This is a genomic window from Hymenobacter nivis (genome assembly GCF_006439025.1).
Classification (GTDB): domain Bacteria; phylum Bacteroidota; class Bacteroidia; order Cytophagales; family Hymenobacteraceae; genus Hymenobacter; species Hymenobacter nivis_A.
In genome coordinates, this window is sequence record NZ_RCYZ01000001.1 from 459,962 (window position 1) to 515,220 (window position 55,259).

General features: G+C 65.0%; 59 protein-coding genes (2 of these 59 running past the window's edge). 19 read left to right on the top strand and 40 right to left on the bottom strand.

What is annotated here, in order from left to right; all coding sequences use genetic code 11:
• The 36 genes from EAH73_RS01680 to EAH73_RS01840 all read right to left on the bottom strand — a co-directional run.
• Positions 1-401 carry the 5' portion of an amidoligase family protein gene (locus EAH73_RS01680; protein ID WP_140464586.1) on the bottom strand. 580 nt of this gene lie to the left of the window's left edge, so the window shows 401 of its 981 coding nt (coding positions 1-401); the start codon lies at positions 399-401; its stop codon lies off the left edge, out of view.
• Positions 402-737: 336 nt separating this feature from the next.
• Positions 738-1,007, bottom strand: a complete 270-nt coding sequence (locus EAH73_RS01685; protein WP_140464588.1) for a hypothetical protein — start codon at positions 1,005-1,007, stop codon at positions 738-740.
• A 344-nt stretch (positions 1,008-1,351) separates the two neighbouring features.
• A complete protein-coding gene (locus EAH73_RS22945; RefSeq protein WP_161599413.1) occupies positions 1,352-1,816 on the bottom strand; it encodes a hypothetical protein in 465 nt (154 codons plus the stop codon).
• Positions 1,752-2,096 (bottom strand): hypothetical protein, encoded by a 345-nt coding sequence (locus EAH73_RS22950; RefSeq protein WP_161599414.1) that lies wholly within the window; start codon positions 2,094-2,096, stop codon positions 1,752-1,754. Before EAH73_RS22950 ends, EAH73_RS22945 begins: the two co-directional genes overlap by 65 nt.
• On the bottom strand, positions 2,093-2,500 hold the full coding sequence (locus EAH73_RS01695) for a CHAP domain-containing protein (RefSeq protein ID WP_140464590.1): 408 nt from the start codon (positions 2,498-2,500) through the stop codon (positions 2,093-2,095). The genes EAH73_RS22950 and EAH73_RS01695 overlap by 4 nt, the downstream gene beginning before the upstream one ends.
• A gap of 59 nt (positions 2,501-2,559) precedes the next feature.
• Positions 2,560-3,234, bottom strand: coding sequence for a hypothetical protein (locus tag EAH73_RS01700; protein WP_140464592.1), 675 nt, complete (start codon positions 3,232-3,234; stop codon positions 2,560-2,562).
• Positions 3,235-3,244: 10 nt separating this feature from the next.
• The gene (locus EAH73_RS01705; RefSeq protein WP_140464594.1) at positions 3,245-3,556 is read right to left on the bottom strand and encodes a hypothetical protein; all 312 of its coding nucleotides are present in this window, start codon (positions 3,554-3,556) and stop codon (positions 3,245-3,247) included.
• Complete coding sequence (locus tag EAH73_RS01710) at positions 3,556-4,578, bottom strand: DUF6712 family protein (protein WP_140464596.1); 1,023 nt, start codon at positions 4,576-4,578, stop codon at positions 3,556-3,558. Before EAH73_RS01710 ends, EAH73_RS01705 begins: the two co-directional genes overlap by 1 nt.
• Before the next feature lie 2 nt (positions 4,579-4,580).
• The gene (locus EAH73_RS01715) at positions 4,581-5,963 is read right to left on the bottom strand and encodes a hypothetical protein (protein ID WP_140464597.1); all 1,383 of its coding nucleotides are present in this window, start codon (positions 5,961-5,963) and stop codon (positions 4,581-4,583) included.
• Positions 5,963-6,340 (bottom strand): hypothetical protein, encoded by a 378-nt coding sequence (locus EAH73_RS01720; protein ID WP_140464599.1) that lies wholly within the window; start codon positions 6,338-6,340, stop codon positions 5,963-5,965. The genes EAH73_RS01715 and EAH73_RS01720 overlap by 1 nt, the downstream gene beginning before the upstream one ends.
• A 304-nt stretch (positions 6,341-6,644) precedes the next feature.
• Entirely contained in the window at positions 6,645-8,336 is a 1,692-nt protein-coding gene (locus EAH73_RS01725; RefSeq protein WP_140464600.1) for a hypothetical protein, read from the bottom strand.
• On the bottom strand, positions 8,333-9,004 hold the full coding sequence (locus tag EAH73_RS01730) for a hypothetical protein (RefSeq protein ID WP_140464602.1): 672 nt from the start codon (positions 9,002-9,004) through the stop codon (positions 8,333-8,335). Before EAH73_RS01730 ends, EAH73_RS01725 begins: the two co-directional genes overlap by 4 nt.
• Positions 8,976-10,256, bottom strand: coding sequence for a DNA modification methylase (locus EAH73_RS01735; protein WP_140464604.1), 1,281 nt, complete (start codon positions 10,254-10,256; stop codon positions 8,976-8,978). Before EAH73_RS01735 ends, EAH73_RS01730 begins: the two co-directional genes overlap by 29 nt.
• Before the next feature lie 4 nt (positions 10,257-10,260).
• Positions 10,261-10,860 (bottom strand): hypothetical protein, encoded by a 600-nt coding sequence (locus EAH73_RS01740; RefSeq protein WP_140464606.1) that lies wholly within the window; start codon positions 10,858-10,860, stop codon positions 10,261-10,263.
• A gap of 302 nt (positions 10,861-11,162) precedes the next feature.
• On the bottom strand, positions 11,163-11,708 hold the full coding sequence (locus EAH73_RS01745) for a hypothetical protein (RefSeq protein ID WP_140464608.1): 546 nt from the start codon (positions 11,706-11,708) through the stop codon (positions 11,163-11,165).
• Between the two features lie 56 nt (positions 11,709-11,764).
• On the bottom strand, positions 11,765-12,220 hold the full coding sequence (locus EAH73_RS01750; protein WP_140464610.1) for a hypothetical protein: 456 nt from the start codon (positions 12,218-12,220) through the stop codon (positions 11,765-11,767).
• 91 nt (positions 12,221-12,311) lie between these two features.
• Positions 12,312-13,313 (bottom strand): hypothetical protein, encoded by a 1,002-nt coding sequence (locus tag EAH73_RS01755; protein WP_140464612.1) that lies wholly within the window; start codon positions 13,311-13,313, stop codon positions 12,312-12,314.
• Between the two features lie 64 nt (positions 13,314-13,377).
• Complete coding sequence (locus tag EAH73_RS01760; protein ID WP_140464614.1) at positions 13,378-14,751, bottom strand: S49 family peptidase; 1,374 nt, start codon at positions 14,749-14,751, stop codon at positions 13,378-13,380.
• An 88-nt stretch (positions 14,752-14,839) separates the two neighbouring features.
• On the bottom strand, positions 14,840-14,974 hold the full coding sequence (locus EAH73_RS23825; RefSeq protein WP_262711068.1) for a hypothetical protein: 135 nt from the start codon (positions 14,972-14,974) through the stop codon (positions 14,840-14,842).
• A gap of 19 nt (positions 14,975-14,993) precedes the next feature.
• Positions 14,994-16,022, bottom strand: coding sequence for an SGNH/GDSL hydrolase family protein (locus EAH73_RS01765; RefSeq protein WP_140464616.1), 1,029 nt, complete (start codon positions 16,020-16,022; stop codon positions 14,994-14,996).
• A gap of 57 nt (positions 16,023-16,079) precedes the next feature.
• The gene (locus EAH73_RS01770; RefSeq protein WP_140464618.1) at positions 16,080-19,223 is read right to left on the bottom strand and encodes an SGNH/GDSL hydrolase family protein; all 3,144 of its coding nucleotides are present in this window, start codon (positions 19,221-19,223) and stop codon (positions 16,080-16,082) included.
• 12 nt (positions 19,224-19,235) lie between these two features.
• Positions 19,236-19,901: a hypothetical protein gene (locus EAH73_RS01775; RefSeq protein WP_140464620.1), complete on the bottom strand. Its 666-nt coding sequence runs from the start codon at positions 19,899-19,901 to the stop codon at positions 19,236-19,238.
• Entirely contained in the window at positions 19,888-20,568 is a 681-nt protein-coding gene (locus tag EAH73_RS01780) for a hypothetical protein (RefSeq protein ID WP_140464622.1), read from the bottom strand. Before EAH73_RS01780 ends, EAH73_RS01775 begins: the two co-directional genes overlap by 14 nt.
• A 736-nt stretch (positions 20,569-21,304) precedes the next feature.
• Positions 21,305-21,601, bottom strand: coding sequence for a hypothetical protein (locus tag EAH73_RS01785; RefSeq protein ID WP_140464624.1), 297 nt, complete (start codon positions 21,599-21,601; stop codon positions 21,305-21,307).
• A gap of 214 nt (positions 21,602-21,815) precedes the next feature.
• Positions 21,816-22,061, bottom strand: a complete 246-nt coding sequence (locus EAH73_RS01790) for a hypothetical protein (protein ID WP_140464626.1) — start codon at positions 22,059-22,061, stop codon at positions 21,816-21,818.
• A gap of 26 nt (positions 22,062-22,087) precedes the next feature.
• Complete coding sequence (locus tag EAH73_RS01795) at positions 22,088-22,312, bottom strand: hypothetical protein (protein WP_140464628.1); 225 nt, start codon at positions 22,310-22,312, stop codon at positions 22,088-22,090.
• A gap of 22 nt (positions 22,313-22,334) precedes the next feature.
• Entirely contained in the window at positions 22,335-25,856 is a 3,522-nt protein-coding gene (dnaG, locus tag EAH73_RS01800; protein ID WP_161599415.1) for a DNA primase, read from the bottom strand.
• 16 nt (positions 25,857-25,872) lie between these two features.
• Positions 25,873-26,262, bottom strand: coding sequence for a hypothetical protein (locus tag EAH73_RS01805; protein ID WP_140464632.1), 390 nt, complete (start codon positions 26,260-26,262; stop codon positions 25,873-25,875).
• Positions 26,263-26,265: 3 nt separating this feature from the next.
• The gene (locus EAH73_RS22955) at positions 26,266-26,433 is read right to left on the bottom strand and encodes a hypothetical protein (protein WP_161599416.1); all 168 of its coding nucleotides are present in this window, start codon (positions 26,431-26,433) and stop codon (positions 26,266-26,268) included.
• Positions 26,433-26,876, bottom strand: coding sequence for a hypothetical protein (locus tag EAH73_RS01810; protein WP_140464634.1), 444 nt, complete (start codon positions 26,874-26,876; stop codon positions 26,433-26,435). Before EAH73_RS01810 ends, EAH73_RS22955 begins: the two co-directional genes overlap by 1 nt.
• Positions 26,873-27,343, bottom strand: a complete 471-nt coding sequence (locus EAH73_RS01815) for a hypothetical protein (RefSeq protein ID WP_140464636.1) — start codon at positions 27,341-27,343, stop codon at positions 26,873-26,875. Before EAH73_RS01815 ends, EAH73_RS01810 begins: the two co-directional genes overlap by 4 nt.
• Complete coding sequence (locus EAH73_RS01820) at positions 27,327-27,890, bottom strand: phosphohydrolase (protein WP_140464638.1); 564 nt, start codon at positions 27,888-27,890, stop codon at positions 27,327-27,329. Before EAH73_RS01820 ends, EAH73_RS01815 begins: the two co-directional genes overlap by 17 nt.
• Positions 27,887-28,270 (bottom strand): hypothetical protein, encoded by a 384-nt coding sequence (locus tag EAH73_RS01825; protein WP_161599417.1) that lies wholly within the window; start codon positions 28,268-28,270, stop codon positions 27,887-27,889. Before EAH73_RS01825 ends, EAH73_RS01820 begins: the two co-directional genes overlap by 4 nt.
• A 33-nt stretch (positions 28,271-28,303) precedes the next feature.
• On the bottom strand, positions 28,304-28,609 hold the full coding sequence (locus EAH73_RS01830; RefSeq protein WP_140464642.1) for a hypothetical protein: 306 nt from the start codon (positions 28,607-28,609) through the stop codon (positions 28,304-28,306).
• Complete coding sequence (locus tag EAH73_RS01835; protein ID WP_140464644.1) at positions 28,609-28,800, bottom strand: hypothetical protein; 192 nt, start codon at positions 28,798-28,800, stop codon at positions 28,609-28,611. Before EAH73_RS01835 ends, EAH73_RS01830 begins: the two co-directional genes overlap by 1 nt.
• Positions 28,797-29,045 carry a hypothetical protein gene (locus EAH73_RS01840; RefSeq protein ID WP_140464646.1) on the bottom strand — a complete coding sequence of 83 codons (249 nt, stop codon included), beginning with the start codon at positions 29,043-29,045 and terminating at the stop codon, positions 28,797-28,799. The genes EAH73_RS01835 and EAH73_RS01840 overlap by 4 nt, the downstream gene beginning before the upstream one ends.
• Before the next feature lie 224 nt (positions 29,046-29,269).
• Here EAH73_RS01840 and EAH73_RS01845 point away from each other — a divergent pair, with 224 nt between their 5' ends.
• The 10 genes from EAH73_RS01845 (at position 29,270) to EAH73_RS01890 (ending at position 42,472) form a co-directional block, all read left to right on the top strand.
• The gene (locus EAH73_RS01845) at positions 29,270-29,563 is read left to right on the top strand and encodes a hypothetical protein (protein ID WP_140464648.1); all 294 of its coding nucleotides are present in this window, start codon (positions 29,270-29,272) and stop codon (positions 29,561-29,563) included.
• On the top strand, positions 29,541-29,798 hold the full coding sequence (locus EAH73_RS01850; protein ID WP_140464650.1) for a hypothetical protein: 258 nt from the start codon (positions 29,541-29,543) through the stop codon (positions 29,796-29,798). The genes EAH73_RS01845 and EAH73_RS01850 overlap by 23 nt, the downstream gene beginning before the upstream one ends.
• Before the next feature lie 332 nt (positions 29,799-30,130).
• The gene (locus EAH73_RS01855; RefSeq protein WP_140464652.1) at positions 30,131-31,513 is read left to right on the top strand and encodes a hypothetical protein; all 1,383 of its coding nucleotides are present in this window, start codon (positions 30,131-30,133) and stop codon (positions 31,511-31,513) included.
• Positions 31,514-31,515: 2 nt separating this feature from the next.
• Positions 31,516-32,520, top strand: a complete 1,005-nt coding sequence (locus EAH73_RS01860) for an SPFH domain-containing protein (protein ID WP_140464654.1) — start codon at positions 31,516-31,518, stop codon at positions 32,518-32,520.
• A gap of 83 nt (positions 32,521-32,603) precedes the next feature.
• Positions 32,604-32,876: a hypothetical protein gene (locus EAH73_RS22960; RefSeq protein ID WP_161599418.1), complete on the top strand. Its 273-nt coding sequence runs from the start codon at positions 32,604-32,606 to the stop codon at positions 32,874-32,876.
• An 85-nt stretch (positions 32,877-32,961) separates the two neighbouring features.
• Positions 32,962-33,531: a hypothetical protein gene (locus tag EAH73_RS01870; protein WP_140464656.1), complete on the top strand. Its 570-nt coding sequence runs from the start codon at positions 32,962-32,964 to the stop codon at positions 33,529-33,531.
• 120 nt (positions 33,532-33,651) lie between these two features.
• Positions 33,652-35,619: a zinc ribbon domain-containing protein gene (locus tag EAH73_RS01875; RefSeq protein WP_140464658.1), complete on the top strand. Its 1,968-nt coding sequence runs from the start codon at positions 33,652-33,654 to the stop codon at positions 35,617-35,619.
• A gap of 384 nt (positions 35,620-36,003) precedes the next feature.
• A complete protein-coding gene (locus EAH73_RS01880; protein ID WP_140464660.1) occupies positions 36,004-36,363 on the top strand; it encodes a hypothetical protein in 360 nt (119 codons plus the stop codon).
• Between the two features lie 178 nt (positions 36,364-36,541).
• Positions 36,542-37,876 carry a DNA/RNA non-specific endonuclease gene (locus EAH73_RS23535; protein ID WP_240047099.1) on the top strand — a complete coding sequence of 445 codons (1,335 nt, stop codon included), beginning with the start codon at positions 36,542-36,544 and terminating at the stop codon, positions 37,874-37,876.
• A gap of 63 nt (positions 37,877-37,939) precedes the next feature.
• The gene (locus EAH73_RS01890; protein ID WP_140464662.1) at positions 37,940-42,472 is read left to right on the top strand and encodes a cellulose binding domain-containing protein; all 4,533 of its coding nucleotides are present in this window, start codon (positions 37,940-37,942) and stop codon (positions 42,470-42,472) included.
• A gap of 84 nt (positions 42,473-42,556) precedes the next feature.
• Here EAH73_RS01890 and EAH73_RS01895 read toward each other — a convergent pair whose 3' ends face one another.
• From EAH73_RS01895 to EAH73_RS01905, 3 genes are all read right to left on the bottom strand, one after another.
• Positions 42,557-43,270 carry a GAF domain-containing protein gene (locus EAH73_RS01895; RefSeq protein WP_140464664.1) on the bottom strand — a complete coding sequence of 238 codons (714 nt, stop codon included), beginning with the start codon at positions 43,268-43,270 and terminating at the stop codon, positions 42,557-42,559.
• A gap of 80 nt (positions 43,271-43,350) precedes the next feature.
• Positions 43,351-43,695: a hypothetical protein gene (locus EAH73_RS01900; RefSeq protein WP_140464666.1), complete on the bottom strand. Its 345-nt coding sequence runs from the start codon at positions 43,693-43,695 to the stop codon at positions 43,351-43,353.
• Between the two features lie 634 nt (positions 43,696-44,329).
• Positions 44,330-45,232 (bottom strand): DUF6929 family protein, encoded by a 903-nt coding sequence (locus tag EAH73_RS01905; RefSeq protein WP_140464668.1) that lies wholly within the window; start codon positions 45,230-45,232, stop codon positions 44,330-44,332.
• Positions 45,233-45,451: 219 nt separating this feature from the next.
• Between EAH73_RS01905 and EAH73_RS01910 the strand changes: the two genes are divergently transcribed.
• A complete protein-coding gene (locus EAH73_RS01910) occupies positions 45,452-46,597 on the top strand; it encodes an AI-2E family transporter (RefSeq protein WP_161599419.1) in 1,146 nt (381 codons plus the stop codon).
• Between the two features lie 49 nt (positions 46,598-46,646).
• Here EAH73_RS01910 and EAH73_RS01915 read toward each other — a convergent pair whose 3' ends face one another.
• Positions 46,647-47,072: a hypothetical protein gene (locus EAH73_RS01915; RefSeq protein ID WP_140464672.1), complete on the bottom strand. Its 426-nt coding sequence runs from the start codon at positions 47,070-47,072 to the stop codon at positions 46,647-46,649.
• A 139-nt stretch (positions 47,073-47,211) separates the two neighbouring features.
• Between EAH73_RS01915 and EAH73_RS01920 the strand changes: the two genes are divergently transcribed.
• The 8 genes from EAH73_RS01920 to EAH73_RS01955 form a co-directional block, all read left to right on the top strand.
• A complete protein-coding gene (locus tag EAH73_RS01920) occupies positions 47,212-47,568 on the top strand; it encodes an S-adenosylmethionine decarboxylase family protein (RefSeq protein ID WP_140464674.1) in 357 nt (118 codons plus the stop codon).
• A complete protein-coding gene (locus tag EAH73_RS01925; RefSeq protein ID WP_140464676.1) occupies positions 47,565-48,875 on the top strand; it encodes a DUF4178 domain-containing protein in 1,311 nt (436 codons plus the stop codon). Before EAH73_RS01920 ends, EAH73_RS01925 begins: the two co-directional genes overlap by 4 nt.
• A gap of 41 nt (positions 48,876-48,916) precedes the next feature.
• Positions 48,917-49,117, top strand: coding sequence for a hypothetical protein (locus EAH73_RS01930; protein ID WP_140464677.1), 201 nt, complete (start codon positions 48,917-48,919; stop codon positions 49,115-49,117).
• 10 nt (positions 49,118-49,127) lie between these two features.
• Positions 49,128-49,343, top strand: coding sequence for a DUF350 domain-containing protein (locus EAH73_RS01935; RefSeq protein ID WP_140464679.1), 216 nt, complete (start codon positions 49,128-49,130; stop codon positions 49,341-49,343).
• On the top strand, positions 49,336-50,913 hold the full coding sequence (locus EAH73_RS01940; RefSeq protein ID WP_140464681.1) for a polyamine aminopropyltransferase: 1,578 nt from the start codon (positions 49,336-49,338) through the stop codon (positions 50,911-50,913). Before EAH73_RS01935 ends, EAH73_RS01940 begins: the two co-directional genes overlap by 8 nt.
• A gap of 21 nt (positions 50,914-50,934) precedes the next feature.
• Entirely contained in the window at positions 50,935-52,584 is a 1,650-nt protein-coding gene (locus tag EAH73_RS01945) for a glycerol-3-phosphate dehydrogenase/oxidase (RefSeq protein ID WP_240047100.1), read from the top strand.
• Positions 52,585-52,683: 99 nt separating this feature from the next.
• Complete coding sequence (gene glpK / locus EAH73_RS01950) at positions 52,684-54,216, top strand: glycerol kinase GlpK (RefSeq protein WP_140464683.1); 1,533 nt, start codon at positions 52,684-52,686, stop codon at positions 54,214-54,216.
• An 84-nt stretch (positions 54,217-54,300) separates the two neighbouring features.
• On the top strand, positions 54,301-55,259 hold the 5' portion of the coding sequence (locus EAH73_RS01955) for an NAD(P)-binding protein (protein ID WP_240047101.1). 724 nt of this gene lie beyond the right edge of the window; 959 of the gene's 1,683 nt are visible here — the first part of the coding sequence; it begins with the start codon at positions 54,301-54,303; its stop codon lies off the right edge, out of view.

Consider the following 55,259-nt stretch of genomic DNA (forward strand, 5'->3'; position numbering starts at 1 on the left):
CTTACCAGCTCGAAGCCGTTAGCGCCGGTTACGCTGCCGTCCGATACGATTTTCCAGTAGCTGGTGGTGGCGTGGGTGTAGCCGGCGTCCTGGGCTTCGAGGCCCTGGGCCCGCAGCTCGGCCAGCAGGGCGGCGCGGGTTACGCCGTAGGCTTCGATCTCTACGCCGAAGGTGCGGGTGAAGGCCCCCGGGGCGAAGGGGGCGAAAGCTACCGGCGTAACCAGGGCCCGGGGGGTGGCGGCGGCGGTGGTGGCCCAGGCGGCGTACACGTTCTGGGCGAAGCCGTAGCCTACGCTCATCATGGTGGCTACTTCGCGGCGGGTCAGGCCCAGGGCGAAGAGTTGCTGCATCTTCCAGGTTTTGGTACGGCCGGTGGTGGCGAGGATTTGGGCGGCGGTCATCGTGGTAAGGCGTTGTGTGCGTGTCGTTTAGTATGACAAACAACGCTCTCGATGGGGCCCCAAGTCAAGTTAAATAACTTGTTTTTGAGTGCGTTAGCGCAGATTCCATGCACGGTGGAATCGTCGACTGGCAGGGTGCAAAAAAAGCCCCGGCTGGTGGGCCGGGGCTTATAAAACGTGGTCGAAAGGATAGGGATTGTAAGCCAGAATAAAGGCTACTGATCTAGCATATCGGTAAACACCCGGCCGAATACGCGGGCATGATGAATGAAGTGCGGCAAAGCAAGTAGTGACAGGCAGAGCCCAAAGGCAGCGGCAGCAATATTTTCCATAGCGTTAAAGATCTGGGTCCAGTTCACGCACGCGCTTTTCGAGGGCGGCGATGACCTGCACAAGCTGGTATTCGAAGCGGCTGACGGCGGCCAGGGGCAGCAGATTGTAGCGCGCCAGGATTTCGTACATCACCACGTCGTCGACGAAGATGGGCTCCACCAGGGGCGGCTCCGGCTCGTGGGCCGGTTGCTCACTCGCCTGTTCGTTGCCCACCTCGTCGGGCATGGCTTTGCGTCCAAAGCCGATGGGATCATTTTTAGGCGTCTTAGCCATAGCGCAGTTAGTCGAGCAAGCCGGGGAAATCGCTGCAAACACTTCTGAGCCGATTGCCCTTAGCATAGAGGTCACGCTCCTCCACTACTCCCCGGCCGTATTTCGACGGCCGGGGCGACCGGCGTAGGTATTCAGAAGTGTTTGCCCGACGAAGGTACGGCCGGACGGGGCACAAAAAAGCGGCCCGCCGGGGAGGGCGGGCCGCTGATTAAGTTGGCCAACATGGCGGGGAACTACTACGCCGATCAAAGCGCTGGTGGCCTCTCGGCTTCCCTTTCCCTCCACATTGGTTGTGCAAATATAGTTATTGCACAGAGTGTAATCCACTTGCAAAGCCCGCGTTTTTAGTGCAGCACAAATATCTTAACAAGCAGCAGGGCCAGGGCCCCCAGGCCGGCACCCTGATACGTGTGGGCATCGAGCAGAAAAGGCCGGGGCGTGGGCAGGTCCTGAAGGCGGGCGGTGGTGGCCACCAGCTGGGTGAAGTCCGACTCGCGGGCCCGGCCCTCGCCGCGGCACCGGCGCAGCTCAGCCGCGCGGTCGGCCAGGGCCGACGAGTCGCGGCGCACCACCTGCTCCAGGACGGCCACCCGGGCGGCGCGGTTGGCCAGCAGCAGTTGGTCCAGGGCGCGGTCGGTGCGCACCGAACGGTAGAGGGTCGTATCGATGCCAATGAGTGGGCGGCGCACCACCGTGCCGCTGTCGAGGCGGACCACCAGGGGCCGCAACGGGGCAATGGGCTGGCTACTCGCGGGGCGGGTCAGCAGGCAGCTCATAAGGAGCAGGGCGCTGAGCAGTAAGTTTTTCATCTTCGGTTCGGAGCAGAGAGGCGTTGCGGAGGAGTTCGGCGCGCTGGCCGGCGTTGTAGTGGGCGGCGCTGTCGGCGCGGGCCTGGGCCCGGGCGTCGGCGGCCACCGCCGTGATGTGGTGCTGCACGAGGCCAGCGGCTTGCTTGCTGAGCACGTGGCGCTGCAGCAGGCCCACTTCGTAGATGCCGAGGCTGGCAACCAGGGCCACTAGCATCACCAGGGCGGCCCACTTCCAGTGGCGGGCCACGAATTGCAGGGCGGGGAGCAAGATGGAAATCATTTGTAGCGGGGGTCGTCGACCACGTTGGCGGCGGCGGCCACCAGGCGCTTCAGCCGCCAGTTCTCGTACACGCCCTCCCCTTCGCGCTGCAGGGCCCCGCCCCCGCCGGTGTTGCCGCCTACGGCCCGCACGCTGGGGCCAGTGCCCCAGGGCCCCACCAGCGTTTCGACGTGGCAGATATCCGGATGGCCCCAGGTGAAGCCGAGCAGGTCGCCGGGCTGGGGGCCCAGGCGGCCCAGCACCTGCCGGCCGGCCCGCCAGATGGTGTGGGTCAGGTCGAACCAGCTCCGGGCCTTGCCGAAGCGCGGCACCATAATCCCGGCTTTGCGCAGATTGTACACCGCTGTCCAGGAGCAGTAGGCGTCTCCCACCTTGCCGCCGGCATACTTGATGATGGCTTCCACCGCCGCCCCGGCGTTGCGGCCGACTTCACGGATGCCGACCAGGCTGCGGGCGACGGCGACTACACGGGCGCGCCGCCGGGCACTGCTGTCAGCGCGGCTGTCAGCGCGTGATTGGCCAGCAGCAAAAACAACAAGAAGGGCGACAAGGAGAGTACGAAACGGGTGCATCGGATAAGGAATTGAAATTGAGCAATGTGACGGTATTCAGTAGCCTCGAGTAAACTGACGGAGCGCGTCGGGCCGAGCAGCGCCTTCAGGTCGTCGGTGAGGTTTTCCAGCAGCTTGCCCTCCATGCAGTCCATCGCGTAGCGGTAGAGGTCCGGGAAGAGCCAGCGCCACGAAGCGTAGGCCATGCTCAGGGCGGCGAAGAATTGAAAGGCACCCAGGGCGGCGGCGTTGATCGTATCGGGCGCGAAGCCCCCGGCCGTGGGGTCGATGAGGCGCAGGGCGAACGGCAGCAGGAAGAATACGCCCAGGGCCAGGGCCCCAAACACCGCCACGCGGGCGCCCTTGGGCAGAGTTGGCAACGCGGGCAGCGCGGGCAATAGTGGGCTAGTGGCGGCCTCACCAGCGTGTAGGCGCACGGCCAGGGCCCCAATCGTGCACAGCGACATCAGGAATTGCAGGGTGGCCGCCAGGTCGAAGCAGTGGTTGGCCGAGGCGATGAATGCCCCGGCCAGCGTGAGGGCCCCACCAAGGGCCATCCAGCGGAATAGATGTAAGGGGTTGAACATAAATAATTTATTAATTGGGTGAATGGGTAGTTTTTAATGCCTGCTGCACGGCGATGTATTTGTCGAAAGTGTGGTGGGCGTCGCGCAGCACGCGGTTCTCAGATTTCAGCTCCTTCACGTCGCCGCTCAGGTATTCCACCAGCATGTTGTAGCCGGTCATTTCCACCCGCATCTCCTGCACCACGGCCATCGTTTTGCTGGTCAGGGCGTAGTTGTCGTCTGCTTTCTTGTCGATGCCGGCGATGGCGCGCTGAAACAGCCAGGCCATCACGCCCACCACGACGCTCCCGAGCAGGGTCAGAATCCACGTGTTGGTGTTCATTATCCGCAGAATTTGTAAGTGGGCGAGTCGGGACGGTTGCGCTCCAGCACTGGCGTGTTGGGGTTGGTGTAAGCGCTGGAATTGAAGTAGGTAGCGAAGCGCGTGGCCGAGGCCGTGCGGTCGAGGTAGGACGTGAGGTTGCGCAGGTAGCGGGCCCCGGCCATCAGGGCCTCGTTGGCTTTAGTGCTCAGCAGCTGGTCAAGGCCGGCGTCGGCCTCCTTGGAATTGCTGTCGTCGACGCGGGCAATGGTGAGGTCGATGCCGTCGCCGTTCAGGGCCAGGCCCAGCTCGGGCACGGCATGGCCGATGGTAAGGCTGGCCAGGGCCGGGTACACGTAGGTGCGCAGCAGGTTCTCGTTGTCCGACGTCAGGCTGCGAGCGCGCACCTGGTCGCGCAACTCGGCCAAGAAGTCGGGGCCCAGTACTGGGCCCAGTTCGAACGCCTCCAGGCGGCGGCGCACCGGACCCAGGGCCCCGAACACCAAGCGCGAGTTGGAGATGTTCTCGTACTCCTGGAAGTCGGCGGTGCACGTGAACAGCTCGCGGCGGTGGCGCCGGCCAGCGGGCGAAATGGCCCAGTCCCGTAGCTCTGCCGAATCCTCGCGGTGGTCCTCCAGCCACTGCACCACTTCGTCCAGGCCGCGCTGGCCTTGGCGCAGCAGCTGCTGCTGGCGCTGCACCACTTGCCACTGGAAAGCGGTCTTCATTGTGTCGCCAACGATGATGTGCACGCCGGTGGCGTCAATGCTCACCTGGTGGCCCGTCAGTCCTACGCCGGTGCCGAGCCGGCCCAACGCCCCCTGCACCCGGCGCAGCAACTGGGCGGCGGGCGTAGGGGCATCAGGATCAAACGTCGGCGCGTCGTAGGCGACCTGGAGCCAGTCCTGCAGCGCGGAGCCCAGCAGCGGGCTCAGGCAGTCAGCCTCGGCCTCTATGATGGCCAGCGCGATGGCGGGCGGAATGTCGGAAGCGTCGATGGCGACGTAGCGCCGCAGCTCGTCGATGGTTTTGAGCAGGGCCATAATTACTCGGATGGGGGGGTTGAGGCCGCCGGCACTTCCGTAGGGGCGTCCAGGGTGGCGATTTGCGGATTGAGGAAGCGGAACTCCAGCTCGGGGTCCCAGCCGTTGTAGTCGCGCACCAGGTTGAGCACCTCCAGCAGCAGGTCCTGGTGGAAGGTGTGGGTAGCCACGAAGGCGTTGAAGGCCACGCGCTTGTCGGAGCCCGAGCCAGCGCCCATTCCCTTGCCGGGGCTGATGCCGCTCAGGGTCGGGTCCACCTGCAGGGCGGTGTACACGTGGCTGCTGGCCTCTTGGGAGTCCTCGATGTAGAGGCCCGACTTGATTTTGTCGTCGATGGCGCTCACTGTGAACGCCTTGATGGTGGCCCCGGGGTTCTGCGGGTCGGGCATGGTGATGGTCATGATCGACTTGCCGGCGCCCTCGGTGCCGGCCATCGTCCGCTCAAAGGCCTCCAGCTCTTCGCCGATGATCTGCTTGCGCTGGGCGTCGGTCTTCTCCTTCCAGTCCGGGTGCTTCCACTCCCAGTAGCGCACGTCGGCCTCGATCAGGTACTTGATGGTGAGCTGGTTTTTGAACAGCGCCTTCTTGAACTCGGGCACGGCGTAGGCCACGTCGAGCCAGCCCGACTTGATGATGGGATTCCAGGCCGCCAGCTGGTAGAGGGCTTGGCCGGGGCTGGGCAGCGAGAGCGGGTAGATGTACTTGAAGCCGCGCGTGTCAGCGCGCAGGGCCTCCACGTCGCGGAAGTAGGGGTCGAGCACCGGCACGCGGTCGGTGTAGCCGTCGCCGGGCTGGGCGTCGGGCCAGTTGGCCGAGATGTACACCCACTCGGGCACGGCCATGCCCGGCGCCTGCACCGAGTAGCGGCAGAAGGGCGTGTCCTGGATGGCGATGCTGGTGATTTCGCTGCGGTCGCGGCTGAGGATCAGCTCCGGGAAGGCGTTGGCGTAGTAGTGCAGGCCTTGCAGGCCCTCGTAACCGAAGCGCGCCAGGTTGGATTTGCGGAAAAATTCGCGCACCACGTGGTCGTTGTATCGCTGGAATATCTCCGAGCCGTCCGGTTTGTAGCCGATGACCTTGCCGTAGACAATGCCCTTGCCGTAGGTGGCGCGGGTTTTCCAGTCGAGCACCGGCCCGATGATGGTGCTGAGCGAAATCTTGGCCAGCACCTGCTGCGGGAAGTCGTTGGCCGCGCCCCAGGGCGCGACCAGGCCGCTCTGACCCTTCACGATGGGCGTGGTGGCCGGGGCCCCGTCCTGCTTGCCGGCCGCGGGGCCCTGGGCGCTGCCGCTGGCGGCCCCCAGCGCGCCGTGCAGGCGCACCACCGAGCCCGAGCGGGGCAAGTAAGCGTGTTGGCCGCGGCCGGTGAATACAACTTCTTCCATCAGATTATGACTTTGCGGCCCGCGACGTGCACGAGCAGGTAGATGTGGACTTTGACGAGGGCCCCGGTGCGGGTATCGACCAGGTTTCGGGTGGCGTTGGCCCAGTGGGCCGGGTCCTTGGGGCCCGCCCCGGGCACCGGCGCCAGGCCACTGGCCGCCACGGCGGCCCGGTCGGCGGCCGATTCTTCGCCTTGGCGCGGGGCCCGGAGCGCCGCGGCGGCCGAGCGGGTACCGCGGCCGATGCGGGCGGCCGGCAGGGCCCCGAAATCGCCCCCGGTTTTGCGGCGGCGGTCGCACTTGACCCAGCGCACGGCCACCGGAGCGGGGCCGTCGAGCAGGGCAAGGGCGTCTTTAAGGCGGATGGTTTCGGCTTTCATTGGTAGGCCGAAGTACCCGCGCCGCCGAGGCAGGCGAAAGGACACAAAACCGCCCCAGCAGCCCCGAAAAGGCATAAAATCTCAATCTCAATCACAAGTGCCCGGGCGCGCTGGAATCGCAGCTTTTAGCCGCCGAAGGTGATTCAGCGTCTCACGAGTCGAACGCGCGTCCCCAGCTTGCACTGTCGGCCGTCGGCAATTGCCAGGGGGTGCCTCGGACCATATCTGCTGGGGGCCCCCAACAAAAAGCCCCGGCTGGTGGGCCGGGGCTTGGTGACTGGACGACATCGATGTCGCTCAGTGCTCAACTGCTGTGCAGGCCGATGAGGTTGAAGTCGGGCGCGGCATTGACGATGTCGGTGCCGATGCTGAGCAGGTGCAGGTCCACGTTGTCGGTGAAGTGCGTGGCATTCTCTTGCGGGAAGCTCTTCTTCTTCTCGCTTGCCTTCACCTTCACGATGCGGCCCTTGCTGTCCTGGCTCACTGGAGCCAGCAGCATGGCCGTGACCACGTCCTTGCAGTTCACCTTGTTGAAGCGAATGCGCAGCAGGTTGGGGTTCTGCTCCCCGAGTAGCTCCTGGGCCACCAGGTAGCGCGTGGAGTGGCCCGATACCCGGCCCAGGCCATAGCGTTGGATGCGCCAGCCCTTCTTCTGAAACGCCCGCATGAGGGTCTCATTCAAGGTAAACTCACTGTCCTCGCGCTTGGCATCGCCCCGCTCCTCATCGGCCAGGAACTGGATTTCACGCCGCAAGTGGGTCGAGTAGTAGGTCGTAACGGCGTCGACCAGGTCGTTGATGAAGCCCGGGTGCTTGACATAGAACCCCTTCAGGAACCGATATTCACGCTTGTCCAGGTGGGGCTGGCCCACCACCATGGTGATGATCGAAGCCCCCCAGTCCACCGATATGCGCAGAAACTGATGGGCCCGGCAATCACTGTCCCCCCGGCTATCATTGAACTCTGTGAGCTTCTTGAGGTTGAGGCCCTTGCCCTTGCCGAATTCATCGCCCAGGGCCAGGCCCAACACGAAATCATCGGCGGCGCACTCCACCACGTGGCGGGCCTGGTTGAGCTGCGGATAGAAGCCGCCCTCCACGGTGGTGGGGCGGCGGTTCATCATTTCAATCTGGAACGTGAAGTCCGTCATGAAGGCCCGCTGGTCGAGCATGTACTGCAGGCCCAGGTTCTGGATGTTATCGAAGGCGTTGGCCTCCGAGTAGAACGTGCCCTTGGTGGCGGCGCTGGGAAAGTAGCGCACGGCCTTCATGAGCGGCACCACCTCCTGCGCCCAGATTTCCATCTTCTCCTCGTCGCTGGGCGCGTCCAGGAAGCGCACCTGAGCGTCGATCAGCGCGTTTTGACGCTCCTCCAAGTTTACACCCTCGTTTTCGTAGTATTTCGACTTGTCCAGCAGCCAGCGGCCCGTATCGCCCCAGGGCATCGAGCTGAAGAGGAAAACGCCGTGGTGCATCGGGTTTTTGCCGAAATACTGGCCGTTGCCGCGGTTCGTGGCCGACAAGTCGGCATCGAGCTTGGTTTTATCGAACAGCAGGGCCTCGTCGCCAATAAAGCCGTCGACGTTCAGGCCGCGCGAGGCGGACCCACCGGCATCGAGCGACACCAGGTGAAACCCGGTGCCGTTCTTGAAAATAATGAAGTGGTCGTAGCTCAGGGGGCCCTCGTAGGGCCGGTCCCAGTTCAGGGTGGGCGGCGGCTTGCGGCCGATGTAGAAGTCGCGGTTCAGGCGGTAGCCCAGGCGCTCGAGGCCCGCCACCGTCGAGGGCAGCGTGCGCGTGAGCACTTGCTTGTAGGTCGAGCCCACGATGACCCAGCAGCTGCGGGGCATCGTGGTCACAATCTGGTGAATGTCCCAGGCGATGATGCTGGACTTGCCCGTACCGCGGCCCCAGATGCTAATACCCTGCTTTTTGCCCCTCGCCGTGATGTAACGCTGCTGGGGCTGGTTGAACTTGAGCTGCTCCTGGCTGATCATAGACGGCCGTCTCCTTCCTTCGCCTGGGCGATGAGAATGGCCATCTGGTTCGGGCTGACGACGTTTTCGCTCACCGCCTGGTCGATTAACTCGTAGTCAGCGTCGCTGATGTCCTCGGGGCGCGTGAGGTCGAACTGACGCGGCTTACGGCCCTCCACCGTCAGGTTGAGGATGTAGGACGTGTTACCTGAGCCTGGCCCGGCGTCCTCACCATGGGCGTCAGCCCGCAGCAGGCCGCTGATGTTGGCCTCGAACTTCATGGCTGCCATGGCCCCTTTCACGTCCGGGGGGCGCATGGTGAGGCAGAGCTGCAGCAGCTTGCGCGCAAACTCCAGCAGCACGGCCCTACGGCCCTCCTTCTTCACCTTTTTCACGTCGCCGAACAGGTTCTGGGCGTCGCGCAGGCGGCGGTAGCACGTGGGGCGACTGATGCCGAATTGCTTCGCCATCAGCGGCCAAGCCTGCTCGAAGGAGTGGTAGTTCAGGATCAGCCCGTAGGCCGCCTCCAGCTGGCTGTGCACCAACTTATCGGCGTGGCTCAGCCCCTCGAGCCCGGGGCCGTTTTCGTCGTGGTAGGCCGCAAAAATGCGCTCCACGGCCGTGGCCGTGGGCATGGGCACCATGTCGGAGCCCGGCAGGCTAGTTACGGAAGGCAGCGAGTTGCTCATCGGTCAGGTCCTCCCCGTTTAGCGTGATGGTGAAGCGGCGCTGGTTATCGCGCATGAACTGGGCGTAGCGGCGCACGTGCACGTCGACGTAGGCGGGGTCCAGCTCCACCACGCGCGCCTGGCGGCCAGCCTTCTCGCAGGTGATCAGCAGCGAGCCCGAGCCCCCGAAGCCATCGAAGCACACGGCCCCGGGCTCGCTGGAGCACTCCACCAGGTACTCCAGGATGTCGAGCGGCTTCATCGTGGGGTGCTCCGCGTTGCGGCTGGGCCGGTCGAATTGGAGCACCGTGGTCTGCTTGCGGTCGGAGCACCAGGTGTGCGCCGCGCCCTCCTTCCAGCCGTACAAGATGGGCTCGTGCTGCCAGTGAAAGTCCTGGCGGCCCATCACGAAGGCTTGCTTCACCCAGATCAGGCACTGGCTCAGCTTCAGCTCCGCGTCCTTGAACGCCTGGCGGAAGTTGGCCCCCTCGCTGTCCGCGTGAAACACGTAAATCGGGGCCCCGGGCCGCATGTACGCGTAGCAGTTGGTGTAGAAGTCGCGCAGGAACTGGTAGAAGTCGCCGTCGCCCATGTCGTCGTTCTGGATGGTGAGCGCATCCTTGGTTTTGCCCTGGTAGGCCACGTTGTAGGGCGGGTCGGTGTTGACCAGGTCGATGAGCACGCCCTCGCCCACTGCGCGGGCCACGACGTCGGAATCGGTGCTGGAGCCACACACCAGGCGGTGCACCAGGCCCAGGCCATCGGAGTGAAACTCGTACACGTCGCCCAGCACCGATTGCGGCACCGCGGGCGGCGTGGGGTCGAATTCCTCCTCTTCAGCGGGCGGCAGCAGCGAGGCGCTCAGGCGGGCCAGGTCCTCCAGCGCGGGCGCGTCCATGAGGCTGGCCAGGTCGAGGTGGCTGAAGTTATCGAGCAGGCTCTGGTAGTCCCAGACGCCGGCACCGACGTTGCTCACGACGTTGTACTCGTCGAGCTCGTCTTTCGTGAGCTGGCGGTTGGGCATGCGCACGTCGATGAGTTCGTCGCCGCGGCCCAGGTCCAGTAGCACGGCCAGGCGCTGGTGGCCGGCCAGCACCACGTTGTCGAGGTTCACGGCCGGCACTTCGGCCAGGTTGAACTTCTGAATGCTGCGGGTCAGGCGGGCGCGGCCCTCCTCGGTGAGGGTGCGGGGGTTGTAGCTCAGCGGCACCAGCTCACGCACGCGGCGTTGAGCATTGTGCCATTCCAGGGGCAATAATTCGATAGGATTCACGGACTTAGGATTGAAGTTTTAATTGGATAAGGGCGATTTCTTCGTCGACGGCGGCCAGGGCATCGGCGCGGTCGGGGCGGGCGCGCAGCTTCGAGCGGCGGCTGCGCAGGTTGGCCAGGCGCTGACGCAGGGTGCCGGCGTCGCTCACGTCGGCCGTGGGCACTGGGCCCGGCAGGCGGCCGTGCGCCAGCACGTGCGCCTCCTGGGCCGTTAGCTCTGTGATGTGGTCGGTGAGCATGAGCACGCGGAAGGCCAGCTCGAGGCGGGCCGTGGGGCCCACGCGCGGGGCCGTCAGCTGGGCGTGGCTCAGGCTGCGGGCGTCGTAGCATTCGCGCCGCTGCTGGCGCAGGTCGGCCAGCAAGGGCGACTCGGGGCCCGGGGCAGGTGCCGAAGCCACTGGCGGTGGCACCACCGGTGCCAGGACGGGTTGGGGCCCTACCAGGGCGGCCAGCTCACGCGCCAGCACCTGGCGGCTGTAGGGCGTCTCGCCCAGGCTGAAGAGGCGCTGGTAGGTGGGGTTGGTGCCGTGGGCAGCGTAGAAGGCCACGCCCGCGGCGTAGGGTTGATCCGAGGCCAGCCAGGCGGTGATTGCGGCAGTTTCCATGAAGCGAAGTTGCCGGCGACTGCCTCGGGCGGAAAGGACGTAAAAAGGGCCCACTGCGCAGTGCAGCGGGCCCTTTTCCCTGGGTTCATCGTACTTTATTGCACCGCCTTGCTTCGCTTTCGAATCGGGATTAAGTAGGTGAACTTCGGGTCTTTCACCAGCTCCTCCGCTTCGGCCAGGGTCAGCGTGCACAAGTCAATCTTGCGCCCGAGCCGTTGAATTTCGATCCTGCATGGGACGACCGTACAACGGAACTTCGCGGCTACTTCCGGGAGCAGCTGGGGAGATTTAGCACCCATAGCTTAAACAGCAGGCTCCGGCTTCTCGGTCACGTCACCGGCGTAGATGTAAATGCCGTTGCCGTAGGCCTCGCCTTTGATCATGAAGCCCCGACGACCGCTGGAGAGCTTGCCCGAATCGAAGTCCGGTGCCAGCTCTACGGGCAGGCCCTCGCTGCCCACCTGGATGTACGTGCCATCGGCATCGGGCACCAGCATGATCAGGCCCAGGTTCTTCACTACGCGGGCGAACTCCAGCACCTCGGCCTTATTGCCGGGCAAGAAGCCCTCGAAGTTGAGCTTGTAGCCCTTGCCGTCGCGCTCGCCTACCAGGCCAGCTTTCAGGGTGTTCGAGTCCAACGTGATGTACGTCTTCACGAAGCCTTTGCCCGTTTTGAAGGTGTGCTTCTCGATGATGACGGCCGTATCGCCGGGCTTGGTGCCGGTTTTGGGGGCCTTAGCGATTTTGAGGAAGTCGCGCTCCAGGGCCAAGTACACATAGCCCAGCAGGCCGGGCGTGTTATCCGAGCCGTTCGGGCCTTCGAGCCGGCTTAATTCAAACGTATCCATAGGGAATAGTTAAAACGATGATGGAATAATTGTCAGTCTATTGATGCTTCAGGGGGCTATTTGCCTTCCACCAGCTCCAGCACACCCGAACCGGCTTCCACCAGTTTGGCGACCAGGCTCGCATCGCTGGCCAACGACTCGGCCTTAACGTGCTGGCCTTCGAACTGAAACTTGGGCACGAGCACGCGGTAGAGCTTGTCCTGGTGGCTCACCACGATGCTGCCGTCACCGGCAGCTTCAGCGGCGCGCAAGCGGGCCTCGTGGCCGGCAATTACCTGCTCGTTAGCCTCTGCCTCCTCTTCCAAGCGGCGGATGGTGTCGACCTTTTCGCTCACGGTGGAATTCGCCTGGTCGCGCTCCTTGGACACCTGGGCCAGGTCTTTGCCTTGGGTTTCCAGTTTGCCTTTTTGCTCCTGGATGGTGCGGTCTTTCTGGTCCGATTTGGTATTCAGGTCGGCAACCTGCTTGCTGAGGGCAGCGATTTGCTCTTCAGCGGTGAGTTCTTTGGCCACGATTAGAGAAATAAAAGTGATGAAATGAATGGGTTGGCACCACCAAAGCCGGCGCCCTGGGTAGGGCGCCGGCCGGCGGGTATTGGTTGGCTTATTGGACCGTGGCGCCCAGGTCCAGGTCGTTGGTGAAAACGGCCTGCTCCAGCGGGAAGCCCACGCCTTTGTAGAAATCGGTGAAGATGGCCACCTCACGCTTGGCGCTTTCGACGCGCACCATCTTCTCGTTTACCGACTTCTTCGCCAGCTTCTTGCGGTTGTCGGCCGGGGTAGCCCACAGCTTCGACGAGGCCCCCATGCTGGGCAGGCCCACCACGGTGTGCTGGGTGAACTCCACCGGAATCTGCACGATTTCGTCGCCGTTGCCCGCGATGATCGGCTTAACGCTGGTGAAGTTGGAATCGCGGCCGTACTTGGCCTGGCGGCCCCGGGCGTAACGCTCGGCCAGGGTCGTGTTCATGCACACCGGCATGGGGCGGCCCTTGTAGCGGATGTCGAAACCGCGGGTGAAGGCCTCCACGTAATCGCAGAAGGCAGCGGCATCCGCAGGGATGGCGCCCAGGGCGATGGGGCTGATGCGGCCAGCGGTCACACCGGCGTTGATGATGGTGCGGATGCCGTTCATCGACGTGCCGGCAGCAGAGGCCACGCCCGTGGTGGGGGCCACGAACTTGCCGAAGTACACCTCGTTCAGCTCGTAATCTTCCTGCACCTGGGGCAGGATGTGGGCTTCGATCAACCAGCGGATCACCGGCCACTGGGCGCGGTCGAGGTTGTTGTCGGTCAGGAAGCCCAACCACGAGGCCTCCAGGGCGTCGGGGCTCATTTCCAGGTCCACCTTCATGGGGAACTGCGAGAGCACAACGGGGCTAACCTTCAGCTCGCCCAGCGGGGTCCAGCCGGGCTGGAACGCCTGCAGGATGCGGCCCAATTCGGTCTTGGCCATGCGGAACTGCGTGTCGTCGGTCACGATGGAGCCGAAGAGCGATTCCGTCTGAGCCGCGATGTAGGCGCGCTGAATCAAGCGAGCAACGTTTTGGCCACCAGCAATGTAGTAGCGGCCGTATTCTGCTAAGATGGCTTCAATAGTGAGCATCAGAGGATAGTAAAGAGATGAAAAATGGAGAAGTAGAAGGTGGATTCACGCCAGCCGGTCGGGGCTAGACGGGGATGCGTTTGCCGAAAAGCGGGTGGTTGTCGAGCGCCGAGTTGTGGGGCATCTCGTCGATGGCCTTCTGGTTCTCGTCGGTCGCCTCGGTGTTGATGTCGGTCTGGCCAGCACCCAGGGCGGGGTTGGAGTGAGCAGCGCCGGGCACCTTGCCCAGGGCAACCAGCGAGGCGTTGGCCGTGGCCAGGTCGGTGGTGAGCTGAGTGTTGGCGGCCGTGAGTTCCGTCACCTTGGCAGCGGCCTCGATGGCGGTAGTTTCGGCGGCGTCAACGCGGCCGGCTTTGGCTGTCAGGTCGTTGAAGGCGGCCTCGGTGATGAGCTGAGCGCCGGTAACGCCGGCATCGGTCAGCTCCTGATTGGCGGCGGCGGCCTGCTCAGGCGTGATGGTTTCGGCGCTGACGAGGGCGAAAGCAGCGGCCCCGAGGGTGAGTTTTTTACTGAAAAGCGACATAGAATTTTGGGTTGAAGAGGAGTTGGTGGAAGTATCGGCCTCGTCGGCCAGCTGCTGGGCCAGGGCAATGGCGTCGTCGAGCGTGCCCATCACGTCGGCCAGGCCGTTGTCGATGTTGGCCTGACCAATGAAGACCGAGCCGCTGAGCACGTTTTTCTGCTGCTTAGGGTCGATTTTACCGTCGCGGTTGGCCAGCACGGTGCTCAGGAAGACTTCGTTCAGCGGGTCCAGAATCTCCTTCTGGAGCGGCTTGAGGTCGCCTTCGATGGCGGCCTTGAACGAGGCGTTCTTATTGGTGCTCAGGGTGGCGTAGCCCGTCACCTGCTTGATGCCCATCTTCTCGAAGTAGCCCGTGAAGTCCAGGAATTCGGCCATCGTACCGATGGAGCCGAGCATCGCCGTGCGCCCGGCCACCATCACCACGTTGCCGCTGCAGGCGCTCCAGTAACCGGCCGAGCAGCCCTGCTGCACGAAGGATACGAACGGCTTCTGGGTGCCGGAAATGGTGGCGGCGAAGTCCTCCAGGCCGCTCGTGGAGCCGCCCGGGGTGCGGAACACGCCGACGTGCGCCACGATGTTCTCGTGCGCATCGGCCTGCTTCATGCGCTGGCCGATGCTCTTGGTGCCCAGCGAGTAGTAGCCGTCCTCGGGCATCATCACGCCGGCCACCGTGTGCACGGCAATCGAGCCGGCGGGCACTTCGTCCAGGGCGTTGTAGCCCATCATGCCCAGGGCCGCGGCGTGCGGCGTGATGGCGAAGTACTGCGGCGGCTTGGCGTCGGCGGTTGGGACCGGGGCCCCACCGGCGAGGCCGTTGAGCAGCTGGGCGACTTCGGCGTACACCAGCTGCAGGGCCTGGCCTTCGACGAGGAAGGGGGCCTGGAGCATCGCCGCGAGGTTGGAGTTGAGGAGCATCGTTCAGGATTGAATGATGCAAAGCTGCCGGCGCGGCCCAGCGGCGAAAAGGACACAAAAAAGCCCCGCCGGATGGGGCGGGGCCTTTTTACTTTTTCGATACCAACCACACAGCCACCAGCAGCGCCAACAGAAGCAGCAAAGGCAGCCAACTGTCCTGCACCCATCCTTTGCGCAGCCAGGAACGGAACTTGCTTCGTGATTTATTGCGGCGCTTGGGCATAGCAGTGCGGTGTTCGGTTTTAGCGCGGGCCCAATACGGCGTTCACCTTCCGGGCAATACCTGCGTCACCTGCTGCGGTTTGGTGCACGCCGTCCTGTAATGTAGTGGAGTCAGCCAGGGCCCGGCCGTCAACAACTACCGCATCTGCACTGGCCCCGGCTTCCTCACCCACCCGGTATTGTGGCAAGCTGAAGCCCAGTTTATTTGCCTGCTCTCCTCTCTTCCATAAATCGGTTTGCAGGTACACCCGTACGCCGGGGATGGCTGCCCGCACTTTGGGTAACCATTGCCGGTAGTACGCCGTCAGCTGGTCCGGTGAGTAAGTGGCGCTCAGGTAATCGTTTACGCCTGCTTCGAGCCACAGCGTTTTGACTGTGTACGGGGCCAAGCGCTGGCTGATTTCGTGCGTGAGGCTGTCTTGGCGGGCAGCGGTGCCCAGGTGAGCCCCAAGCTGAAGGCTGGCGTAACCTGTCACGTAAACGTCTGCCCGGCGTAGGTGGCGCAGTTGCACTGGCCAGGCGTCGCGGCTGGTGCGGGTGCCGGCCCCGCCCACCGTGCGCGAGTCGCCAAACACCACAATTCCTTCTGTAGTGCGGCGCAGGGGCACCACTGTAAGCGCCTGGCCTCTCGGCACCGACACGCCCGTAATGCTGGTAAACAATACGGGGCCCTGCTCATTGGGCCGAATTTGCGCCCCTTCCACCAGCTCAACTTCGTGCGGGCCGCTGCCCGGCAAACGCAAAAGAAAATGCTGCTCGTCGGCGCTGGCCAGCAGGGCGAAGGTGGTGTCGGCTCGCCCATCCACCGAAGCCGTGATGCTGGCACCCACGGTGAACGGGTCCACGTAGGTGGTTTTGGCGGTGATGTCCAACGTGGCGGCTGGGGTTTGCACCAGGTAGGCGGCCAGCGGATCGTGCCGGGCAGCGCTGGGCGCCTGTCCGGTGCCGTTGTAGTAATACTGAGCGGCTGCCGGCACTACGTCGGGTGCCCGGTGACAGCCAACAAATAACAAGGTGGCAAGCACCGATATACCCAGAACTGTTTTCATGGCTCGAAAGTACGGGCGGCAAAACAAACCCCGCCGGATGGGGCGGGGTCTGTTTTATTAGCCGTTTTTAAGCGAGAAACCTCGCGTGCTATCCACCAGGTTGCCCCAACTGGTCGCGTTTTGCGAGGTACTGAGCAGCGAGCTGACGGCAATCAGGCCGGGCGTGCTCAGGTTGAAAGCGCCGCCGTCAGCCTTGAGCTGGCCCCGGCGCTTGCCGCCGGTGGTGGAGAAGGCGTGGTCCACTTGTTCGTCCGTGACCTCGTCCTTGGAGAAAATGAAGTCTTGCACTGTTTGATCTACAAAGCCGATGCGCGTTGTGCCATCCTGGAAATAGCCCGCGCCAATCATTAGCGGCACGGTGCTGGCCTGCAAGGCCCCGGCCAGCACCGTGCCGTTGGGCGCGTAGGGCGTGAGCGTGCCCGCGTTCACGTCCCCAATCCAGGCCTTAACAGGCTGGCCGATTACGGCCTTAATGGCCAACCAGTAGGGCTTGTTCAGGGCTAGGGTCACGCCCAAACTGTCGTCAAACCGTTGTCCTTGATTCGTGCGATACGACGCGCGCAGCACCCGCTCAGCACTTCCACCTACCGGCTCGTAGATAAAGAAGCCGGCCGTGGAGTCGTCGCCGTTCTGCACGCGCAAAATGCCCGCCAGCACCATGGACAATTGGGTGTAGTTCGAAATCGTGAACACGCCGGACATGAAAAAGGCGCTGGTTGCCAGACCCACGCTGTTGGCCAGTTCGATGTATTTGTTGTTGGCGCTGGTTTTGGCCGCGTAGTAGGGCCCGGCACCGCTGCCGTCCTCGGGTGGCGTGGTGGTTGGGGGCGCGTAATCCAAGTTTTGCCGGTAGGCCGGGTTGGCCAGCGTTAGGCCCGCCGCCTGGGCCACGCCCTGGGCGGCCAGTTCCCCTACGACGCCCGCCCCGCCGTGCCCGTTGGTTCCGCCCGACCCCGTAAAGTGCACCCCGTCATAGCTGAAGGTCGGGTCCGTGGGGTAGCTGGATTGGAACACGCGCAGCTGGCTGCTGGCCAGCGGCTTGACGTCGAAATCGCCGCTGTTGTCGTTCTGAATGCCGGTGTTAACGTTTTGACGGGTGGCGTCTTGGGTGGCAATCGCGTAGCTGTCGTTGCGGTTGACGTAGGGGATGGGCACCGTCCGGGTCTTGGCTGCGTTCACGCTCTTCGCCGCCTGGGCCAAGGCTTTCAGGTCGGCCACCTCCTGCGCCGCGCTCCGGCCAAACTGGTTGGTGATGCCGTTGCCGCCCGGGAAGCCCAGCACCACGATGACCTGCGAGTACTTGCTAAAGTCCAGGTAGCCCTTCAACTCGTCGAGCCGGTTGGTCAACACCCAGCCGGGCGATTTGCCCGCATAGCCCAGGTTCACCGTTTCCCAGGCGCTGTCCAATGCCAGGCGATCAACCATGACGTCCCACCAGCCCGGCCCGGTGTTGCCGGTGTAGCCCGTGGTGGCCCCCGGCGTGTTGGTGTCGCGCATGGTGCTGTCGCCGGTGCCGATCAGCAATTTGCGGCCGGCAACTGCTGCCGCGTTGACCGTCACCAGTACGGCATCATCCAGCGATACCGCACCGTGGTTGTCGGTGGTGATGAGGTGGAAGGTGTAGGCACCGGCAATCAGCCCGCTCACCGTGGGCGTGGCCACGGTTTTACTGCTGAAGGTGGCGCTGTTGGGCCCGCTGCTCTGGCTCCAAGAGTACGTGATGGTGTCGCCTGGGTCAGGGTCACTGCCACTGCCTTGCAGCTGCGCGGCGTTGGTGGGCAGCTGCACCGTAGTGTCGCTACCGGCATTGGCCACCGGCAGCTGGTTGACGGCGACGGCGGCAATGGACGGGCTACCGGCCCAGATGCTGGCGGTGCGGCCGGTGGCGGCCTTCACGCGGTACTGCCACTCGCTGGCGGCGTGGGCCCCGCTATCCACGCCGATGGCGGCGTAGGCCAGCACAGTGCCCGTACCGCCGTGGCGATACTCCAGGTCGGCCGTGCCGTAGCTCGGGTGCGAGGCCGAGAGGATGCGCGAGGTGACGTCGAAGGCCACGTCCGGCGCGTCCGGCGTGATGGTAGGATCGGGCGTGGTAGTCGCGGCCTGAATCGTGACCGTTACTTCGGCCGTCGTGAAGAGTCCCTCGGCATCGATGGCCTTGGCCGTGATGGGGAAGCCACCGGCCGTACTCGGCACGGTCATGCTGGCCGAGTACTGGTTGCCGTTCTTGACGCCCAGGGCAATTACGCCGCCCACGGCGTTGAGCCACTGCAGCGACTGCACGGCCTTGTCGTCGGTGGCCACCGCCACCAGGGCCAGCGTGGCCCCAGCCGTCACCAGCACGCCCGGGGCGGGGCTGCTGATGGTCACGTCGGGGGCGGCGTTGGCCACCACGGCCGGGCCGGTGAAGCGCTCGGTGCTCCGGAGCACGCCGCCGGCCGGCCGGCTGCCGCTCTCGGCGACGCGCACGGCCACGGCCCCGATTTCAATCGTGCCGGCCAAGCCGCGGATGTAGATGCGCTTGGCCAGCAGGTAGGCGTTCTGGCTGGTGAGGGGCTGGAAGCCGGTGAGCAGCGGGAAGCCCGTGGCCTCGTACTCCTCCAGGGTTTCGTAGCCGGGCACCACGTCGAAGGAGAAGGTATTGGCCTCGTCGTTCACGAAGCCATTGGCTGGGGCCCCGGGCGCGACCGTGGTGCCCAGGCCCATCACCTTGCGCATCATGAACTCCTCGAAGCTGCGGCGCGTGGGCAGGGCGGGGTGAATGCCGAACTCGTTCAGGGCAATCGGGGTGTAGCCCACGGCGGCCAGCATCTCGCTGAGCACGCGCTGCGACATGGTGGCCACCGTGCTCGTGCCGGTGGTGTCGAGCACCTGCACCGCGGCCGGCACCTCCAGCACCACTTCCCAATAGGCCGTGTTGCCGGTCGGTGCCACGGAGGCGTTGAACGAGGACTTGGCCCGCACGATGCGGCGCTTATCGACCAGGTAGAAGCAATCCTGCGTGACGGGCTGGGGCACGTCGCTGGTGCCGCGGAAGAGGCGCAGGCGGCCGGCTTCGTCGAGCGTGCCCTGGGCCCCGGCCGGGGCGAAGGTGGCCCGGATATCCTCCGCGAAGGCCCGGAACGTGGCCTCAGTGATGTTTTGAAACTCGTTGTCGGCGAACACCGCCTGGTACTTGCTGGAGAATTCTTCGGGTAACATATAGTCGATAGCTTATAAAATAGTGAAGGCCACGCGGAAGCCCGAGCGCACCACGACGGTTTGGCCGGCCTCGGCCACGCCCATCAGCTTGCCGGCCCGGTCGCGGATTTCCACGCGCCCGCCGGGCACGGTGCCCAGCTGCACGCTGCCCTCCAGGCCCACGCCGCTCACCTGCCAGGTGCCCAGGTAGGGCCGGGCCCGGCGGGGCGTCTCGCCGGTCAGCGTCCAGTCGTAGTTGTTGCGGGTGCCGTAGTCCAAGCCCGAGTCGTTGGTGTCCTTCCAGACCAGCGGCTGCTCGGGCGTGCCGAGCAGCTGCGTCTCGCCGTTGAGGTCGCGGTAGAGGGCCACCAGCTCCTGGCCGTCGAGCGCCTCCAGGCCGGCGGCCAGGGCCCCCGAGTGGCGGGCCAGCGTGCCGGCCAGGCTCTGGGTGTAGCTGGTGCCGTGGCGGCCCAGGTCCTTCGGCGTTTGCTTGTAGCGCACCGTGCGCCGCACCGACACCGCTTGGTACCAGTAGGCCCCGGGGCGCAGCAGCAGGTTCTCGCGGATGACCAGGCCGCCGGTGGCGGGGAAGTTAAGCAGGTCGGCGGCCAGGGCGTACCACAGGGCCCCTACGCCGCTCAGGTTCTCGCCCGGCTCCTGCGCCAGGTTGCGCAGGAGGTAGTCGTTAGCGTCCGGCATGGAGAAAATCGAGTTCAGAGATAGGTAAAGGCAACGCCATAAGTGATTGACGCACAGCGGCGAACACATCCTTTTGGGACAAAACGCCCGTTTTCGGGGACGTTTTGCGCTTTTTCGGGGACAATTCGCCGGTTTTTGGGGACAGATTCACCGGAAAATTCTCCGATTTGGCCTTCTTTTTTTTGCGCAGCCGCAGGCCCCCGTTGCGCTGCACCGACTTCTTCAGGGTCTCGTAGGCCAGGTCGTCCTCGCTCACGTCGTAGAAGACCATGAAGGAGCGAATCGCATCCTTGATGGTCGAGCGGCGCTCCACGTGCTGAGCCACCCACCAGTAGAGTTCGGCCTTGAAGATGTCGTCGACAAAGTCGTTGAACTGAAACACGACGTAGGCCGAGAGCTTGCCCTGGAGCAGGTCGTAGTAGGCCGCGTTGAAATTGCGCAGGTCCACGCCCAGGCGGGCGGTGCACCCTTCCAGGCTGCCCTCGTGGCGCGCACTCTTCGCCGGCTTGCGCAGCAGCTGGTTGAGGGCGAAGCCGAAGCGGTTGCTTTTCGACAGCAAGTAATCCTCCGCCTTAAAGACCGGAAACTCGGCCACGGTGGCGAGCTTCAGGTGCACCTGCAAATACTTTAGCAGGTGCGGCTTAATGGGGAAGTCAATGCGTTTCACGGCCGCGGGCTTTGGGGTAGCAAAGCTGCCCGCGGCTGGGGGTGGGAGAAAGGACGAGGATAGGGATGGTAGAGCAGCTGGGGAATAGAGGTGCGCAGGGGGCATGTAGGAATTAAAATGGGCCAGGAAAGACGTAGCAATATACCCATTCTAATGCCACGATTAGACATTAGTGCTCAGTTAGTTCAACACATATGTAAAGCCAAATTGTACTCTGGGAGAACGGGAGAGCACATTTCCATCTGAGAGGGTGCTGGCGGAACGCCCCCGCAGTGGGGGCCCTGCTCTGTAAGTGGTCGGCGACCGTTTTCAGATTTTCCGCACCCTCTCAAATCGGTTTCCCCGCTCCTTTCCTTTCCCCGTTTTCCACTGCGCTATAAATCAAAGCAATAGCTTTTTTCGGCCGGAGGAAAGGCGGGGAAATAGGGTCGAAAACGGGGAAAGTTGGGGAAACAGGAGGCGTTTTGGGGCGCTTCGTTTCCTCCGTTTCAAGGGTGTTTCCCCAACTTTCCCCAACTTTCCCCAACTTTCCCCGGTACTATACCAGTTTGAAAAAATATTAAAGTGCTTACTCAGAATATTTTATTTTATTTCTGAATTGCATTAACAAGGTCAAAAAGGAAAGAGGAGGAAAAATATATTTTATAGTTACTTGGCTAGAATGCACCTGCTGACCGGGCACAAAAAAAGGGCCGCTGGGGGCCCTTTTTGTAGTTGAATTATTCTCCTCCTTTCCTCAGTCCACGGGGCGCGGCGGTGGTGACGGGCGCAGCGATTTGAGGTACTTGATAATGTCGGCCGGGCGGTCGTGGGCAGGATGGCCGTCGAAGTAGCGGGCCGCAATTCCGGCCAGGTGGCCTTCCACGGCCGCAACATCTTCTGGACCCAGTTCTTCGACGAACTGCAGCGTATCGCAACTGGTAAGCAGGTTGGCGGCGTAGAGCTTGGCGAAGGCCAGTAGCTCACGCTTGCGCAGCGGCGCGTTCGTGTCGGGTAACTGGGCCAGGGGGTCGGAGGCGGGCGTAGGCTTCATTTATTTTTTAAGTGCTTTTTGACAGTGCGAACATGAAGGCAGTTTGCTGAGGCTTTGCTACCGCTGGGCGTTTCGCACCAATCACACCAGCCGCGCCCTTTGCCATTGTTGGCAGCGGATATAAATGTGATAGTGAATCCGTCCGGTCCGTCAACGTGGTATTCGACTACACCAGGAACGCCAGTTTCGAGTGGGCCGGTAACAGCAGTGTTACTCATTCTTCCTCTCCCCAATTGGCATCTACATAACCAGTGCCACCGCATTCTTCGCATTCGCCGTCGTCGCTGCCATAGCCATCACCACCGTAGCCGCCGCAGATCGGGCATAGCACTAGGCTTTCGTCGTCGTCCTCGTCATAGGGAGGGATTGTTTCTGTCGTTGAAGTAACAATTTCGTTTCCCTCGGCAGCGGCTTCGCGCAGTTCTGCAGGAGTGGCGGGGGTTTCGTTTTCGTAAGTCATGGCATGAGTGAAAAATTGAAAGCTGGTTAATTAGTCCCGTTGATGAAATGCCGAACCTTATCTGGCGTATTGAGGCCTCCCGAAAAGGCTTCCATTGCGTAGACCATGCCGGCAGCAGTAGGGTCGATTTCGGGATGCTTGGTTAAGTCAGACATGAATGAGGCGCAGGCATTGGCGAGCTCGCCAGCGTCAACGTATTCGAGGGCCCTGGCTTTAGCCCATTCTAAGTGTGCTGCACGTGTGGTTGGCATAAGTTAAAAGTCAAGGGGTGGATCAAAAAGGCATCTTGAGGCGGAAGCGCTGCTCGTCGCTGCTGAACTCCAGCTCGTGGTTATGCTTGCCCTCCGCGTAGCTCAGCAGGTGCTGGCGGAAGGTGGGCTCGGCCAGCTCCGGTAGCTTGTCCTGGTTGTACAGGCGCAGGGCGGCCGACACGGCCAGCGTGGCGTCGGTGGCCTGCTCATCGAGCCAGGCGTGCACCGCGGGCCCGGCGTCGGCCGGTGCCACCTGCTTGTTACTGGCCCGGCGGCTCGGATCGTCTTCGGCTTCTAGGGTGGCCAGGTTGGTGGCCGTGGATAGCTCCACGCCGTCGTCACGCATGCGGTCGTAGTTGAACACCATCGCCGACGTCGGGTTGGGCTCCTCGGCGAAGCGCACGCCCTTGGTGCGGTCCTCCAGGAAGAAGCGGCTCTTGGTGAGGTAGCTCCGGATGGTGGCCGCCGACAGCGGCTCGATGCCTTGGCGCGCGGCGGCCTGCAGGTAAAGGGGGTGCACCTGGCGCACGCGCAGGAACAGCTTGGTTATGCCGTCATCTTCCTTCCACAATTTGAAGTGGCGGCCTTCGATGATGTCGCGGCCAATCATCGACGAGAGCACCATGAAGTACTGTTCCACGTCGTCGCTGGTGTGCTGGATTTGAATGACTTCCTGCACGCGCTCCATGAGCTTATCAAATAACACATCCAACTTAAAAGGGAATTTTAAGCCCGCTTCGCTCAGGATTTCGGCGGTGGTCAGCAGCGTCGAGGCGTTCTGCACCGTGCGGTCCTCGGGGTCCTCAATGCCCAGCACCGTTTGGCAGTGCTCCCGGATGCGCCGGGTGACGTCGGGCTCCCGGCGGCGGTAGGCGGCCATCTGCGTGCGGTACTGGAGCACCTCGCGGGTCACGTGCACGGTGGCCCCGCTCTCCTGCAGGCCGCGCAGCTGGTCGTAGGCCTCGCGGTCGTTCTGGCGCTTCATCTCCTCGCTGAATTCGAGTACTACGCTCCGGCTGAGCAGGGCCGGGTCGCGGGTGGGCAGGTCCTGGCCGCACACCACGGCGCTGCTCAGGGGGCGCAGGCTCTTGGTTTCGTTGCCCCCAGTGGCCCGGCCCATCAGCTTGCCGGTGCCGTTGGCGATGCCCTTCAGCAACTCAATGGTGGGCATGGGCAGGTAGTTCTTGTACTCGTCGAGCATCATCAGCGAGTTGCGGGCCGTGCTCATGTACCGCTGGATGCCGGTGGCGGTGGCCCCGCCCGCCAGGCGGATGGCCGTCTCCTCCGAAAACTGGCCGAAGCACGAAATCAGGGCCTCGGCCGCCTTGCTCTTGCCCGAGCCGCGCAGGCCGTACAAATGCAGCAGGGGGAAGTAATTCCCGTTGGCCTTGTAAATCAGGTCGCGGAACAGGCTGGCCAGGTAGAACGTCACCAGGATGGGGTTGTTGGCCCCGTAGGCCCGCTGCATCAGCGCGCTCCAGTCCTCGAACGAAATGCCCGGCACCTTCACCGGCAGCCGGAAGCGGCGCTCGTTTTCGAAGTTGTCGTCGTCGTCGTCCGTCAGCTTCAGGGTACTAGCGAAGGGCAGGAAGTAGTGGGCCAGGTGCTTCACCTTGCCCTCCTCCAGCAGCTGCTCCAGCGCCGGTACCTTGGCGGCCAGGCGCTCGGCCGAGTGCAGCACGTGGCCCTTGCCGTCGACGTCCAGGTGCGACTCGCTGCGCAGGTCGGCCAGCTCCTCGAGCGTGGCCACCGGCCGCTCCAGCTTGACGATGCCGTAGCGGTCGGCGGCGAAGAATTGGTTTTGAAACAGCAGCCCGTTGGCGAAGGTGGTGAAGTCGCCGGTTGGGTTGTAGAGCATCGTGCGCGGCTGCACGGCTTCGGCTACGCCGTCGAAGTACTTAATCTTGATGTTGTTCAGGTCGTCGTCGTTTCCCTCGAAGATGAAGTTGCCCAGCCGACCTACACATTTTTTAAAGGTTGCCACGCTCACGAAATCGTCCGTGATGATGGCCATCGTGCGCTGGGCCCCGAAGCAGTTGGTGAAGTGGCACACGTACTTCGGCTCGTTCTGGCTGAGCACGAAGTATTGAATGGAGAAGGTGAAGTTGCAGATGCGTACCTCCGCCTTGCTTTTGTAGGTGTAGAAGCAGCCGTCTCTCTCGAAGAATTTGAAATCAAAGTAATCCTTGCGGCTATCGCCCAGGGCATCCAGGGCCCTCATATCCAGCCCGTCCTGGCCCCGCTTCACCAGCTTGTAGCCTTTCTTAAAATCGGCCCACACCTCGCACACGTCGCCGTAATAGACCTGGCGCAGGGTGTCGTTGTCAATCAGCTCCAGCACCTCGCCCATGCGCCCGATGGCCGCGGCCTTGTCGTGGCCCCCAAGCGAGGCATCCTTCTCGCACTCCTCCAGCAGAGGCCCCCGGATGTAGTCGCGGGTTTTGCGCTGCCAGGCCTCCAGGTCGGCGGGGGTCTGAATCTTGCGCTTCAGCATGTCGTCCGGGTCCAGGCCTGGCTCGGGCAGCAGCGTCTCCACGCGCAGGCCGGCGGCCAGCATCAGCTGGCAGTTGCGGTGCATGGCCTTCAGGCCGGCCGGGTCGTTGTCCGGGATGTACACCACGCGCTCGGTGTGGCGCTTGAGCAGCTTCACCTGGTTATCGGTCAGGGCCGTGCCGCAGGGGGCCACCGTCTGCTCGAGGGGAAACTGGTGGAACTGCACCACGTCGACGTTGCCTTCGACCAGGTAGGCGAAGCCGGCCTTCCGGATGGCGTCGGCCGCCCGGTCCAGGCCGTAGAGGTGGTCGCCCTTCACCCACACCGTGTCGGGGCTATTCACGTACTTCCCGGGCTTGTAATCGGCGTCCGGCGCGGGCTCCGTCACCAGGCGGCCGGTGAAGGCCACCACGCGGCCCCGGGCGTCGCGGATGGGGAACATCACCCGGTCCTGGAACACGTCGTAAAACTTCGATTCCGCGCCCTCCTGCTTCTTTTCGCGCACCAAGCCGGCCTTCACCAGCACCTCGGCCGAGTAGCCGTTGCGGAGGGCGTCCTGGTAAAAGCCGTCGCGGCGGTTCTCCGCGTAGCCCAGCTGGAAGGCGTCGCGCACCGGCTGCTTCAGCTTGCGGCTCTCGGCCCAGCGGTCGGGCAGCCGGGTGCCGGCGAAATAGGCCGCGGCGTAGGTCAGGGCGATGCGCACGGCCTCGCGGTCGCGCTGCTCAGCCTCGGCCACGGCGGCGGCCTCCGGGCTCATTTGCTGGTATTCGATGGCCAGGCTGTGGTCGCCGGCAATCTCCTTCACGGCTTCGATGAAATCCAGCTTCTTCAGCTTCATCACGAAGCCAATGCCGTCGCCGGCCGCGCCGCAGCCGAAACACTTAAAGATGCCCTTGGTGGCGTTTACGTGAAACGAGGGGCTTTTTTCGTTGTGAAAGGGGCAGCACGCTTCGTGCTTGTGGCCCCGGGATTTTAAGGTAACGTAGCGGGCGATGATGGATACAATATCGAGCTGACGTACCTGGTCAATAGTTGATTCGGCTAATAGCATGGGGTGGGAAAGAAGGCTAAAGGGCGAGGCTGAACTGGCCCTTGTGGAAGCGCCGCCGGTAGTTATCCCAGCGGTCATAATTGAGGTGGCACCGCTGGCAGAGCGCAGCCAAATTGTGGAAGCGGTTGTGGCCCGGGTCCTGGTCGAGGTGGGCCACCGTCAGGATGATTTTGACATGGGCCCGGGCGACGTAGTTGTCGCGCCGGCCCAGGGCCTTGCCGTTGGTGGCGTCGAACACCTGGCCGCCGCTGAGCATGTAGGTGCCGGCGTCGCGCCCGGTACCGCGGGCCACTACCTGGCCGTTGGGGGCCCCGCACCATTCGCACTTATTCCCGGCTCGCCGGTAGCGGACGAGCCGGGAAATCAGGCTCCACTTGGGGTGGTATAGTTTGAGATCAATCGGCACCAGCTATTCCTCGCTCACGATGGTTTCGTCGGCAATCAGTGCCCACAAAATGATTATGCCGCCCACTATCACGGCTACAATGAAATAGGACTGTTTGCCACTGTTATCGCTGAGCACTGCCCCGCAGAAAATCATGCACATGGCCAGTAAGCAGATGCCGAAGGTTCTCATCAGTTCAGGTATTTAAAGTCGGCCGCGGCCAAGCGTTGGAAAAGGGTCTGCTGCTGCTCCTGGTCAAACTGGAAGGCCAGCAGCACCTGGAGGGGCTCGACCATGCGCAGGGCAATCATATCGAGCTGAATCTGGCACCACTCGTGGAGCGTGCGCCAGGCGGTGCGCTCGGCCTGGGCCCGCAGCGCGGCGCGCTTCTTAGTATCGAGGCGGTAGGCCCGCTTCACGAAGTCCTGGTACACCGCCTCAGCGTTGGCCGGCAGCTTGAAGCTCAGGAGCTGGGGCCCCACCTGCAGCTGGAAGAAAAAGCCCTCGCAGCGCTTGGTGTCCTCGTGGTAGAATTTGCTGATCGTGCGGGCCCCGGCTTCGACCAGGAGCAGCTCGATGGCGTGCTGGCTGACGGCGGGCGTCACCACCGACGTGTAGTTGCGGATGCGGCTCATAGGGCGGCGGCGTGAGCAGGCTCCGCTTCTTCCTCAAGGCCTTGCAGCTCGCGCAGCCGGGCTTCTACCGCTTCCTGGCCGCCGGGGCCCATGCGGTCCATGCCGGCTTTGTTTTCCAGCAGGTACTTCATGTGCTGGAAAATCTGGCCCTGCACCACCTTCACCTGGTTGTGCATCGCCGCCTCCAGTACCAGGCGCTGGTTGTTGTTCAACTTCTCCCACACGGCCGGGGCGAAGTGCTTCTGAATCGTGGCCAGGTCGATGGCCATGTGGCCTACCTCCCGGTAGTACACCTGGTACTGCTCCAGCACGCCCACCAGCAGCAGGCCGATGTCGAGGCAGGCCCGGCGGCCTGCCTCGGTGAGTTGACGGGAAATTTCCAGGTTCACGATGCGCACGGCCGATTCCTTGACCGTGGCCACGTTCATGCCCTTGATGGTTTTGGCGGTCTTAGCGGGCGTTTTCATCGTCGGCGAAGGCTTGAAAATTGAGGTAGAACACGTTCAGGAATTCCCGTTCGGCATGCAGCGGCGGCTGGGCCTGCCAGTAGGCGTACTCCACGGCCGGCTTGAGGTGGAAAAGGGCCGGGTCGTCCCATGCCTTGTCGCAGGGGCCCATCAGCTTGCGTTTTTCCAGCAGCAGCACGCGCAGGTCCATCTCCTTCACCTCGGCCGGCGTGATGGGGTCGAGGCCGAAGCGCTCGTAAATGGCGGTCTGGAGGCGTTTCTCCGCTTCGCGGTAGCCGGCGAATTCGGGCCGCTGCTTCAGCGGGCGGGCCAGGTCGAGCAGGTACGCCTCGCTGGCGTCGTGCAGCAGCGCGTGGCGCTGAAATTCGAAGGGCACCCGGGTGGTTACCTCTACCGAGTGCTGGGCCACGGAGTAAAACTGGCGGGTGTGGCCGGTGAAGCGGCACACGTTGGCCAGCGCGTGGGCGATATCCTTGATGCAGATATCCTCCGGCTTGGGGTTGAACGGGTCGAAGGCTTTGCCCGAGTAGGTTTGAATCCAGCTCATGACAGGGTCCCTCCTTTCTCAATCACCTCGTCAACGGCGACGCTGTAGGCTATCTCCGACGTGACCTCGGCCAGGTAGAGCATGTCCATCCAGAGGTCGTTGAAATCGCCGAATCCCACCGTGAGCATGAAGGTGTCGACAATTTCTACCTTTTGAATGCTCAGGTACTTCAGGTACAGGAAGTCGTGCAGGTTGAAGTATTTCGCCCGCTTCATGTGCGAGTCCAGCGTGGCGGAAATTTCTGCCCATTCGCGCCGCTTGGCTTCGCGGCTGGGGCCCTCCGGTAGGGGGCGGATTTCGCGCTGCACGCGCGAAACGTCTTGAACCAGGTGACGGATGATATCCATCTGATTCACCGGCTTTTCAGTTGCTACTTTCATTTGATCGTTTAGTAGGGTGAAAGGGTGAGAAAGTCAATTCCAGACGGCCCAGCCGGTCATTTTCAGCACGAGGCCGAACTGCTCGCGGCTGAGCACGTGACCGCTGAAGCGGTGAATGCCGGCGGTGGGCCGGTGCGTGGCGTGGTCGTGCTCGGTGAGCACGAGCCGGCTTTTGGGCATCATCAGCCAGATGCGGCAGGTTAGACGCTCGTGGAAGGGATGGAGGCGGGCCCACGAGGCTTCGCCTTCCTCCAGCTCGAAGCCCAGGGCTTCCAGGTCGGCGGCATCGGGGGCCCACACCGTCACCGGCGCGTTGTTGAGCAGCTGGGTGGTTTCCATTAGTTGGGCTGTAGGGTGGCTAAGGTGCGATGAATGGCCGGCGCGATGACCGGCTTTTTCTTCTGCTGCAGGGCGCTGAGGGGCCGCAGGAACACCTGCAAGCCGCAAGCCTGTAAGCGCTGCATGTAGGCCAGCATTTCGGGGCTGTTGGGCTGGGACGTGTGGAGGATGATGACGCCGTCGACGATCATACCGTGGCCTCCTCTTCCAGCAGTTTGACGGTGTTGGGGTCCTGGTTCAGCACGCCGCCCAGCCACCGCTTCAGCCGGCCAACTTCGGCCACGCTCAGCTCCGTTTTCGAGCTGTTGTTCAGCAATTGGTTGAACCGGATCATGGTCATGCCGCCCAGCTTATTTGTCAGCAATTCATCGGTGGGGACCATCGTCTTGATGCCCATCTCCAGTAGTATTTCCTGAAGGCGATTCCTGATTTCCATGAGGCAGTTTTGTAAAGTAATGGCCTACTATTTGTCTAGTGTGCCGCTACTACTTACGTAGTAACTATACAAAAGTGTCAAATTATATGGACAATACCAAATACTCCCTCACCAATTTTGTCAATCCCGCTGGACTATCCATTGCACAATTTTGTCGGGACATGGAATCACGCGGCGAAATAGTGCGAAAGGCAGTCAAGGAAAGTGGATTATCCATCACTGCCGTGGCTAAAAAAATTAATATCTCCCGGGCCCAGCTCTACCTGGACTTCGAGAACCCCCAGATGTCGTTTGACCGCATCCTGGCCATTGGCAAGGTCCTGCGCCACGATTTTTCCAAAGAATTTAAGGAGCTATCCGGGGCCCTGATCAGCCTGGTGAATGAGGAGCCGGCACCCTACGTAAAGGCGCTCGAAGACTGCCGCTCGAACCTGGTCGACGTGCAGAGCCAGCTGATCAACGCCCTGAACAAACTCGACACCTATTCCAAACGCTATGGGCCCCTCGAACCAAGTTGATGCCGTCGTGCGCGCGCTGGAGGCCGCGCTTACCTCCGGGGCCCTGGCCCTGGTCGACGAGGATGGCCAGCCCCTGACGCTGGCCGAGGCCTACGACCGGCCGACGTGGGCCCACCTGCGTGACGCGGCCGATGGCCAGGTGCACGTGCAGGCGCTGCGGGCCGGCCGCGAACTGCTGGCCCCGCGCTACCTGGAGCTGCTCGGAATGACCGATTTTTTTAACGCCGATTGGTAATTGGTTAGATAAATACCTCAGAGCCAACCCTGTTTAATACCCCGGCTCCGGGTACTTTTTAACCTTTTTCTGCTCCCTAACGGGGCGAATCAGCCGAAAAGCGGCCTTTCCAGCAATCTGGAGAGGCCGCTTTTCGGCTTTTTGGCGGTGGGTGCTGGGGCAGGGCCCCCGGCCGGCTTTGTGCGGCCACTGCTGCGCCGCACCGGTTGCTACTGGCCCGCCCGGCTGCCGCCCTATCTTCGCCCGCGCACCCTGCACCGGGTGGGGTGGCACGGCGGCCGTAAGGGCCTCTTCGCCAGCCTGGGAGGGCGGCGCGTAGCATTCATAGCAGCATGGCCAAATCAATAAAAGCAATTGAGTGCCCGAAGTGCGGCAGCACCCAGAAAACGATGGTTCGGCCCGACGTATTCCGCTGCGAGAGCTGCGGCACGGAATACTACCTCGACAACGACGACATCAACGTCAATTACACGGTGCGGCAGCAGGGGCCGGCCGCGCCCCTTCCCTCCCTGCTGGCGGGCAAGAGCCGGGCCGTGGTGGTGGGCGCGGTGGCCGTGGGCGCTTTGCTGCTGACGGGGGCCCTGCGCAGCCTGTTGCGCCCCGCTCCGGTGGCCTACTACCCAGTGGCGCCCCCGTACGGATCGGTAGTGGCCGGTAGCCGCGATGATACTGACAAACAAGCCATTACCTATACCTGGGGCTCCGATGAAACCATCCTGTACCCGGGGGCCGGCGGGCGGCCCGAGCGTGTTATTATCGGCAACCGCAGCTACCGCGGCGGGACGGGAATTTCCCGCGACAGCCTGTTTGCCAGCTTCTACGAGGCGGGCACGGGGGCCGAGCTGCGGAGCCAGCCGCTGCCCCAGCCGGCGGGCCGCTCGACGCCCAGCTTCGCGCTGCGGCGCTTTGCCAACGGCGCCATTTATGCGGTGCTGAACAAGGCCACCGTGTACCAGCTCGACCCCACCACGCACCGCGTGGCAGACGTAACCCAGACCCTGTTCCGGGGCCAGCCGGAGCTGGCCAGCGGCGTGGCCAGCGTGGAGTTTATCGGCGAAAACTACGGCGACGGCTTCACCCTGTTCACCAACGACGGGCGCACCCTGAGCTACTACCCCCTCATCCACCGGGTGTACGGCAAGGACGAGGTGTACGCGGCGCAAACGGGCTTCGGGAGCCTGCGGCCGGGCAGCCCCACCAAAACGGCCTTTACCTTCAGCACCAAAGGCTTGTCGTATCCAGAAGATAAAATCCAACTGATCAAATACCAGTACCGCGACAACGGCGGGGGCCCTAAAAACGCGCCCGAGTTTGAGTGGGAAGACGACTACGGCGGGTCGGGAATTTTTACCAGCGCCGACCCGCACCGCAAGGTGCTCACTACTCCTGGCGCGATGCGCAAGGCGCGGGTGCTGTCGTTTGCCGATTTCACGCCCGGCCGGCTCTACTTCAGCCCCGGCGTGCAGTACTACGATGCTGATTACGTGCTGATAACCTTCCGGCCCACGGCCGCCGAGAACAGCCCCCTGGCGGTGCAGTGCCTCAACGCGCGCACGGCGGCCATCGTATTTACGCTGCCGCTGCCCGAAGCCAACGGCAGCCTCGACCAGGGGCTGCGCACCAGCGCGGGCTTTGTGCTGGGCGGCGACCACGATACGTACGTCATCAGCCCGGACGGGCGCTTGCTTCACCACCTCGACCCCGAAAAGCAGTAGCCATGGCCTTCAACTTCTTTCGCAACCAGCTGGCCATCATCATTGAGTGGGCCAACCAGCAGCCGGGCGTGCTGCTCTACCGCTTCCCCACGGCCAACGACGAAATCAAAAACGCCAGCAAGCTCATTGTGGGCCCCGGCCAGGGGGCCCTGCTGGTGTACGAGGGGCGCGTGAGCGAGGTGCTGGCCACCGAGGGCATTTACAACCTGGAAACGGACAACCACCCGTTTATCACCACCTTAACCAAGCTGCGCACGGCCTTCGAGAGCGAGCACAAGCTGCGCGTGTACTTCTACCGCAGCGCCGAAAACGTGAACCAGAACTGGGGCACGGCCGCGCCCGTGAAGTACCTCGACCCGGTGTACCAGCTGCCGGTGGAGCTGGGGGCCCACGGTAACTTCTCGTTTCAGCTGGCCGACGCCCAGCAGTTTGTGACGGAGGTGGCGGGCCTGAAGGACCTCTACACCACGCAGGAAGCCAAAACGCTGCTCCAGAGCCGCCTGGTGCAGGTGCTGGCCACGCAGCTGGCGGGGGCCCAGTTTTCGTACCAGCAGCTTGATGCGCAGCTGGGCACCCTCGCAGCGGAGCTGCGCGCGCAGCTGGTGGCCGACTTTGCGCAGCTGGGCTTCGAGCTGACGGACTTCCGCATCAGCGGGACGGTGTTTGACCAGGGCACCCAGCGGCGCATCGGCCAGATAGCCAACGTGACCGCCGCCGCGCAGGCCGCCGCCGCCGGGGGCCTCAGCTACGCCGAGCTGGAAAAGCTGAAGGCCCTGCGCGACGCCGCCCGCACCGAGGGCGGCCTGGCCGGGGCGGGCCTGCAGCTGGGCGCGGGCGCCGAGCTAGGCAAGGTATTCGCCGGCCAGCAGGGGGCCCCACCCGAGGGCCCGCCCGCCGGCCCCGACCCGGTGCAGCAGCTCCAGAAGCTCAAGCTGCTGCTCACCGAGGGCATTCTCACGCAGGAAGAATTCGACGCTAAAAAGCAGGTTTGGCTCGACAAGCTGTGAGCAGGCCGGAGCCAGTGCCCACCCGCTATTGCCCGGCGATTCGGCCAGCAGATTTGTTTTGAAATACTTAAAACCAACCACTTATGAAACAAGCAATTGGTGCTTTCATCCTGCTACTGGGGGCAGGGCTGGCCGGGCTGCTGGCCCTGCGCATTTGGGGTGTGGCGGCGGTGGGGCTGCCCACGCTACTGCGGAGCGGGGCCACGCTGGTGGTGCTGGCGCTGGCCCTGGTAGGGCTGGTGGTGGTGTGGTTTGCCTTTTTTAACGACCCCGCGGCGGGCTACAACGTGCGCGCCGGCCGCCGGGCCCACCCCAAGGCCGACGCCAAGCGGCAAAATTTTTCGGGCCTGCGCTAGCCCCGGCCCCCGGGGCCCCACGCCACTTTATTGCGGACACTCACTCGGCGGGCATTTTCCCGAGCCTGCCAACTAATTCTATAACATGGCAACTGAATTCTCGCTTTTGGAGCGTACCATCCTCAAAGCCAAGGGACTGAGCGACGAGCAACTGGCCGCCCTGGGCGAAATGGGGGTGCAGGGCCGCGCCGCGTTTGAGGAGATTGGCACCGTGGTGACCCTGCTGGAGCTGCTGCCCGACCTCGACCCCGCCGTGGCCGCCCGCGTGCTCGAATGGGCCCTGCCCCCGGCCCCGGGCGCCGCGCCAGCCGCGCCCGGGGCCCCGCTGCCCACCATCGTAGTCGATTCGTCGGACGTAATATTCTGTGCCAACTGCCACCACAAGCAACCCAAGGACTACACCCCCGGCGACCTGTGCGTGAACTGCGGCCGCCAGGCCGAGCCCATTGAGCAGTGCTTTTGGTGCGGGGCAAGCGGCCCCGGCAAGTTTTGCCGCAACTGCGGGGCCCACTTTGTGCGCACCGCCGAGCTGCCGCTGGCCCTGCTGCTGCGCCGCGACGGCCTGGCCAAGGACGAGATTCCACGTCGCCTCAACGAGGCTTCGGCGGAGGAGAAGGAGCAGCTGTGGGGCCGGGTGCGCCGAGCGCGTATTTAGGTTAGTCAGTTGATTTTCTGAATTTTGCCTGCCTCGCTGCAAGACGGTGCGGCAGGCATTTTGGGGCCCGCTCGGCAGCGGGGGCTCGTGGTTTCACCGCCAGTTACTTGCTTATTTGCCATGCGCGCTACCTGTGAAACCTGCGGCCAGCTACAGCCACCCGACTGGCAGCCCGGCGACTTGTGCGGCCAGTGCGGCGGCGTGGTGCGGCGCGAAAAGCGCTGCCACTGGTGCGTGAAGCTGACGCCCGACGGCAAGTTTTGCCGGCACTGCGGGGCCGGCCAGGTGCCCGGTGAGCAGTTTGGCGCGGCCCGCTGGCTCAAGCACCTGGGCATCGACCAGTTTGCGCTGCCCGACCGGCTGGCGGCCATGGACCCCGAGCAGGCCGCGCATTTCACCCGGCTCTACCAGCAGCACGCCATGGTGGCCGAGCGGCACGTGCAGGACGTGGCGTACGCGGAGGGCTTTGCGCGGCAGCGCGGCTGGGCCCGCGCCTGCGAAGAAACGCTGCTGCCGCTGCTGCCCCTGCCCGAAGCCGACTTGAAGGCCTTGACCCTCCCCCCCCACCGCGGCACGACCGACCTGGAGCTGCTGCTCGAAATCCGGCAGCAGTCGCCGCTGGTGGTGGCCCGGCTGCTGGGGGCCCTGGCCCGCATCCGGCTCTGGCAGGCGGGGGCCCTCAGCTACGCGGCCCTTGGCCTGGGGGCCGATGTGGAGCTGGCCCTCCCGCACCTCCAGGACCCCGACCCCGCCGTGCGCCTGGAAGTGGCCCTTACGCTGAGCCACTGGCGCTTCGGCATCAACGGGGCGGCGTTTGGCAAAAACGCGATAGAGGTGGTTTTGCGCGAAGCGGCGGCGGGGCCCCTGGCCCTGGAAGCCGGCACCAACCTGGCGCTGCTGGCGGCCGCCTGGCAGGGCAAGCCCCAGGCCGTGCGCCCCGAGGCGCTGGCTTCGGAAGACCCAGAAATTGCCTTTGCCGCCGCCCTGGCCCACTACGCGCCCGAGCCGCTGCTGGGGGCCCTGCGCGTGCCCCGCCGCCAGTTTGCCGCCGCGCTGGTGCTCACCCGGGCCGGGGTGGAGGTGGGCCTGGCGGCGCTGCTGCCGGCTTTCACAGACGATGAGCGCGACAGCACCCTGCGGGCGCTGGCCAACCAGGGCCGCCCCCGGCCCGACCTGCGGGCCTACTTCAAAGCCGCGCTGGCCGGCCCGCAGGCGGTACCGCCGCACACCCGCGATGCCCTGCGCGGGCTGCTGGCCCTCGACCTGCAGCCCGGCGACGCCGCCCGCCTGCTGCGCGAGCACCCCGACCGGCACTTTGGGGCCCAGCTGTTGAAAAACCCGGCCCTCACGCCCCCCGATCTGGCCGACCTATGCCGGGCCTACGTAGAACTTAACCTATTTACCAACAATAACTTACCCGGCGGCCTGTTTCCCGCCTTGCCTCCCGGCTTTGTGGCCGAGCACTGGCGCACCGCCCCCGCCGACTCGCTGCAAGGACTGAGCGGACTGGCGCGCCAGCGGCTCGAAACTGGCCCGCCCGCCGAGGTACAGGCCCTGCACACCTTTCTGCGGGGCGTGCTCTGGGACGAAGCCGCCCCGCTGGCGGCGCGCCGCCAGGCCAACCAATTGCTAATCAGCTGGTACGAGGGCTACCACCAGTCGCCCACCTTGGCGCTGGGCTTCACCGAGGCGGCAGCGGGCTGGTACTTCGGCTCTTGGGCGGCCTACGTCGCGTACTTCGTGCACGGGGCCCAACACCTGGGCGTGCTCATCGGCCTCGAAACGGAGGACAAGTTTCTGCGCCCGCTGCAGGGGGCGGCCGAGGCACCGCCGGCCGAAACAGCGGCGTTTGTGCAGGCGCTGGCCGCGCTGCCGCCGCCGCTGGTCGCGCAGTTTCGGGCGGCCCTCGTGGGCCTGGCCCGGCACTACACCCGCTGGGGCATGGTGAACCGCTGGGCCGTGCAAGTGCTGGCCCAGTTGCAAGCCCACGCCCCCTGGCGCGCGGCCGTGCGGGCCGACCTGGCCAGCCTAGCCGATGCCCCCGACGACCAGGCGGCCTACCTGGCCAGCCAGGCCCTGGCCCAGTAGCGACGCACCCATGCAAACATCCTGGTCGGCGGTGGGGGACCGGTTACCAGGGTTCGAGCTGGCGGGCTGCGTGGGCCATTGGCTTTTTTTCGCTGTGGGCCCCACGGCACCCAGCGGGGTAATCACTAACCAGGAGCTGGGCCTGGCCAGCAAAATAACCGGCTACAAATAGGCCCGCGGCTACAAAATCTACCGCAACCATTCGCCAGTACCCGACAACTTCGATTGCTTCGAAAACCAGGCGCTGGCCCGGCGCAACGGCCTGAGCTACTTCCTAAAGCATGTTAATTTTATGCACAAGCTACGCAATACCAATCCGTTGCGCCTGATTCGGCGAGGGCAGCGCAGCAGCTGGTGCTTGGTGCCGCCCGCTGCCCCCGCGCCATGAAGTGGCTCGCGCAGCTGCGGGCCTGGTGGCGCGGCCCCGCCGCCCTGCCGCCCCGCACTTACTCCGACCCGCTGGACTACGCCCTCCAGTATTGCCTGCACCCGCCGCCCGGGGGCTTGCCGGCCCTGCCGGGCACCTGGCAGGCCGCCTTTCCGGCCCTGACGGCGGCGGCGGCCACCGCCGTGCAGCAGGAGCTCCTGGCGCTGCAAGCACTGGCCCTGGACCTGGGCTCCTGCGTAAACCAGGGGCAAATGACCAGCGCCGACGCCTATAACCGCCTCTGGGCGGCCTACCCCCGGCTCGACCGGCGCAACCTGGGCGCGCTGCTATTGCAGGCATTTATGGGCACCCGCTAGGGCCCCAGGCCCCGGCCCACCGGGGGAGGAACGAAATAATACCCCGCGGATAAATAGTTGTACGGAGGTAATATTCTCCTAACATTCAGGGCATAAATTTGCTAGCAAATATTGGGATAACCATGCCTGCTGGCGAAAGCCGGGGCGGGGGCCCAGGTTCACTTCTCTGTTTGCCTGAATGAAACAACACTTACTACGCCTCGGGGGGCCCCTGCTGCTCTGCCTGATGGGCTTCACTGGGCCGGCGCGCGTGGCGCGCCAGCCGCTGGCCCCGCTGCGCGCGGCCGCCGTGGCTCCGGAAACCTTCGAAACCGGCACCAAGCCGGACTACCCCACCGGCACCGTGGCGTTTGCCACCGGCAGCTGGACGCTGGCCGATGCCCTGGTGGGCACCGACGCCGCCGACCACAAGAACGGGGCCCAGGCCGTGCGCTTGCAGCAGACGGGCACGCTCACGATGAACTTCTACCTGCCCGACGGCGCGGCCACCGTAACGGTGCAGCACGCCACCTACGGCACCGACGGTAGCAGCAGCTGGGAGCTGTGGGCCCAGTCGCAGGGCTGCGACTGCACCAAGTGGACGAAGGTGGGCGCCACGGTGCTCACCACCTCGCCCGTGTTGCAGGCGGCGTCGTTCGTGGTGAATATCCCGGGGCCCGTCAAGTTTGAGATTCGCAAGACTTCCGGGGGCCGGGCGCGGCTCGACATCGACGACTTTACCGCCACGGACTTCGGCGTGGCCCCACCCGCTGCCGACAACAGCAACCTGGCCCTGGGCAACCCGAGCGGGGCCCAAACAGACGTGTCGATGCCCAACAACTACTTGCTGCTCAAGCCGCAGTACGCCGTATCGTACAGCCGCGACCGGGGCAAGCCCAACTGGGTGAGCTGGCACCTGGACTTGTCGGACCGCGGCGGCATCGACCGGCAGGACAACTTCCGGGCCGATCCCACGCTCCCTGATGAGTGGTACCACGTCACGGAGTTCAGCTACTCGGGCTCGGGCTTCGACCGCGGCCATAACTGCCCCTCGGCCGACCGCACGTCGAGCGTGGAGAACAATTCGGCCACGTTCCTCATGACCAACATGATGCCCCAGGCCCCCCAGAACAACCAGCAAACCTGGGCCAACCTGGAGAACTACACCCGCTCGTTCTTGGCCGGCGGCAACGAGGTGTACATCGTCTGCGGCTCGTACGGGGTGGGCGGCACCGGCTCGGCCGGGGGCCTCACCACGACCCTTGACCAAGGCCGCGTAACCGTGCCCAGCCGCTGCTGGAAGGTGGTGGTGATTCTGCCGGTGGGCGACAACGACGTGGCCCGCGTGAACGCCGGCACCCGCATCATCGCCATCGACACGCCCAACGTCAACTCCATCAACACGGACTGGGGTGTGTACCGCACCACCGTGGACGCCATCGAGGCCGCCACCGGCCTGGACTTGCTCTCCAACCTGCCGGTGGAAGTGCAGGCCGCCGTGGAGGCAAAAATTGACGCCGGCCCGGTAAGCTAAGCCGGCCCTGGGGCCCCTGTTTCTTTCTTTCTTCTGGCTTTCTCGCGGTTACGCCGCCTTTCTATGTTATTGACTTCTAAATTTTTGCGCGGCCTGCGCCGGGGGTTGGCGCTGGCTGCGGCCGGCGCGCTGCCCCTGGCCGCCGGGGCCCAAGCGCTGCTGCCCAGCGCCGCCCCGGTTACCGAAACCTTCGACGGGCTGGGCACGGCCGCCGCGGCCGCGGTGCCCACTGGCTTCCGCCTTTCGGCCGAGGCCGTGCCGACCTACGGCAGCGCCGCCAACTACGCGGCCACGACCGTGGCCACCACGGGCAACAACTTCACCGCGGGCGGCACCTACAACTTCGGGGCCGCCGCCGGCTCGGCCGATAGGGCCCTGGGCTTTCTGAACAGCGGCTCCTACACCTCGCCGCGCCACATTATGCTGGCGGTGCAAAACACCTCGGGCGCGGTGGTGCAGGACCTGGCCGTGCAGTTCGACATCGAGAAGTACCGCTCGGGTAGCCGGGCCTACGACTGGAAATTTTACGTGAGCACCGACGGGGTGACGTGGACCGCCCAGCCAGCCGGCGACCAGAACTTCCCCGCCGACGCCAACAACACCGTTTACTCCTACCCACCGCTGAGCACCACCAAGCAGGTGGCCCTCACCGGCCTCAACCTGGCCGCCGACGCCACCTACTACCTGCGCTGGAGCGATGTGGGCAGCGGCGGCAGCACCAACGGCCAGGGCCTCGCCCTCGACAACCTCGTGCTGACGCCCACGCTGGGCACCGGGACCGGCACGCCCACGGCCAGCATCGCCACCGGTACGGCGGCCTACGGCAGCCCGTATTGCCTGACCACCAGCGCCGGCAGCGCCAGCTTTGCGGTGGCGTATGCTGCCACGGGCTTTGCGGCGGGCACCACGTTTAAAGCGCAGCTTTCGAGCGCGGCGGGCGTGTTTCCGGCGAATGCCACGGAGGGCATCATTGGCAGCGGCACCGCTTCGCCCCTCGCGGCCACTTTGCCGGCGGGCACGCCGAGCGGCAGCGGCTACCGCGTCCGGGTGGTAAGCGATGCGCCGCTCACCTTCGGCACCGACAACGGCCAGAACCTGACCATCAACCTGGCCCCGGCCACCAACCCCGTGGCGGTGACGCCCACGACCAGCCAGTCGGTAACGACCACTGGCACGGGCACGGCCCTCACGGTCACTGCTGGGGCCCCCTCAGCCTTTGCCTGGTACTACGGCACGGCGGCGGCGGGGCCCTACGCCACGGCGCTGGCGGGCGCCACGAGCGCCACTTACCAAGTTAACGGTGCCGATTTCCCAGCGGCGGGCACCTACTACGTGGTGGCCCAGGCCACTTCGGCCTGCGGGGCGGTGGTGGGCCTGAGCGCCCCCGTGGCGGTAACCGTGACGGCCCCGGTGGTGGTCACAAAACCCACGCTGACGGCCTCGCTGGCTACGCTGGCGGACTTCGGCAGCACCGCCAGCGGCGCGGCCAGCGCCTCGAAAAGCTTCACCCTGAGCGGCGCCAACCTCACCGGCCCGGTGACGGTGACGCCCGCGCCCGGTTTTGAAATCCGCGTGGGGGCCCAGGCTTTTGCCTGCTGCGCCATTCAAGTAGCGCCCGTGGACGGCGCAGTGAACGCCACCGTAGACGTGCGCTTCGTGCCCACGGCGGCGCAGGCCTACGCGGCCAGCCTCACGGTGCAGGGCCCCGGCGTGCCGGCGCTGGCCGTGGCTGCAAGCGGTACCGGCGTGGCGCCGGTGTACCCGGCCTCGGTGAGTAGCGTGGCCGTGACGGCCCTCGCGCCCACCACTGCCACGGCCGGCGGCACCGTGGACGCCGACGGCGGCAGCGCTGTAACGGCCCGGGGCGTGGTGTGGAGCAAAACCGCCAACCCTACCCTAACGGCCACTAAAACCACCGACGGCGCGGGCTCCGGTACGTTCGCCAGCGCCCTCACCGGCCTGCTGCCCGGCACCGCCTACTTCGTGCGGGCCTACGCCACCAACGCCGCGGGCACCGCCTACGGCGACGAACTGACCTTCACCACGGCCACCATCCCGCTGGCTGCCGAGCCCACGGCTTCGGCCACCCTCACGGCCAGCGCCGTGACCAGCAACTCGCTGCAACTGACTGTAGCGGGCGGCAACGGCGCCAAGCGCCTCATCCTGGCCCACCTCACCACCGCCGTGGACGCGGCCCCCGTGGATGCCACGACTTACACCGCCGACCCTGCCTTTGGCGCCGGGGCCCAAATTGGCACCGGCAACTACGTGGTGTACAGCGGCACCGGCAGTGGCGTGACCGTGACCGGCCTGCGGGCCGGCAACACCTACACGTTCGCCGTATTTGAGTACAACGACAACGGCACGCCCTTCGCTGAGAACTACCGCACGGCCACGCCCGGTACGCTGACGCAGGCCACGACGGCCGCCTCGGCCGCGCTGCTGCTCGAAGAGAACTTTGCCTACCCCGCCGGGGCCCTACTCACGGACAACGACTGGACGGCCCACAGCGGCGCCGGCACCAACGCCGTGGCCACGGTGGCCCCCGGCTTGAGCTACGCCGGCTACGGCGCCAGCGGCATCGGCAACGCGGCAGCCATCGTGGCCAGCGGCGAGGACGTGAGCCGCGGCTTTGCGCCCGTGGCGCCCCGTACGCCGGTGTACGCGTCGTACCTCGTGAACGTGGCCAGCGCCACCACGGCCGGCGACTACTACTTCCACCTGGGCCCCGCGCCGCTGAGCACCAACTTCCGCAGCCGGGTGTTTGTGCGCCGCAATGCCGCCACCGGCAAGGTGCAGTTCGGCATCAGCGGCAGCGCCGCGGCTACCTACGGTACCACCGACTACGAACTGAACACGACCTACCTGCTGGTGGTGAAGTACACCTTCGACGAAACCGGCAACTTGGCCCAGCTCTTCGTCAACCCGTCGGCCACGGCCGAGCCGGCTACGGCCGACGTGAGCGCGGCCGAAGCCGCCAGCACCTCGCCAGCCAACATCGGCACGGTGGCCCTGCGCCAGGGTGCCAACTCGCCCAACCTGGTGGTAGACGGCCTGCGCGTGGGCACTTCGTACCAGGTGGTGCGCGGGGGCCCTGCTTGCACGGCCCCAGTCATCACGGCGCCGGTGGTGCCGGTGGCCACGGCCCAGGCCGGCTTGCGCGGCGCTTCGGTGGCCTTCGCGGCCACGGCCACGGGCGCGCCGGTGCTCACCTACTCGATTCTGGTGAACGGCACGGCCACGGCCATCACGTCGCCCTACGTGTTCGCGCTGGGCACCACGGTGGTCACGGCCACGGCCACCAACGACTGCGGCACCGCGTCGCTGCCCTTCTCCGTGACGGTGCAGAGCCCGATGGTGGTGACCGTGCTGCACCAAAACGCCGACTACCTGCCCAACGACGACACCGTGCGGCCCAACCTGGACCTGGTGAACAACGGCCCCGAGGCCATCCCGTACCAGGAGCTGACCGTGCGCTACTGGCTGACGCCGGAGGACTTCGCCCCCATTTTGACCTCGGTGGACTACGCCCAGCTCGGCACCAGCGACGTGCAAATGCGCTATGTGCCGCTGGCCCAGCCCGTGCAGGGCGCCTTCGGCTACGTGGAGTACAGCTTCACCTCGCCCAACAGCCTGCCCGCCGGGGGTAATTCTGGCCAGATTCGCTCGCGCATCTACAAGGAAACCCGCACGCGCTTTGATCAGACGGACGACTACTCGTACACCTACAGCCGCGCCTACGCCCCGAACGACCACCTGACCGTGTACCGCAACGGCGTGCTGATTGGCGGGGTGGAGCCAGCGCCAGTGGCCCCCGTCACGAGCCTGCAAGTGTTGTCACAAACCCAGACTACGGTGCGCTCGACCCAGACCATCAGCACCTACCTCCAGCTGCAAAACACTGGCAACCAGCCCGTGCCCTACCAGGACCTGGCCGTGCGTTACTGGTTCACCCCGGAAAGCGCTGCGGCGCTGAAGTCGTCCGTGGACTACGCCGTGCTGGGCAGCAGCAACGTGAAAGTCACCTTTGGTACGTCCGGCACCGAAACGTACGCCGAAATCCGGTTCAACCCGGCCCTGGGAAGCCTCGCGCCGCTCAGCACCACCGGCAACGTGCAGTACCGCCTCTACAAGGACGACTGGTCGTTCTTCGACCAAGCCAACGACTTCTCTTACTTGCCGTTCAGCCTCCAGTTTGCCGCCAACGACCACATGACGGTTTACCAGCAGGGCCGCCTCGTGTACGCCCAAGAGCCGGCCGGGGCCGCCGGTGCCAACGCCGCCCTGGCCAACCGGGGCCCCCAAACCGCTGCTGAGGCGCCCGAAGTTCTTGCAGTGGCGCAAGCTGTGCGCAGCTACCCCAACCCGTTCACGGGCAGCACCACGCTCGCCTTTGCCCTAGCAAAAGACGCTGCTTACCAGCTTGATGTGTATGACGGAACCGGCCGCCTGGTGCAGCACCTAGCCGCTGGCCAGGCCGCGGCTGGCGAACTGGTGCGCACCACCTGGCAGGCCGCCGGCCTGGCCCCGGGCCTCTACCTGGCCCGCCTCCGCACCGGCAGCACCGTGCAAACCCTTAAGCTAATCAAGCAATAAGCCGCACGGCCGCTACCGCATTGGCTACCAAAAAAGCCGGGCCCCAACTGGAGCCCGGCTTTTTAATTTTCGGCGCGGCCGCCCTTATTGCTGGTACTCGGCCAGCACCCGGCGCAGGTCATTCAAGCGCCGCGCCACGGGTTCGAGCACGGCATCGGGCACCGGAATTTGGGCGCTGTAGCGGGCGAGGAGGTAGCGTACCAGGGCCCCCAGGGCGACGAGCTCTTCTACCACTTGGCTGCGCACGGCCTGCCAGCGCGGCTCACCCAAGCCCTTGCCCGTGAGGCAGTAGTGACGCACGGCGATGGTTTGGCCCACCAGCTGGGCCACCTGGTCGAGAATCTGCTGCTCGTCGGCGCTGAAGGTGCGGGGGGTGCGGTCGATGACGCACAGCGTGCCAATGTTACGCTGGTCGGGCATGCGTAGCGGGGCCCCCGCGTAAAACCGCAGGCCTTTGTCCCGGGCCGCGGCGTCAGCCGCGGCGGTCAGGCGCAGAGCATCATCATTGGTGAGGTCGGTGAGCACCACGGCTTTGTTCTCGCGCACCACCAGCGAACAAATGGCTTCGACGCGCGGCTGCGAGAGCAGGCCCGGCAAGCCGTAGCTGGCGTGGTAGTACACCTCATTTTCGTCGACGAGGGCAATGAGGGAAATGGGCAAGCTGAAAATACGCGCCGTCAGGGCCACAAACTCGTCGAACACCGACTCGTGCAGCGTGTGCACGATGTCGTAGTGACGCAGGGTACGCAGGCGTTCGGCGTCTTCGGGAGGCAGGAGCGCGGCGGGAGTTGGTATCATAGCGAATGCGGAGAAGGGCGGTTGGCGGCCAGAGCTACCATATGTAAAGCTATTAAATTATATATATTTTTCACAAACTTTTAAATCGCATCGGACTCTTGATCAACACTTGGCAGGTGCTTCCGCGGGCGGTGAGGCCCTGGCCCTTGGCTGGCTGCGGGGCCGCCCCGCCACTCCCGCGATGCGTACTGGTCACCTATTTCGGTACGGGTAAATGCGGTAGGGCCCACCTCCGCGTAGCTGCCGTCGTCGGCCACCAGGTAGTAGCACGGGTTGTCGAGATTGCGGGGCCCAGCGGTAACCACCGGAACCGGTTTTTCGGCCACGCGCTTGGCCACCAGGGGCGGCACCGGGGCCCATTCGCGCCAGTAGATGTAGTAGCTTATAAGGGCGCTGCACAGCAGGAAAATCAGCAGGATTTTCATCGGAGCAAGTCAACAAATCGTGGTTTCGAACGCACGGGATTTACCGCAATATGCAGCCCTTCCCCCCTGTTTCGCGCTCCCCGGGGTGGCAGCCCGGGGGACCCCAGTGCGCCCAAAACCCGGGTTCCCCCCGCACTGGTCCCACCCCACGCCCCGCCAGTACGCACCAAGCACCATGGCCAGCCAGCCGGTGGCTCATCAGTGTAAGATGGTGTAAGTTATTAACTGCTTGTTAGTTAATCATATTTAAAACTAGCGGCCGACGCTCGTGCCCGCGTCGAACCGGGGCTCCGGCGGCTACCAGCGCCACGAGCCGAATCTTCTGACTACCCGTCCCAAAAAACTTATAAATATTTGCCTGCCTTCGGATTGTTTTTTACTCCTTTGCCCGCACTTGTTTTTTCGAAACTGTTTTCTCTATATTTTATCTTTATTAGGTCCTACGCCCTGGAAGGCATTAAAGCTTGGCCAGACGCGGCTGGGTGAAGCAGCACCGGCGGCGGCCGCCGCGCCACAGCGACTAACGAACGGTCTTAGAAAAGTGCAGCGCCAGCGCGGTCCAGCGCGCGGCGGCCGGCCCCCCCGCGGCCCCGGTGTCGCGGGGGGCTGCGGGGCTGCGCATGGGCCCGGTGGGTCACGCCACCGTCGCCACCAAGGCCGTGCTGCCGCCGCGGTCGTCGTCGGTGACGAGCAATAGCTCTTGGGGCGCGCCGGGTTGGCGCGGCCGTAGGGCCAGGCCTTCCACCTTGCCGCGGTAGGCGCGGCCGTCGGCCCAAGCAAGGCGGGCAAATTCGGCCGTGCCCGCCGCTAAATCGATTACGCCCACGAACGAGCCCAGCACCTCACCGTCGAGCACGGGGTCCGCGGTGTTTTCTACCGACGCCGCCACCCACAAACGCCCCCCCGCGAACGTGGCGCCGGAAAACCCCGCCGGGCTGCCACCGATCAATGGCAATTGAAACGCTTGCGCCACGGGGCGCGGCGGGGGCCCCTGGCCGGCCAGGTGGGCCAGCGCGGCGGCCAGCGGCAGCCGCAACACCGCCGCCGCCGCGCCCGCGCCCACCCCGCGCTGCAACAGCAGCAGCTCAGTGCTAGTGGCCGCGGCGGCCTCGATGTTGAGGGGCGCGCCGGCCGGCAGCGCAGCCTGGGCGGCGGCGTATAGGGCGGTCAGGTCGAGGGGTTGGGGCTGCTGGGCCAGGGCAAAACCGGGCGTGGGCAGCAGCGGCACCCAGCAGCCCCGCCGCCGCTGCGGGCCGCTACCCGAGCCCAGCAGCAGCAGCCCCACGCCGCGCCCGGGCCAGGCGCAGGCCGTGAGGGCTTCCAGGTCGGGCTTGGTGGCCTTGGGCCAGCGGCCGCCCACCACAGCCGTGGTTTCGAAGAGCTGCACCCGGCCCGTGGGGGCCAGCGTGGCTGCGTCGAGGGCGTAGAGAAACGGGGCGTCGTCGGCGATGACGTAGGCCGTGGGGCCCACCAATTCTACCCCCGAGGCAGAGGGCAGGCCGGGCAAGGCGGTTTCGGAGAGGAGGACGGCCGTCATGCAGCGGGGCCCCGGCGGGGCGGAAAAGGGCGAAAAGTAGCGCTGGGGCCCCGGGCCACTAGCGGCACCAAACTTAGGCCATGGCGGCCCGGCCGGCCGCGGCTACGGGGCCCCAAGCAGCCGCAAGGCAACTGGGCTTACTTCATAATAACTTCATTTTCAGACTCTTTCTGCGGGCATCCGTAGATGCGCGCATTCCCCACTGGTTTCCGCCGCGCCATGCCCGACGCCCCCCAAGAACTACAATTTCCGCTTTATGTGAAAGCGCCGCTGGTGCTCCTGGGCCTGGCCTTGGTGGTGTTCACGCTGCACATTGCTTCGGACCTTATTTTCCCGATCTTTTTCGCCGCCATTTTTGCCATCATGCTGCACCCCGTCGAGCAATGGCTGCTGCGGCGCAAGGTGCCCCCGCTGCTGGCCATTGCCCTCACGGTGGTGCTAGGCGTGGCGGCGCTGCTGGCACTGCTCTACTTCATCTACTTGGAGGCCACGCAATTATCGGGACAGCTGCCAATGTTCAAAACCAAGTTTTTCCACACGGCCCAGGTGGTAGAGCAGTGGCTAAACGCGCGCTTCGGCATCACCAACCAAAAGCTGATGGGCTACCTCAACGAAGCGGGCAGCCGGGCGGCGGGCCTGGCCGGGGGCACGCTCACGGCTGTATCGGGGCTGCTGGTGGCGGCCACGCTGCTACCGGTGTACATCTTTTTATTGTTCCTGTACCAGAAGCGGCTGGTTACGTTCCTCACCCAAGTATTTGCCGGGCGGCAGCCAGGCACGGGCGTGGACGAAGTGCTGCACGAGAGCAAGGCCGCCATCCAAAGCTACATGATTGGCCTGCTCATCGAGGGCAGCATCGTGGCCGTGCTCAACGTGGGGGCCCTGCTGGCGCTGGGCATCCCCTACGCGCTGCTGCTGGGCGTGCTGGGGGCCTTGCTCAACTTCATCCCGTACGTGGGCGGGCTGGCGGCCATTGCACTGCCGGTGCTCATGGCCTTCGTTACGAAGGATGGCCTGGGCTACCCGGCGGGCGTGGTGGCGGTGTACGTGGTCATTCAGTTCATTGATAACCACTTTCTTATCCCGCGCATCGTGGCGTCCAAAATCAAGGTCAACGCCCTGGTGGCCATCGTGGGGGTACTGGTGGGCAACGCCGTGGGCGGGGTGGCGGGCATGTTTCTGGCCCTGCCGGTCATCGCCATCCTGAAAATTATCTTCGACCGCATCGAGTCGCTCCGGCCCTGGGGCCTGCTGCTCGGCGACGAGGAAGCCACCGAAAAACCCGCCGCCGAAGGCACCGCCCCGCGGCGGCGGCCGCTGCTGCGCAACACCGCAGCCCGCCCGATAGCCGCGCCCGGGCAGTAGCCACCGCGGCCAGCCGCCCAAGCCAGCCGCTAACTGGCCGCTTGGCGGCTCACAGAACCAGGCTAGTCAGCCACGCCTCGCCGCCCGCCGCACTACCGAACCGCTTGAACACAAAATCTTTGGGAGCAGACGTCACCACTGATTCGGTGGAGAGGCGGTGCACCGGGTCGGCACCCTCCACGATGGCGCAGTGGCGGGTGCGGGCCTGCGCCATGGCCCGCGGAATCCAGTTTTGGGTGAGCCACTGCTGGGCTGCGGGCAGCAGCGGGGCGCGCTGCCCGTGGTCGGACAGGATTTTGCGGGCCCCGGTGGTGAGCAGCGTGGACAGCACCTTTTCGTAGTACGCCTGCACCACGTCGAGGGGCACGCGGCCGGGGGCCCAGGCCAGGCGCACGTGGCCCGCGGGGTGGTAGTAGAGCTGGCCCGCAGTGCTAGCAAATGATAATATTTCTTGTTCTAACAGTAATGAAAGCATAATACAGGAGGCCCTAATGTAATATAAACGTGGAATGGGTTAAAGATAGGGGCCCCGTATGCGCATTACCAAATGGAGCTTGCATGAAGCGCCGCGGCCGCCCCTATCTTGCGGGCCGCAACCCCGCCTTCTTTTGCTCATGCCCGCCTACCTGCCCGGCCTGCACATTCTGGCCACCTTCGAGGCCCCCGCCCCGGCCCTACGCGATGCGGGGGCCTGCCGCGCATTTTTCGACGAACAGATCCGGCGCTTCGGGCTGGAGAAGGTGGGCGAAACCTACCACGCCTTTCCGGCCGATGGCGGCTTCACGGCCGTGCTGGCCCTCACTGAATCGCACCTGAGCCTGCACACCTGGCCCGAGCATGGCCTGGCCACGTTCGACGTGTTTTTGTCGAACTTCCGGCGCGACAACTCGGCTACGGTGCGCGGGATTTACGCGGCTACGTTGGCCTTTTTTGAAGGCACCGAGCAGGCCAAAACCGAGGTGTGCCGATGAGCGCGCCTGCCCAACCCAGCGCCGCGCCATCGGCCCAGCTCACCTGCCCCAGTTGCCAGCAAAGCATCACGTACTACGACGTGGCGGGCAGCGAATACTACGCTTGTCCACACTGCCACAGCTACTTCCGGTACCACGGCGAGGGGCCTCCGAAGCTATTTGGCAAGTACCGCGAAGTACCCAACGACCTGGGGGTGCTGCCCGTGGGCACCCCGGGCACCTTGGCCGGGCAGGCCTGCCGGGTGGTGGGCTACGTGCGCCGCGCCGAGGCCAAAACCCCGCACTACGAGTGGGTAGAGTACCAAATTTTCAGGCCGGCCACCGGCGACTGCGTGCAGCTTTCCCAATTTAATGGGCACTGGATGATAATTCAACCGGCTAAGCGTAACTACGATGTGCAGGCCGCCAGCACCCGCGCAGCCTATGTGTCGCAGCCGGGGGCGCAGTACAAGCTTTATAACCGCTACCAAGCACGCATTTGCTACGCGGAAGGCGAGTTCGACTGGGATATTGAGGGCGACGACCAACTCAAGGTCGCCGAATTCATTTGCCCGCCAATCATGCTGGTGCAGGAAAAATCCAAAGCGGGCAGCAAGTGGTACCACGCCGAGCACCTGGAGCCCGCCGCCGTAGTCGAGGCCTTTGGGCGCGATAAGGTCGTCGTGCCGGCGCGCATGGGCGTAGGCGCCGTGCAGCCCGACCCCACCGATGCCATGTGGCCGGGGCTGCGCAACCTCACGCTGCTGGCGCTGATTGCGCTGTGCATCGTGCAGTTCGGCGTCAAGCGCTCCAGCAAAATTCTGTTCACCGATACTCTGCACGTGGTGGCCGACGCGAGCGGTACGCCGGGCACCGGCAAGGTCATCGTGTCGCCGTCGTTCACCGTCGGCCAGCAGGGCCCCCTGGAAATTGACCTTACCACCACCGTCAACAACCAATGGCTGGAGCTGCCCGTGAGCCTGGTGAACGAGCAGACCGGCCAGGGCTTCGAGTTCACCAAAAACATTGAATTTTACAATGGCGTGGAAGGTGGCGAAAGCTGGAGCGAGGGCAGCCGCAACGCCGACGCGGTGCTCTCGCGGGTGCCAGCCGGGCGCTACCACCTCAACTTCTATCCCTTCAGCGAGGCCGGCCCCGCCGCCCCTGATATTGCGGTGACCGTGACGGCCGACCCGCCGCTGTGGTCGAATTTCCTGACGCTGCTGGCCCTGATTCTAGCGTTCCCAGCCTTCCAGCTGTGGCGCAGCTCCAATTACGAAACCCGCCGCTGGGACGAAAGCGACTACGCGCCAAAAACCGACAGCTGAGCATTACCACACCCTTTTTTAGCCTTCACAACCCTCCCGCTTTGTTCGATTTCTTATCCGATTTGCGCCCCGTGCGCTACTACGCGCTGCTGCTGCTTTTGCCGCTGGGCTGGTTTGTGTGGGGCACCAATACCGGCACGCGCCTGCTCGGCGACGACAACGAGAGCACCGAAACCCTGGGGGCCCCGGGCACCCGCGGCAGCCACGGCTCGGCGGGCCACGGCCTGTATTTCCACAAGTAACCTTTTGGCCATGAACCTCATCCAATACCATCCGCTGCTGGCTTCCGTCATTTACTCCGTGGTGGGCATCGCCATTCTGGTGGTCAGCTTTTTCCTGTTCGATAAGCTGACGCCGGGCACGTTGCGCAAAGAAATCCTGGAAGACCAGAACACGGCCCTGGCCATTTTGGGCGCGGCATTTATGCTCTCCGTGGCCCTCATCATCAACGGCGCCGTGCATGGCTGAGCTGCTGGACGAGCCCGCGCTGGGGGCCCCGGTAACCGACGCGGGGGCTCCGGCGGCCGACGCCCGCCTGCCCGGCCTGCTGCTGGTGGCGGTGGCCGTAATTGCCACCTGCGGGCTGATTTATGAGCTGATTGCCGGCACGCTGGCCTCGTACCTGCTCGGCGATTCGGTGACGCAGTTTTCGACCATCATCGGGGCCTACCTCTTTGCGATGGGCATCGGCTCGTGGCTCTCGAAGTTCCTCGACGGGCCCCTGTTGAAGTGGTTCATCCGGCTCGAAATTCTAGTCGGGATTGTGGGCGGGTGCATGGCGCCGCTGCTGTTTTTGCTCTTTGAGTACGTCACCTCTTTTCGGCTACTGCTTTACGCGCTGGTGGGCCTCACGGGCGTGCTGGTGGGGCTGGAAATCCCGCTGCTGATGCGCATTCTGGAGCACCGGTTTCCGTTTAAAGACCTGGTGGCGCGGGTGTTCACCTTCGATTACGTGGGGGCCCTGCTGGCCTCGCTCATCTTCCCGCTGGTGCTGGTGCCGCACCTGGGGCTCATCCGCACCTCGCTCCTGTTTGGGGCCCTCAACCTGGTGGTGGCCAGCGTGGTATTGGCCCGCTTTGCGGAAACGCGGCCCTACCGGCGGCGGTTTGCGGGCGGCATCGGGGCGGCCCTGGCGGGGCTGGGGGCACTGTTCTACTTCGCCAACGACCTACTGGCCCACACCGAAACCCTGGCGTTTCAGGACCAGGTGATTTACTCGAAATCAACGCCTTACCAGCGCATCGTCCTCACCCGCAACCCGCGCGAGCTGCGCCTGTTCCTCAACGGCAACCTCCAGTTCAGCTCCCTCGACGAGTACCGCTACCACGAAGCCCTGGTTCACCCGCTGATGCAGGCCCTACCCAGCGCCCGCCGCGTGCTGGTGCTGGGCGGCGGCGACGGCCTGGCCGTGCGCGAGCTGCTCAAGTACAAGCAGTTGACCAGCATCCGCCTGGTAGACCTCGACCCGGGCATGACGCAGCTCTTCCGCCACAGCCCCCTGCTGCTGGCCCTAAATAAGGGGGCCCTGAACGACCCCAAGGTGCAGGTAATCAGCGCCGATGCCTACCAGTGGGTGCGGGCAGATACGGCGCGCTACGACGCCGTGATTGTCGATTTCCCCGACCCGTCGAACTACTCCATCGGCAAGCTGTACTCGGCGGCTTTTTACACGGCGCTCACGAAGCGGCTGGCCCCCGGCGGGCGGCTGGTGGTGCAGAGTACCTCGCCGTACCTGGCGCGGCAATCGTTTTGGTGCGTGGCGCACACGCTGCAAGCCGCTGGCCTGCACGTAGTGCCGTACCACCTCTACGTGCCCTCGTTTGGCGAGTGGGGCTACGTGCTGGCGGGCCCCGACGCCCAGTGGCGCGGCGACGCGGGGCCCCTGCCGGCGGGCCTGCGCTACGTCACGGCCGGCACCATCCACGACATGCTGCGCTTCCCGCCCGACATGGCCGAAGTGCCCACGGAGGTTAACCAGCTGAACAACCAGGCGCTGGTGCGCTACTTTGAGGAGGACTGGGGGCCCTACGTGCACTAAGCGGCCATCCGAATGGGTGAAATGGTCGAAGATTTTGTTGCCACCCACATGGAGAGCCAAACGAAAGCAGCAGACTTTGCGCGGGCCCGGTTCGTGGCCCAATTGGCCGCGCAACCGGTCTGGGATTTGATTGTGATTGGCGGCGGGGCCACGGGCCTGGGCGTGGCCCTGGACGGCCTCAGCCGGGGCTACAAAACCCTGCTGCTGGAGCGCGACGACTACGCCAAGGGCACGTCGAGCCGCAGCACCAAGCTGGTGCACGGCGGCGTGCGCTACCTCGCCCAGGGCGACGTTGGCCTGGTGCTGGAGGCGCTGCACGAGCGCGGGCTGCTCCTGAAAAACGCGCCCCACCTCGTTAAAAACCAGGATTTTATCATCCCGAACTACGAGTGGTGGGGAGGCGCGTTCTACACCATCGGGCTAACGCTGTACGACTGGCTGGCCGGCAAACTGAGCCTGGGGCCCTCGCAGCACCTGGGCCGGGCCGAAACGCTGCGGCGGCTCGGCAACCTGCGCGCCGCCGGGCTGCGAGGCGGCGTGCTGTACCACGACGGGCAGTTTGACGACGCCCGCCTGGCCATCAACCTGGCCCAAACGGCCGTGGACCTGGGCGGCACCGCGCTCAACCACTTCGGCGTGCACGGCCTGCTGAAGGATGCGCAGGGCCGCATTGCGGGCGTGCGCGCCACCGACCACGAAACCGGCCAGTCGTACGAGTTGCGCGCCAAAGCAGTGGTAAACGCCACCGGCATTTTCGTGGACGAAGTGCTGCAAATGGACAAGCCCGGGGCCCCCAAACTAGTGCGGCCCAGCCAGGGTGTGCACCTCGTGCTCGACAAGTCGTTTTTGCCGGGCGACGACGCGCTGATGATTCCCAAAACCGACGACGGGCGCGTGCTCTTCGCCGTGCCCTGGCACGGGCGCGTGGTGCTGGGCACCACCGATACGCCGCTGGACGAGCCCAGCGCCGAACCCCAGGCGCTGGAAGAAGAGATTGATTTCATCCTGCGCACGGCCGCCCGCTACCTCGCCCGGGCCCCCACGCGCGCCGATGTGCGGAGCGTATTTGCGGGCCTGCGGCCGCTGGCGGCCCCGCAAAACGGCGCGGCGAAGACCAAGGAAATCTCGCGCAGCCACAAAATCCTGGTGTCGGCGGCGGGCCTGATTACCATTACCGGCGGCAAGTGGACGACCTACCGCCGCATGGGCCAAGATACTGTGGACAAGGCCATTGCCCTGGGCCAGCTGCCAGCGGCGGCCAGCCGCACCGCCCACCTCGCCATCCACGGGGCCCTGCCCACCCCCGACTGGAGCAGCCACCTCTACGTGTACGGCAGCGACCAGCCCGCCCTGCACGCCCTCATTGCGCAGGACCCGGCACTGGGCGAAAAGCTCGACGACGCGCTGGAATTCCTGAAAGCCGAAGTGGTGTGGGCGGCGCGCTGCGAAATGGCCCGCACCGTGGAAGACGTGCTGGCCCGCCGGGTGCGGGTGCTGTTTCTCGACGCGGCAGCGGCCCTGCGCGTGGCCCCCGCGGTGGCCGCGCTGCTGGCCCAGGAGTTGGGCCACGACGCCACCTGGCAGCAGCAGCAAGTGGCGGCGTTTGGCGAGGTGGCCCGGCACTATTTGCTCCCGCCGCTGGCCGCGCCGGGGCCCCCAGCGCCAGCGTAAGCAGCCCGCGCTGGGGGCCCCGGCGGCGCGGGCCGCGGGCCGCTTTCGCTGATTTCCAAGTTAATTGCCAGCCCATTCTCCCACCCACCCCGGCCGCCCATGCAGCAGTACATCCTCGCCCTCGACCAGGGCACGACCAGTTCCCGCGCCATCTTGTTCGACCAGCAGGGGCAGGTGGTGGCGCAGGCGCAGAAGGAATTTACCCAGTTTTTCCCGCAGCCGGGCTGGGTGGAGCACGACCCGCTGGAAATCTGGTCGACGCAGGCCGGGGTGGCGGCCGAGGCCACGGTGAAGGCCGGCCAGAACGGCCGGAGCATCGCGGCCATCGGCATCACCAACCAGCGCGAAACGGCGGTGGTCTGGCACCGCAAAACCGGCAAGCCGGTCTACAACGCCATTGTGTGGCAAGACCGGCGCACGGCCGACTACTGCGACCAACTGCGCGCCGACGGCCACGAAGACCTGATTCGCAGCAAAACGGGCCTGGTAATCGACGCCTATTTTTCGGCCAGCAAAGTGCGCTGGATTCTGGACAATGTGCCGGGGGCCCGCCAGCAGGCCGCGGCCGGCGAGCTGGCCTTCGGCACCGTGGACAGCTGGCTGGTGTGGAACTTCACGCAGGGCGAACTGCACGTCACGGACGTGTCGAACGCCTCGCGCACCATGCTGTTCAACATCCACACCCTGGCCTGGGACGACGAGTTGCTGGCCCTGTTCGACATCCCGCGGGCCATGCTGCCGGCGGTGCGGCCGTCGAGCGAGGTGTACGGCACGACCAAAACCACGCTTTTTGCCAGCAAAATTCCGATTGCCGGCATTGCCGGCGACCAGCAGGCGGCCCTGTTTGGGCAGCAGTGCACCGCGCCGGGCATGGTGAAAAGCACCTACGGCACGGGCTGCTTTATGCTGATGAACATCGGGGCCACGCCCCGGGCCTCGCAGCACAACCTGCTGACCACCATTGCCTGGCAGATTGACGGGCAGGTGTGCTACGCCCTGGAAGGCAGCATTTTCATTGCCGGCGCGGTGGTGCAGTGGCTGCGCGACAGCCTGGGCCTGATCAAAACCTCGGCCGACATTGAGCCACTGGCCCGGCAGGTCGGCAGCACCGGCGGCGTGTATTTCGTGCCGGCCTTCGCCGGGCTGGGGGCCCCGTACTGGGACGCCCACGCGCGGGGCACCCTCTTCGGCGTGTCGCGGGCCACCACGGCCGCCCACCTGGCCCGCGCCGCCCTCGAAGCCATTGCCTACCAAACCCTGGACGTGCTCCGGGCGATGGAAGCCGACGCGGGCCTGGCCATTGCCGAGCTGCGCGTGGACGGCGGCGCCACGGTGAACAAGCTGCTAATGCAGTTCCAGGCCGACGTGCTGAACGCCAAGGTAGTGCGGCCCGCAATGGCCGAGGCCACCGCCCTCGGCGCGGCCTACCTGGCCGGCCTGGCCGTGGGCTACTGGCGCGACGTGGCCGAAATCAGGGCCCTGGCCCAGGCCGACACCACCTACACGCCCACGGCCAACCGCGCCAGCCTCGACGCCGGCATTGCCGAGTGGCACCGCGCCGTGCACGCCCTGCAAGTGTGGGCCCAGGGCCCCCAAGCCGCCGCTGCCACCGAAGAAACGACCACCGCGTGAGTTCTTTCGCAGCAGAGCCCACCGGCCCTACATCACTAGCTAACTTATCGATGGTAAGACTATTAACAGCGAACCCCCAGACTCATGCCGCTTTCCAAGCCCTGGCGCAAGCTCCTTTTCCCGGCGCTGATGGACGTTAGCCGCCGCTCGTTTCTGGTGCGCGGCGGGGCTACGCTGGCGGGGGCCGCGCTGGTGGGGCCCCTGCTGCCGGGCTGCGCACCGGCCGCGGCCAGCCTGGCGCACATCCAGGGGCAGCTGCTGGGGCCCAACGCCGCAGCCGGCCACCTGCTGCGCGACCCCGGCAAAATTCCCGCGCCCACCCGCACCGTTGACACTGATGTGCTCATCGTTGGCGGGGGCGTGGCGGGGCTCTCGGCGCGGCGCTGGCTGCACCGCCACGGGCTGACGGACACGCTGTTGGTAGAGCTGGACGGCCAGGCCGGCGGCAACGCGTCGGCCGGCCACAACCCCACCTCGGCCTACCCTTGGGGCGCCCACTACCTGCCTGTGCCCGACGTGCGCAACCGCGAGCTGCTCGATTTTTTGCAGGAAACCGGCTCGCTCACCGGCTACGCGCCCAGCGGGCTGCCCATTTACAGCGACTACCACCTCTGCGCCGCGCCCGACGAGCGCCTTAGCATCAGCGGGCACTGGCAGGACGGGCTGGTGCCGGCCGTGGGCCTTTCGGCCGAGGAGCAGGCGCAAACGGCGCGGTTTTTCCAGCTGATTGAGCGCCTGAAAACCGCCGTGGGCCGCGACGGGCGCGACGCCTTCCGCATCCCGCTCGACGCCTCCTCGGCCGACGAAACCTACCGGCGGCTCGACCGGATTTCTTTCGCCGACTACCTGAGCCAGGAGGGCTACTCGGCCGCGCCGCTGCGCTGGTACCTTGACTACGCCTGCCGCGACGACTACGGAGCCCCCGCCGCGCAGGTGTCGGCTTGGGCCGGGCTGCACTACTTCGCCTGCCGCAAGGGCCGCGCCCACAACGCCACCGGCGGCGACGTGCTGACCTGGCCCGAGGGCAACCACTTCCTGGCCGG

What these genes read in the sequence shown, in the direction of transcription:
- EAH73_RS01685 (WP_140464588.1), bottom strand. Translation starts at nt 1,007, where the DNA reads ATGGCTAAGACGCCTAAAAATGATCCCATCGGCTTTGGACGCAAAGCC.
- EAH73_RS22945 (WP_161599413.1), bottom strand. Translation starts at nt 1,816, where the DNA reads ATGAAAAACTTACTGCTCAGCGCCCTGCTCCTTATGAGCTGCCTGCTG.
- EAH73_RS22950 (WP_161599414.1), bottom strand. Translation starts at nt 2,096, where the DNA reads ATGATTTCCATCTTGCTCCCCGCCCTGCAATTCGTGGCCCGCCACTGG.
- EAH73_RS01700 (WP_140464592.1), bottom strand. Translation starts at nt 3,234, where the DNA reads ATGTTCAACCCCTTACATCTATTCCGCTGGATGGCCCTTGGTGGGGCC.
- EAH73_RS01705 (WP_140464594.1), bottom strand. Translation starts at nt 3,556, where the DNA reads ATGAACACCAACACGTGGATTCTGACCCTGCTCGGGAGCGTCGTGGTG.
- EAH73_RS01710 (WP_140464596.1), bottom strand. Translation starts at nt 4,578, where the DNA reads ATGGCCCTGCTCAAAACCATCGACGAGCTGCGGCGCTACGTCGCCATC.
- EAH73_RS01715 (WP_140464597.1), bottom strand. Translation starts at nt 5,963, where the DNA reads ATGGAAGAAGTTGTATTCACCGGCCGCGGCCAACACGCTTACTTGCCC.
- EAH73_RS01720 (WP_140464599.1), bottom strand. Translation starts at nt 6,340, where the DNA reads ATGAAAGCCGAAACCATCCGCCTTAAAGACGCCCTTGCCCTGCTCGAC.
- EAH73_RS01725 (WP_140464600.1), bottom strand. Translation starts at nt 8,336, where the DNA reads ATGATCAGCCAGGAGCAGCTCAAGTTCAACCAGCCCCAGCAGCGTTAC.
- EAH73_RS01730 (WP_140464602.1), bottom strand. Translation starts at nt 9,004, where the DNA reads ATGAGCAACTCGCTGCCTTCCGTAACTAGCCTGCCGGGCTCCGACATG.
- EAH73_RS01740 (WP_140464606.1), bottom strand. Translation starts at nt 10,860, where the DNA reads ATGGAAACTGCCGCAATCACCGCCTGGCTGGCCTCGGATCAACCCTAC.
- EAH73_RS01745 (WP_140464608.1), bottom strand. Translation starts at nt 11,708, where the DNA reads ATGGATACGTTTGAATTAAGCCGGCTCGAAGGCCCGAACGGCTCGGAT.
- EAH73_RS01755 (WP_140464612.1), bottom strand. Translation starts at nt 13,313, where the DNA reads ATGCTCACTATTGAAGCCATCTTAGCAGAATACGGCCGCTACTACATT.
- EAH73_RS01760 (WP_140464614.1), bottom strand. Translation starts at nt 14,751, where the DNA reads ATGCTCCTCAACTCCAACCTCGCGGCGATGCTCCAGGCCCCCTTCCTC.
- EAH73_RS23825 (WP_262711068.1), bottom strand. Translation starts at nt 14,974, where the DNA reads ATGCCCAAGCGCCGCAATAAATCACGAAGCAAGTTCCGTTCCTGGCTG.
- EAH73_RS01765 (WP_140464616.1), bottom strand. Translation starts at nt 16,022, where the DNA reads ATGAAAACAGTTCTGGGTATATCGGTGCTTGCCACCTTGTTATTTGTT.
- EAH73_RS01770 (WP_140464618.1), bottom strand. Translation starts at nt 19,223, where the DNA reads ATGTTACCCGAAGAATTCTCCAGCAAGTACCAGGCGGTGTTCGCCGAC.
- EAH73_RS01775 (WP_140464620.1), bottom strand. Translation starts at nt 19,901, where the DNA reads ATGCCGGACGCTAACGACTACCTCCTGCGCAACCTGGCGCAGGAGCCG.
- EAH73_RS01785 (WP_140464624.1), bottom strand. Translation starts at nt 21,601, where the DNA reads ATGAAGCCTACGCCCGCCTCCGACCCCCTGGCCCAGTTACCCGACACG.
- EAH73_RS01790 (WP_140464626.1), bottom strand. Translation starts at nt 22,061, where the DNA reads ATGACTTACGAAAACGAAACCCCCGCCACTCCTGCAGAACTGCGCGAA.
- EAH73_RS01795 (WP_140464628.1), bottom strand. Translation starts at nt 22,312, where the DNA reads ATGCCAACCACACGTGCAGCACACTTAGAATGGGCTAAAGCCAGGGCC.
- dnaG (WP_161599415.1), bottom strand. Translation starts at nt 25,856, where the DNA reads ATGCTATTAGCCGAATCAACTATTGACCAGGTACGTCAGCTCGATATT.
- EAH73_RS22955 (WP_161599416.1), bottom strand. Translation starts at nt 26,433, where the DNA reads ATGAGAACCTTCGGCATCTGCTTACTGGCCATGTGCATGATTTTCTGC.
- EAH73_RS01810 (WP_140464634.1), bottom strand. Translation starts at nt 26,876, where the DNA reads ATGAGCCGCATCCGCAACTACACGTCGGTGGTGACGCCCGCCGTCAGC.
- EAH73_RS01815 (WP_140464636.1), bottom strand. Translation starts at nt 27,343, where the DNA reads ATGAAAACGCCCGCTAAGACCGCCAAAACCATCAAGGGCATGAACGTG.
- EAH73_RS01820 (WP_140464638.1), bottom strand. Translation starts at nt 27,890, where the DNA reads ATGAGCTGGATTCAAACCTACTCGGGCAAAGCCTTCGACCCGTTCAAC.
- EAH73_RS01825 (WP_161599417.1), bottom strand. Translation starts at nt 28,270, where the DNA reads ATGAAAGTAGCAACTGAAAAGCCGGTGAATCAGATGGATATCATCCGT.
- EAH73_RS01830 (WP_140464642.1), bottom strand. Translation starts at nt 28,609, where the DNA reads ATGGAAACCACCCAGCTGCTCAACAACGCGCCGGTGACGGTGTGGGCC.
- EAH73_RS01835 (WP_140464644.1), bottom strand. Translation starts at nt 28,800, where the DNA reads ATGATCGTCGACGGCGTCATCATCCTCCACACGTCCCAGCCCAACAGC.
- EAH73_RS01840 (WP_140464646.1), bottom strand. Translation starts at nt 29,045, where the DNA reads ATGGAAATCAGGAATCGCCTTCAGGAAATACTACTGGAGATGGGCATC.
- EAH73_RS01850 (WP_140464650.1), top strand. Translation starts at nt 29,541, where the DNA reads ATGGGCCCCTCGAACCAAGTTGATGCCGTCGTGCGCGCGCTGGAGGCC.
- EAH73_RS01855 (WP_140464652.1), top strand. Translation starts at nt 30,131, where the DNA reads ATGGCCAAATCAATAAAAGCAATTGAGTGCCCGAAGTGCGGCAGCACC.
- EAH73_RS01860 (WP_140464654.1), top strand. Translation starts at nt 31,516, where the DNA reads ATGGCCTTCAACTTCTTTCGCAACCAGCTGGCCATCATCATTGAGTGG.
- EAH73_RS22960 (WP_161599418.1), top strand. Translation starts at nt 32,604, where the DNA reads ATGAAACAAGCAATTGGTGCTTTCATCCTGCTACTGGGGGCAGGGCTG.
- EAH73_RS01870 (WP_140464656.1), top strand. Translation starts at nt 32,962, where the DNA reads ATGGCAACTGAATTCTCGCTTTTGGAGCGTACCATCCTCAAAGCCAAG.
- EAH73_RS01875 (WP_140464658.1), top strand. Translation starts at nt 33,652, where the DNA reads ATGCGCGCTACCTGTGAAACCTGCGGCCAGCTACAGCCACCCGACTGG.
- EAH73_RS01880 (WP_140464660.1), top strand. Translation starts at nt 36,004, where the DNA reads ATGAAGTGGCTCGCGCAGCTGCGGGCCTGGTGGCGCGGCCCCGCCGCC.
- EAH73_RS23535 (WP_240047099.1), top strand. Translation starts at nt 36,542, where the DNA reads ATGAAACAACACTTACTACGCCTCGGGGGGCCCCTGCTGCTCTGCCTG.
- EAH73_RS01890 (WP_140464662.1), top strand. Translation starts at nt 37,940, where the DNA reads ATGTTATTGACTTCTAAATTTTTGCGCGGCCTGCGCCGGGGGTTGGCG.
- EAH73_RS01895 (WP_140464664.1), bottom strand. Translation starts at nt 43,270, where the DNA reads ATGATACCAACTCCCGCCGCGCTCCTGCCTCCCGAAGACGCCGAACGC.
- EAH73_RS01900 (WP_140464666.1), bottom strand. Translation starts at nt 43,695, where the DNA reads ATGAAAATCCTGCTGATTTTCCTGCTGTGCAGCGCCCTTATAAGCTAC.
- EAH73_RS01905 (WP_140464668.1), bottom strand. Translation starts at nt 45,232, where the DNA reads ATGACGGCCGTCCTCCTCTCCGAAACCGCCTTGCCCGGCCTGCCCTCT.
- EAH73_RS01910 (WP_161599419.1), top strand. Translation starts at nt 45,452, where the DNA reads ATGCCCGACGCCCCCCAAGAACTACAATTTCCGCTTTATGTGAAAGCG.
- EAH73_RS01915 (WP_140464672.1), bottom strand. Translation starts at nt 47,072, where the DNA reads ATGCTTTCATTACTGTTAGAACAAGAAATATTATCATTTGCTAGCACT.
- EAH73_RS01920 (WP_140464674.1), top strand. Translation starts at nt 47,212, where the DNA reads ATGCCCGCCTACCTGCCCGGCCTGCACATTCTGGCCACCTTCGAGGCC.
- EAH73_RS01925 (WP_140464676.1), top strand. Translation starts at nt 47,565, where the DNA reads ATGAGCGCGCCTGCCCAACCCAGCGCCGCGCCATCGGCCCAGCTCACC.
- EAH73_RS01935 (WP_140464679.1), top strand. Translation starts at nt 49,128, where the DNA reads ATGAACCTCATCCAATACCATCCGCTGCTGGCTTCCGTCATTTACTCC.
- EAH73_RS01940 (WP_140464681.1), top strand. Translation starts at nt 49,336, where the DNA reads ATGGCTGAGCTGCTGGACGAGCCCGCGCTGGGGGCCCCGGTAACCGAC.
- EAH73_RS01945 (WP_240047100.1), top strand. Translation starts at nt 50,935, where the DNA reads ATGGTCGAAGATTTTGTTGCCACCCACATGGAGAGCCAAACGAAAGCA.
- glpK (WP_140464683.1), top strand. Translation starts at nt 52,684, where the DNA reads ATGCAGCAGTACATCCTCGCCCTCGACCAGGGCACGACCAGTTCCCGC.